Annotated in this window: 55 protein-coding genes and 2 pseudogenes (2 of these 57 running past the window's edge); 32 read left to right on the top strand and 25 right to left on the bottom strand. The window is 43.1% G+C overall.

Annotated features, from left to right (window positions below; genetic code table 11):
- The 8 genes and pseudogenes from FN831_RS17075 to FN831_RS17050 form a co-directional block, all read left to right on the top strand.
- Positions 1–550 carry the 3' end of a BNR repeat-containing protein gene (locus FN831_RS17075; RefSeq protein WP_142529393.1) on the top strand. 788 nt of this gene lie to the left of the window's left edge, so 550 of the gene's 1338 nt are visible here — the last part of the coding sequence; the start codon falls outside the window, past its left edge; the stop codon is at positions 548–550.
- Positions 534–1739 carry a glycoside hydrolase family 88 protein gene (locus tag FN831_RS17070; RefSeq protein WP_317132095.1) on the top strand — a complete coding sequence of 402 codons (1206 nt, stop codon included), beginning with the start codon at positions 534–536 and terminating at the stop codon, positions 1737–1739. The genes FN831_RS17075 and FN831_RS17070 overlap by 17 nt, the downstream gene beginning before the upstream one ends.
- A gap of 7 nt (positions 1740–1746) precedes the next feature.
- On the top strand, positions 1747–3594 hold the full coding sequence (locus FN831_RS17065) for a glycoside hydrolase family 2 protein (RefSeq protein WP_142529392.1): 1848 nt from the start codon (positions 1747–1749) through the stop codon (positions 3592–3594).
- 94 nt (positions 3595–3688) lie between these two features.
- A pseudogene (locus tag FN831_RS28160) lies at positions 3689–4585 on the top strand (beta-galactosidase); the annotation flags it as partial.
- Positions 4586–4647: 62 nt separating this feature from the next.
- Positions 4648–4704, top strand: a pseudogene (locus FN831_RS28445) (hypothetical protein); the annotation flags it as partial.
- A 33-nt stretch (positions 4705–4737) separates the two neighbouring features.
- The gene (locus FN831_RS28150; RefSeq protein ID WP_246101597.1) at positions 4738–5517 is read left to right on the top strand and encodes a beta-galactosidase; all 780 of its coding nucleotides are present in this window, start codon (positions 4738–4740) and stop codon (positions 5515–5517) included.
- Positions 5518–5552: 35 nt separating this feature from the next.
- On the top strand, positions 5553–6122 hold the full coding sequence (locus tag FN831_RS17055; RefSeq protein ID WP_246101591.1) for a thiamine pyrophosphokinase: 570 nt from the start codon (positions 5553–5555) through the stop codon (positions 6120–6122).
- A 13-nt stretch (positions 6123–6135) separates the two neighbouring features.
- Complete coding sequence (locus FN831_RS17050) at positions 6136–6633, top strand: GNAT family N-acetyltransferase (RefSeq protein ID WP_142529391.1); 498 nt, start codon at positions 6136–6138, stop codon at positions 6631–6633.
- 17 nt (positions 6634–6650) lie between these two features.
- On the opposite strand, the gene FN831_RS17045 is transcribed toward FN831_RS17050, so the two are convergent.
- Entirely contained in the window at positions 6651–7964 is a 1314-nt protein-coding gene (locus tag FN831_RS17045; protein ID WP_142529390.1) for a M20/M25/M40 family metallo-hydrolase, read from the bottom strand.
- Positions 7965–7998: 34 nt separating this feature from the next.
- Positions 7999–9153, bottom strand: coding sequence for a DUF4407 domain-containing protein (locus tag FN831_RS17040; protein ID WP_142529389.1), 1155 nt, complete (start codon positions 9151–9153; stop codon positions 7999–8001).
- 167 nt (positions 9154–9320) lie between these two features.
- Between FN831_RS17040 and FN831_RS17035 the strand changes: the two genes are divergently transcribed.
- Together FN831_RS17035 and FN831_RS17030 are read left to right on the top strand one after the other, a co-directional pair.
- Positions 9321–9635, top strand: a complete 315-nt coding sequence (locus tag FN831_RS17035) for a rhodanese-like domain-containing protein (protein ID WP_142529430.1) — start codon at positions 9321–9323, stop codon at positions 9633–9635.
- A gap of 2 nt (positions 9636–9637) precedes the next feature.
- The gene (locus tag FN831_RS17030) at positions 9638–9862 is read left to right on the top strand and encodes a DUF6358 family protein (protein WP_142529388.1); all 225 of its coding nucleotides are present in this window, start codon (positions 9638–9640) and stop codon (positions 9860–9862) included.
- Here FN831_RS17030 and FN831_RS17025 read toward each other — a convergent pair.
- Positions 9843–10877, bottom strand: coding sequence for a dipeptide epimerase (locus FN831_RS17025; RefSeq protein ID WP_142529387.1), 1035 nt, complete (start codon positions 10875–10877; stop codon positions 9843–9845). The genes FN831_RS17030 and FN831_RS17025 overlap by 20 nt on opposite strands.
- A gap of 536 nt (positions 10878–11413) precedes the next feature.
- Between FN831_RS17025 and FN831_RS17020 the strand changes: the two genes are divergently transcribed.
- Positions 11414–12382, top strand: coding sequence for a hypothetical protein (locus tag FN831_RS17020; protein WP_142529386.1), 969 nt, complete (start codon positions 11414–11416; stop codon positions 12380–12382).
- 79 nt (positions 12383–12461) lie between these two features.
- Here the strand turns inward: FN831_RS17020 and FN831_RS17015 are convergent, their stop codons facing one another.
- From FN831_RS17015 to FN831_RS17005, 3 genes are read right to left on the bottom strand one after another with little or no spacing between them, the layout of a single operon-like run.
- Positions 12462–13079 (bottom strand): rhomboid family intramembrane serine protease, encoded by a 618-nt coding sequence (locus tag FN831_RS17015; protein WP_142529385.1) that lies wholly within the window; start codon positions 13077–13079, stop codon positions 12462–12464.
- 1 nt (position 13080) lies between these two features.
- A complete protein-coding gene (locus FN831_RS17010) occupies positions 13081–14820 on the bottom strand; it encodes a M14 family metallopeptidase (protein ID WP_142529384.1) in 1740 nt (579 codons plus the stop codon).
- Between the two features lie 38 nt (positions 14821–14858).
- Entirely contained in the window at positions 14859–15569 is a 711-nt protein-coding gene (locus FN831_RS17005; RefSeq protein WP_142529383.1) for a hypothetical protein, read from the bottom strand.
- 58 nt (positions 15570–15627) lie between these two features.
- On the opposite strand from FN831_RS17005, the gene pepT reads away from it, so the two are divergent.
- Complete coding sequence (gene pepT, locus FN831_RS17000; RefSeq protein WP_142529382.1) at positions 15628–16884, top strand: peptidase T; 1257 nt, start codon at positions 15628–15630, stop codon at positions 16882–16884.
- Positions 16885–16895: 11 nt separating this feature from the next.
- Here pepT and FN831_RS16995 read toward each other — a convergent pair whose 3' ends face one another.
- The 4 genes from FN831_RS16995 to FN831_RS16980 all read right to left on the bottom strand — a co-directional run bounded on the left by FN831_RS16995 (position 16896) and on the right by FN831_RS16980 (position 20433).
- Entirely contained in the window at positions 16896–17594 is a 699-nt protein-coding gene (locus FN831_RS16995) for a class I SAM-dependent methyltransferase (RefSeq protein ID WP_142529381.1), read from the bottom strand.
- 21 nt (positions 17595–17615) lie between these two features.
- A complete protein-coding gene (locus FN831_RS16990; RefSeq protein ID WP_142529380.1) occupies positions 17616–18716 on the bottom strand; it encodes a mechanosensitive ion channel family protein in 1101 nt (366 codons plus the stop codon).
- A complete protein-coding gene (locus FN831_RS16985; protein WP_142529379.1) occupies positions 18707–20125 on the bottom strand; it encodes an MBL fold metallo-hydrolase RNA specificity domain-containing protein in 1419 nt (472 codons plus the stop codon). Before FN831_RS16985 ends, FN831_RS16990 begins: the two co-directional genes overlap by 10 nt.
- A gap of 101 nt (positions 20126–20226) precedes the next feature.
- On the bottom strand, positions 20227–20433 hold the full coding sequence (locus FN831_RS16980) for a YtxH domain-containing protein (RefSeq protein WP_142529378.1): 207 nt from the start codon (positions 20431–20433) through the stop codon (positions 20227–20229).
- Between the two features lie 243 nt (positions 20434–20676).
- On the opposite strand from FN831_RS16980, the gene FN831_RS16975 reads away from it, so the two are divergent.
- The 9 genes from FN831_RS16975 (at position 20677) to FN831_RS16935 (ending at position 28136) form a co-directional block, all read left to right on the top strand.
- Positions 20677–21048, top strand: a complete 372-nt coding sequence (locus tag FN831_RS16975) for a hypothetical protein (protein WP_142529377.1) — start codon at positions 20677–20679, stop codon at positions 21046–21048.
- A 90-nt stretch (positions 21049–21138) separates the two neighbouring features.
- Positions 21139–21582, top strand: a complete 444-nt coding sequence (gene rplM, locus FN831_RS16970; RefSeq protein ID WP_142529376.1) for a 50S ribosomal protein L13 — start codon at positions 21139–21141, stop codon at positions 21580–21582.
- A 16-nt stretch (positions 21583–21598) separates the two neighbouring features.
- Positions 21599–21985 (top strand): 30S ribosomal protein S9, encoded by a 387-nt coding sequence (gene rpsI, locus FN831_RS16965; protein WP_142529375.1) that lies wholly within the window; start codon positions 21599–21601, stop codon positions 21983–21985.
- A gap of 20 nt (positions 21986–22005) precedes the next feature.
- Positions 22006–22830 carry a 30S ribosomal protein S2 gene (rpsB, locus tag FN831_RS16960; protein ID WP_090555612.1) on the top strand — a complete coding sequence of 275 codons (825 nt, stop codon included), beginning with the start codon at positions 22006–22008 and terminating at the stop codon, positions 22828–22830.
- Positions 22831–22934: 104 nt separating this feature from the next.
- A complete protein-coding gene (gene tsf, locus FN831_RS16955) occupies positions 22935–23771 on the top strand; it encodes a translation elongation factor Ts (protein ID WP_142529374.1) in 837 nt (278 codons plus the stop codon).
- 79 nt (positions 23772–23850) lie between these two features.
- On the top strand, positions 23851–24972 hold the full coding sequence (gene nagA / locus FN831_RS16950; protein WP_142529373.1) for an N-acetylglucosamine-6-phosphate deacetylase: 1122 nt from the start codon (positions 23851–23853) through the stop codon (positions 24970–24972).
- 23 nt (positions 24973–24995) lie between these two features.
- Complete coding sequence (pyrH, locus tag FN831_RS16945; RefSeq protein ID WP_090555609.1) at positions 24996–25703, top strand: UMP kinase; 708 nt, start codon at positions 24996–24998, stop codon at positions 25701–25703.
- Between the two features lie 35 nt (positions 25704–25738).
- Complete coding sequence (gene frr, locus FN831_RS16940; RefSeq protein WP_142529372.1) at positions 25739–26302, top strand: ribosome recycling factor; 564 nt, start codon at positions 25739–25741, stop codon at positions 26300–26302.
- Positions 26303–26396: 94 nt separating this feature from the next.
- Complete coding sequence (locus FN831_RS16935; protein WP_142529371.1) at positions 26397–28136, top strand: ABC transporter ATP-binding protein; 1740 nt, start codon at positions 26397–26399, stop codon at positions 28134–28136.
- Positions 28137–28142: 6 nt separating this feature from the next.
- Here the strand turns inward: FN831_RS16935 and FN831_RS16930 are convergent, their stop codons facing one another.
- The gene (locus tag FN831_RS16930; protein ID WP_142529370.1) at positions 28143–28670 is read right to left on the bottom strand and encodes an isoprenylcysteine carboxylmethyltransferase family protein; all 528 of its coding nucleotides are present in this window, start codon (positions 28668–28670) and stop codon (positions 28143–28145) included.
- Positions 28671–29231: 561 nt separating this feature from the next.
- Here FN831_RS16930 and FN831_RS16925 point away from each other — a divergent pair.
- Positions 29232–30779 (top strand): alpha-N-arabinofuranosidase, encoded by a 1548-nt coding sequence (locus tag FN831_RS16925; RefSeq protein ID WP_142529369.1) that lies wholly within the window; start codon positions 29232–29234, stop codon positions 30777–30779.
- A gap of 13 nt (positions 30780–30792) precedes the next feature.
- Positions 30793–32772: an alpha-L-arabinofuranosidase C-terminal domain-containing protein gene (locus tag FN831_RS16920; RefSeq protein ID WP_142529368.1), complete on the top strand. Its 1980-nt coding sequence runs from the start codon at positions 30793–30795 to the stop codon at positions 32770–32772.
- Positions 32773–32811: 39 nt separating this feature from the next.
- Here the strand turns inward: FN831_RS16920 and FN831_RS16915 are convergent, their stop codons facing one another.
- The 6 genes from FN831_RS16915 to FN831_RS16890 form a co-directional block, all read right to left on the bottom strand.
- Positions 32812–34095, bottom strand: coding sequence for an MFS transporter (locus FN831_RS16915; RefSeq protein WP_142529367.1), 1284 nt, complete (start codon positions 34093–34095; stop codon positions 32812–32814).
- A 91-nt stretch (positions 34096–34186) separates the two neighbouring features.
- Positions 34187–34819 carry a thiamine phosphate synthase gene (locus FN831_RS16910; RefSeq protein WP_142529366.1) on the bottom strand — a complete coding sequence of 211 codons (633 nt, stop codon included), beginning with the start codon at positions 34817–34819 and terminating at the stop codon, positions 34187–34189.
- A gap of 77 nt (positions 34820–34896) precedes the next feature.
- The gene (locus FN831_RS16905) at positions 34897–37347 is read right to left on the bottom strand and encodes a TonB-dependent receptor (RefSeq protein WP_142529365.1); all 2451 of its coding nucleotides are present in this window, start codon (positions 37345–37347) and stop codon (positions 34897–34899) included.
- A 240-nt stretch (positions 37348–37587) separates the two neighbouring features.
- Positions 37588–38130 carry an AAA family ATPase gene (locus FN831_RS16900; protein WP_142529364.1) on the bottom strand — a complete coding sequence of 181 codons (543 nt, stop codon included), beginning with the start codon at positions 38128–38130 and terminating at the stop codon, positions 37588–37590.
- Positions 38127–38747, bottom strand: a complete 621-nt coding sequence (pnuC, locus tag FN831_RS16895; protein WP_142529363.1) for a nicotinamide riboside transporter PnuC — start codon at positions 38745–38747, stop codon at positions 38127–38129. Before pnuC ends, FN831_RS16900 begins: the two co-directional genes overlap by 4 nt.
- Before the next feature lie 171 nt (positions 38748–38918).
- Positions 38919–39440 carry a hypothetical protein gene (locus FN831_RS16890; protein ID WP_142529362.1) on the bottom strand — a complete coding sequence of 174 codons (522 nt, stop codon included), beginning with the start codon at positions 39438–39440 and terminating at the stop codon, positions 38919–38921.
- A 276-nt stretch (positions 39441–39716) separates the two neighbouring features.
- On the opposite strand from FN831_RS16890, the gene carB reads away from it, so the two are divergent.
- Positions 39717–42533, top strand: coding sequence for a carbamoyl-phosphate synthase large subunit (carB, locus tag FN831_RS16885; RefSeq protein ID WP_142529361.1), 2817 nt, complete (start codon positions 39717–39719; stop codon positions 42531–42533).
- Between the two features lie 62 nt (positions 42534–42595).
- Here carB and radA read toward each other — a convergent pair whose 3' ends face one another.
- The 4 genes from radA to FN831_RS16865 form a co-directional block, all read right to left on the bottom strand.
- Positions 42596–43972 (bottom strand): DNA repair protein RadA, encoded by a 1377-nt coding sequence (radA, locus tag FN831_RS16880; RefSeq protein WP_142529360.1) that lies wholly within the window; start codon positions 43970–43972, stop codon positions 42596–42598.
- Between the two features lie 112 nt (positions 43973–44084).
- Positions 44085–45635, bottom strand: a complete 1551-nt coding sequence (locus FN831_RS16875) for an Rne/Rng family ribonuclease (protein ID WP_142529359.1) — start codon at positions 45633–45635, stop codon at positions 44085–44087.
- A gap of 254 nt (positions 45636–45889) precedes the next feature.
- Positions 45890–46750, bottom strand: coding sequence for a tetratricopeptide repeat protein (locus FN831_RS16870; protein WP_185960515.1), 861 nt, complete (start codon positions 46748–46750; stop codon positions 45890–45892).
- A gap of 10 nt (positions 46751–46760) precedes the next feature.
- The gene (locus tag FN831_RS16865; protein WP_041883022.1) at positions 46761–47063 is read right to left on the bottom strand and encodes an HU family DNA-binding protein; all 303 of its coding nucleotides are present in this window, start codon (positions 47061–47063) and stop codon (positions 46761–46763) included.
- Between the two features lie 256 nt (positions 47064–47319).
- On the opposite strand from FN831_RS16865, the gene mutY reads away from it, so the two are divergent.
- Positions 47320–48369: an A/G-specific adenine glycosylase gene (gene mutY / locus FN831_RS16860; RefSeq protein ID WP_142529357.1), complete on the top strand. Its 1050-nt coding sequence runs from the start codon at positions 47320–47322 to the stop codon at positions 48367–48369.
- A gap of 14 nt (positions 48370–48383) precedes the next feature.
- On the top strand, positions 48384–48809 hold the full coding sequence (locus tag FN831_RS16855) for a single-stranded DNA-binding protein (RefSeq protein WP_142529356.1): 426 nt from the start codon (positions 48384–48386) through the stop codon (positions 48807–48809).
- A gap of 73 nt (positions 48810–48882) precedes the next feature.
- On the opposite strand, the gene FN831_RS16850 is transcribed toward FN831_RS16855, so the two are convergent.
- Positions 48883–50427, bottom strand: coding sequence for a DUF4270 domain-containing protein (locus FN831_RS16850; RefSeq protein ID WP_142529355.1), 1545 nt, complete (start codon positions 50425–50427; stop codon positions 48883–48885).
- A gap of 23 nt (positions 50428–50450) precedes the next feature.
- A complete protein-coding gene (locus FN831_RS16845) occupies positions 50451–51275 on the bottom strand; it encodes a glycogen/starch synthase (protein ID WP_246101590.1) in 825 nt (274 codons plus the stop codon).
- A 151-nt stretch (positions 51276–51426) separates the two neighbouring features.
- Between FN831_RS16845 and panC the strand changes: the two genes are divergently transcribed.
- The 3 genes from panC to FN831_RS16830 all read left to right on the top strand — a co-directional run bounded on the left by panC (position 51427) and on the right by FN831_RS16830 (position 53916).
- Entirely contained in the window at positions 51427–52266 is an 840-nt protein-coding gene (gene panC / locus FN831_RS16840) for a pantoate--beta-alanine ligase (RefSeq protein WP_142529353.1), read from the top strand.
- A 44-nt stretch (positions 52267–52310) separates the two neighbouring features.
- Complete coding sequence (gene panD, locus FN831_RS16835) at positions 52311–52661, top strand: aspartate 1-decarboxylase (RefSeq protein ID WP_142529352.1); 351 nt, start codon at positions 52311–52313, stop codon at positions 52659–52661.
- Between the two features lie 115 nt (positions 52662–52776).
- Positions 52777–53916, top strand: coding sequence for an acyl-CoA dehydrogenase (locus FN831_RS16830; protein ID WP_142529351.1), 1140 nt, complete (start codon positions 52777–52779; stop codon positions 53914–53916).
- A gap of 213 nt (positions 53917–54129) precedes the next feature.
- Here the strand turns inward: FN831_RS16830 and FN831_RS16825 are convergent, their stop codons facing one another.
- Positions 54130–54474 (bottom strand): phage holin family protein, encoded by a 345-nt coding sequence (locus FN831_RS16825; protein WP_142529350.1) that lies wholly within the window; start codon positions 54472–54474, stop codon positions 54130–54132.
- 105 nt (positions 54475–54579) lie between these two features.
- On the opposite strand from FN831_RS16825, the gene FN831_RS16820 reads away from it, so the two are divergent.
- Positions 54580–54927, top strand: coding sequence for a hypothetical protein (locus tag FN831_RS16820; RefSeq protein ID WP_142529349.1), 348 nt, complete (start codon positions 54580–54582; stop codon positions 54925–54927).
- Between the two features lie 54 nt (positions 54928–54981).
- On the opposite strand, the gene FN831_RS16815 is transcribed toward FN831_RS16820, so the two are convergent.
- Positions 54982–55968 (bottom strand): Rpn family recombination-promoting nuclease/putative transposase, encoded by a 987-nt coding sequence (locus FN831_RS16815; protein WP_142529429.1) that lies wholly within the window; start codon positions 55966–55968, stop codon positions 54982–54984.
- 276 nt (positions 55969–56244) lie between these two features.
- Here FN831_RS16815 and rimP point away from each other — a divergent pair, with 276 nt between their 5' ends.
- Together rimP and nusA are read left to right on the top strand one after the other, a co-directional pair.
- Entirely contained in the window at positions 56245–56709 is a 465-nt protein-coding gene (rimP, locus tag FN831_RS16810) for a ribosome assembly cofactor RimP (RefSeq protein WP_142529348.1), read from the top strand.
- Between the two features lie 2 nt (positions 56710–56711).
- Positions 56712–57671 carry the 5' portion of a transcription termination factor NusA gene (nusA, locus tag FN831_RS16805; protein ID WP_090555589.1) on the top strand. It continues 276 nt past the right edge of the window, so only the first 960 of its 1236 coding nucleotides appear in the window; it begins with the start codon at positions 56712–56714; the stop codon falls past the right edge of the window.

Here is a 57671-nt window from a genome sequence, read left to right as displayed (position 1 = left end):
CCATATCCCTCAGCAAAGCGAGCTGATCAACCAGACCTCGATGTTTGCAGATAAAGAAGGGCGTCCTTTTATTGCTACCTACTGGCGTGAAGCGGGGCAGGATGTTCCGCAATACCATGTGATCTATAAAGCTACCGCTGAAGGTTGGAAAACCGTTAACCTGGGTTTCCGCAAAACGGCGTTCAGCCTCAGTGGTACAGGTACCAAAAGTATTCCCATCAGCCGCCCGCAGATCCTGGCCTGGAAACAAGGGAACAGGCAGGCAACCGCACTTATTTTCAGGGACAGGGAACGCGGTGACAAGGCCTCTGTTGCGATCAGCACCAACCTCCTGCAGGGTCACTGGAAGCTCAAAGACCTCACCGGCACTTCACTGGGTGCATGGGAGCCCAGTTATGATACTGAACTCTGGAAAAATAATGGGATATTAAACTTATATATCCAAAAGGTGCTGCAGGTAGATTCCGAAGGCAAAGCAAATGTAGGCCCCAGCCCGGTAAGAGTGCTGGAATATCGTTTAACCAAATATAAAAATGATGCTAAAAATTAAGTTACTCCCTCTGATCGCACTGTTGCTGTTCAGCGTTGCCCTGAGCGGACAAAGTTTGAAGAGGAATGCACAGTTGTTAAAAACGATTGATGCAAATTTCATCAAAGGAACAGCACAATATCAGTTGATGATGAAATCCCTTGAGCCCGGTCGCTTTCCTAAAACGTTTGATGTGAAAAGCAATAAATTAGTCACTAGTGATTCCGGCTGGTGGTGCAGTGGCTTTTATCCGGGAACCCTGCTGGAACTCTATGCGCAAACAAAAGACCCTGCACTGCTCAGGGAAGCAAAAAGGATGCTTGGGCTTCTGGAAAAAGAGCAGTACAATACCGGCACGCACGACCTTGGCTTTATGATGTACTGCAGCTTCGGCACTGCATTAAAGATGGACCCGAAACCAGAGTACAAGGAAATCCTGCTCAAAAGTGCCAAATCTTTGTCGACACGCTTTGATCCAAAGGTAGGATGTATCAAATCCTGGAACGGTAAACCACAGGACTTCCTGGTAATTATCGATAATATGATGAACCTGGAACTGCTGTTCTGGGCAACGCGGATGACGGGCGATTCAAGTTTTTACAAAATCGCGGTTACGCATGCCAATACCACGATGAAAAACCACTTCAGACCCGATTACAGTTCCTGGCATGTGATCAACTACAATCCTGAAACGGGCGCTGTGCAGAAAAAACAGACAGCACAGGGCTTTGCGGATGAATCTGCCTGGGCACGCGGGCAAGCATGGGGACTGTATGGTTTTACGGTGATGTACCGTGAAACGCATGATCAAAAATACCTGGACCAGGCAAACCATATCGCTGCCTTTATTCTCAGTAATCCCAATATGCCAAAAGATAAAATCCCGTACTGGGATTTCAATGCGCCTGATATTCCTGACGCCCTGCGTGATGCTTCTGCCGGCGCAGTGATGTCATCTGCCCTTTTTGAGCTCTCGCATTATGCAGCGCCCAAAGAAGCAAAACTGTATTTTACTACTGCCGAAAAAATGCTGAAAAGCCTTTGCGGGGCACCTTACCAATCCCTGCCGGGTACAAATGCGGGTTTCCTTCTGCAGCACAGCGTTGGGCACCTGCCGCAAAAGTCTGAAGTTGATGTGCCGCTGACGTATGCCGATTATTATTACGTGGAGGCAATGAAGAGATATAAAAGCTATAATTCCTTTAAATAATATTTATATGAAAAAAATTCTGATCCTGACATTGATCTCCCTGTTGAGCACACTGGTATCTGCACAGGACAATTTAATCAGTAATACGGGCAGCAGAAAATCCCTGAGCCTGAACGGGAAGTGGCAGTATATCGTAGACCCCTATGAAACTGGTTTCTACGATTACAGGTATAAGGAGCTGAAGGAAACGAATAAGGATGCGTATTGGAATACGGATGTACAGGCCAATAAAACAGAAAAGAAAGAACATGGCTATGTTGATAAGTACAGCCTTGAGGTGCCGGGCGACTGGAACCATCAGCAGCCTGAGTTCCTTTATTATGAAGGAACAGTGTGGTACAAAAAATCCTTTGATATAGAAAGAGGGAATGCTGGCCAGCGTTACTTCCTCTACTTCGGTGCAGTAAACTACCGTGCCGATGTTTACCTGAACGGGAAAAAACTGGGGATGCACAAAGGTGGGTTTACACCTTTCAATTTCGAAGTACCGCAGGAACTTCTGAAAGAAAAAGATAATTTCCTGGTGGTAAAGGTGGATAATAAGCGCCATGCGGATGAAGTACCTACGCTCAATACCGATTGGTGGAACTATGGGGGGATTACCCGCGACGTGAAACTGATTACGGTACCTGCAACTTTTATCCAGGATTTTGTGCTGCAGCTAAAGAAAAACACTACAGGAAAAGCACCGGAGAAAGAAGTGGAGGGTTGGGTAAAGCTCAACCAGGCACCTGCTGCGGGCGAAACAGTAACTATCGAAATACCGGCGCTGAAATTTAAAAAAGAAATACAGGCAACGGGACAAATCACGGCGCTGAGCTTTAAACTGCCAAAAATACAATTATGGTCGCCCGATAATCCAAAGTTATACCAGGTAACCCTGCGCACCCGTCATGATCAGACTACCGATCGTATTGGCTTCAGGACAATTGAAGCACACGGAACTCAGGTGCTCCTGAATGGTAAACCCATATTTATGCGGGGTATCAGCGTGCACGGAGAAATCCCGCAGGAGATGCGCCGTGCGTATTCTGAAGAGGATGCAGCGCAGCTTTTACACCAGAGTATCGAACTGGGCTGTAACATGGTGCGACTGGCACATTATCCGCATGATGAAAAGATCACCCGCCTGGCAGATTCACTGGGCATACTGGTCTGGTCTGAAATACCGGTTTACTGGACGATAGATTTCGGCAATGCCGAAGTACTCGAAAAAGCAAGAGGACAGCTGACAGAGATGATCACGCGCGACCATAACCGGGCGAGCGTCATTATCTGGTCTGTAGGCAATGAAACACCTGTCAGTCCTGCCCGTACTACTTTTATGCACAACCTGCTGATCAAAGCCCGTGAGCTGGACAATACAAGAATGCTTTCTGCTGCGCTGGAAGTAAATTACAGCGCATTGAATGATAAAAACGTAATTGATGATCCGCTTGGGGAATTTGTTGATTTGGTGGCCTTTAATGAATATCTTGGCTGGTACGGGGGCTTGCCCGATAAATGCAGGACCACCAGCTGGGATACCCCATATGAGAAACCGCTGTTTATCAGTGAAACCGGGGGAGATGCCAAAGGTGGTTTCCATGCGGATTCGCTTACGCGATTTAGCGAAGAATACCAGGAATGGTATTACAGGGAACAGATCGCGATGATTAAACGCATGCCCGCCAAGTTTGTGGGGATCTCGCCCTGGGTGCTCAATGATTTCAGATCGCCCAAGCGGAATAACCCACTGTACCAGGATGGCTGGAACCGCAAAGGTTTTTATGACGAGAAGGGAAACAAAAAGAAATCCTTTTTCCTGATGAAAGCCTACTATGATGAAATGAAAACGAAATACGATAAAAAATAATTTAGATAAACCTCCGCGATTAAAATAATGATCTGGCATGCATTGAGTAGTTATTTAATCATGTGTAACATCCGGCAACTGAAAAATTAAAATAATGAAATTGAAGCCATCTCTGTTATCCGCCCTGCTGTACCTGCTTTTTAACACTGCTTTCGCGCAACAAGCTCAACATACTTTTGCGCTCAGCGATTCGTCTTTTGTTCTTGACGGGAAGCCATTTGTGATCATCTCCGGAGAGATGCACTATCCGCGTGTTCCACGTGAAGCATGGCGGCAGCGGATGAAGATGGCTAAAGCCATGGGGCTCAATACGATCGGTACGTATGTGTTCTGGAACCTGCATGAACCTCAGAAAGGAAAGTTCGACTTCAGCGGGAATAATGACGTTGCAGAATTTGTAAAGATTGCAAAAGAAGAAGGGCTCTGGGTGATCCTGAGGCCCAGCCCTTATGTATGTGCCGAATGGGAATTTGGCGGATATCCATACTGGCTGCAAAATGAAAAGGGGCTGGTGGTAAGGAGCAAGGAAAGCCAGTATCTGAAAGAATATCAGGACTACATCAGGGAGGTAGGCAAACAGCTGGCGCCGCTGCAGGTTAACCATGGCGGAAATGTGCTGATGGTACAGATAGAGAATGAATATGGCTCTTTCGGGAGTGATAAAGAATACCTGGGGATCAACCAGAAGTTTTTTAAGGAAGCAGGATTTGACGGGTTGCTGTATACCTGCGATCCCGCAGCGGACGTGGATCGGGGCCATTTACCCGGTTTATTACCAGCGGTGAACGGACTGGATGATCCTGCAAAAATAAAACCGCTCATCAGCGGGCTTCATGAAGGAAAGGGCCCGTTCTTTATCGCAGAATGGTACCCGGCGTGGTTCGACTGGTGGGGGACACCACACCATACGGTGCCTGCAGAGAAATATACCGGCAAGCTGGATACGGTTCTGAGCGCCGGAATTTCTATCAATATGTATATGTTCCACGGCGGTACTACGCGGGGATTTATGAACGGGGCAAACTACAAAGATGATACCCCGTACCAGCGCAGATCAGCAGTTATGACTATGATGCACCGCTGGACGAGGCGGGCAATGCAACCGATAAGTTTATGCAGTTCAGGGCTGTTATACAGAAACATTTGCCAAAGGGAACGGTATTGCCATCCGTCCCTGCGGCTAAACCTACAATTGCCATTCCTTCTATAGATTTTAAAATGGGAACACGGATGGCAGACATCCTGCCCGCTGCGGTAAAAAATGCAAATCCTTTAACTTTTGAAGATCTGCATCAGGACTACGGCTTTGTCTGGTACCGTACCTTCCTTGACGGCGGAAAAACGGGGGTGTTAAAGCTAAAAGACCTGAGAGATTATGCCATAATTATGATCAACGGACAGCCCGCGGGGGTGCTGGACCGGAGGCTGAACCAGGATAGCATCAGCATTGCCCTGCCTGCGGGAAAAGTAAAACTGGATATTCTGGTGGAAAACCTGGGCAGGATAAACTTTGGCAAGTACCTGCTGGAGAATAAAAAAGGCATCACGGAGAAAGTGCTGTTTGCAGGTTCTGAGGTGAAAAACTGGGAAATGTACGGATTGCCGATGAGCACTGTTGCTGCTCTTCCCTTCAAATCAAACTTTAAATCAGACCATACACCAGTGATTAAAAAGGCGGTGTTTACGCTGGATAAGGTCGGCGACACTTATCTGGACATGAGCAAATGGGGAAAAGGATCGGTTTGGCTCAATGGGCATAACCTGGGCCGCTACTGGGAGGTTGGGCCGCAGCAAACCTTGTATATCCCTGCGGAGTGGTTAAAAAAAGGGATTAATGAACTGGTAGTTGCGGAACTGCTGAAGACTGAAGAAAACACGCTGCAAAGTTTGCAAAAGCCTGTACTAAGCGTGGTTAAAAAATAATCATTGAGCTTTCCGCTAATCATTAATATATTAGCATGATGTCATCGCACCATATAGTAAAAGAAAAACAGGAACCCGCATTGTATATTCACAACCTGGGTAATTTTGATGAAGAATATCTGGGGCAGATCCTGGAATGGAGCCCTACGCTGATTGTGAACGGCAACATTTATGAGAAGGTGATCAGCCTGGGCTTAAAGGTAGATATCGTGGTAAACGGTGTTGATGGCCTTGCGCCACAGGAAAACACCAAATCCATTATTGGGCCCGGAGATGCCTACAATACCGTGCTGAATTACCTGATTTCAGAGAAATATGCAGCGGTGAACATTATTGATGATGAAAAGAAACTTTCAGAGCTCGACTACTATCTCCCGAAGATCAATATTGTGCTCTTTAGTTCCACCGAAAAATCTTATGCCATCAAAACAGGATTTAAGGTATGGAAGCCTGCAGGAAGTATTTTCCTGATCGATGTGGTCTCCTATTTTGAAGCCAGCAACCTGATGCAGAAGGATGAGCGGGAATTTGTGGTGGTGAAAGACGGTTTTGTGGAATTTACTTTTACCACTACAGAATATGTGTTTTTAAGCGAACAGTTATAATGGGCTAAAGATTATGATCAGTTTAAGAAAAGCTAAGGAGGCCGACCTCCCAATTATTCAGGCCATCGGCACTACAACTTATGGCCCAACCTATGTACCGCTGCTGGGGCAGGAACAGGTGGACTACATGCTGGAAAAATTTTATTCTATCGCCTCACTGAGGCAGCAGCTGATAGAAGGGCATACCTTTATCATCGCCCAGGAGGGCCAAAAGGATATTGCTTTTGTTTCTTATTCGCGGCTCGACGAAGGTGGTCATCTGGCGGTGAAACTCCACAAACTGTATGTATTGCCAGAAGCTCACGGAAAAGGACTGGGCAAGTTATTGATGAACGAAGTACGTGATAAGGCGATTGATCTTGGAGCGAAAGGACTGGTGCTGAATGTGAACCGCTATAATAAGGCTCTTGATTTTTATCAAAAAGCCGGGTTTAAAATCAAAGAAACCGTTGACATAGAAATTGGCAACGGCTTCTTTATGAATGATTATATTCTGGAATTGCCACTGTAGGCGCAAGTCCCTGATTCTTAATTTGCCAGCTTAGGGATCCTGACAGGAGTATCTGTTCCTTTGATGATGCTCCTTGCGCTCAAGGCAATTGCCCTGATCGTAGATAAAATGTTCTCTGTATCGAGTGAACTGTATTCATCTTTTACGCTATGGTATAACTTATCGATGTCGATCTCATCGGTACTGATGGTATGTGCCGGAACACCTAAAGCAGCCAGTGTTGCATTGTCGCTCCTGTAAAAAAGGTTCTGGTCAGGATAAGGATCGGGATGGAAAGTGAATGCCGTTCCTTCCAGGTTCTTTTGCAGGATTTTACCGAAATCAGATTTTTCATATCCGGTAATCCAGGCAGTATTTTTTCCGAATTTACTTGCCTTTCCGATCATCTCGATATTAAACATGGCTGTCACCTCATCAGGGTTCAGTTGCTGAGAAAAGTATTTTGCACCATATCCGCCTATTTCTTCTGCGGTAAAGGCAACAAAGATGAGTGTGCGCTCATTGTTGTTGAGTTTTTTATAGTATTTCGCAAGGGCGATCATGGCAGTCGTACCCGAAGCATCATCATCAGCACCATTGGCGATACTGTCCTGCCCTACAGGCTTGATGATTCCCAGATGGTCATAATGACCGGAGAAGATCACATATTCCTTGTTTTTAGATTTGCCGGGAATCATTCCTGCCACATTAAACAAAGGCAGTTTCTCTACATTGTATTTCAGTGCTACGTTAAATTCTTTAACAGATACTTCTGGTGCCAGAACCAAAACTGAGGCTGATGGATTGGCCTGCTTAAGGTCTTTTTCATCCAGTGCTGCCCCTTTTGCAAAATACGATTTCATCAGTATAAAATCTGCTGCAAATTTCTGATCTACCAGTACAAGCTGGCGCTTCTTACTGTTCAGGATGGCACGCAGTTGTGCCTTGAACAATTTCCCGGTGTCCAGTCTGATCCAGCCGTCGCTGCTGGCCTGGCTGAAAGCGATGCTTTCTGAGGTATTTCCCAGCACCATTACCCTTGCCGGATCAACTGTTTTTCCGTCGATGGAAACATCAGTGCTTTTAGGGCTCAGCTGGTACTTATAAAAAGTTTGTCTGTAGCCTGTAGCGCCTTGCAGTGGCTGGAGGCCAATTGTTTTAAACTCGCCGGCAATAAAGGTTGCTGCCTTATCTATGCCTGGTGTAAAAGTCCCTCTTCCCTGCATGTCGTTGCTGCTCAGGGTTTTAATCAGGTTATCTACATACTCTTTTGTGATGATTTTATCAATGGTTTGGGCTTGCGCCGTTCCTGCAATAAAAAGCAGGATTAATGGGTAGTAAAAGCGTTTCATTAGTTGCGTTTTGTTTTAGTCATTGGTTTATAGTTTATTCCTCATTGTTATGCCGGGCGGGGTATACCGGATTTGAGTATCCCTGATCTGGGTATAAAGGATCTTGCTGTCCTCTCAATTCTCTTTTCTGCCGGTCTACCTCGGTGGATACCCGGGTATCATGTACATCATCAGTAACGGTGATTTCATAGTCCCTGTCTTTCTCTGATGTATGGATCTGGCTGTCTTCCATATTCTCTACTGATCTGTCGTAAGGACCTCTGGAGCTCATCATCTTCACAAATACCGGCAGGCATTCAAAAAAGATAAACAATAAGCCGATAAAAGTAACGGCCAGGGCTGTGGTAGTATCGCGGCTGCCATCGGTATTAAAGCTGAGCTGTCCCAGTGCCCAGTTGCGGTCGGCAAAACCGGCAATATTGCTGAGGCTGTCCAGCTCTTTCCCTGTGTAGAGCCTTTCTGAAAGCAGTCCGTCAAACTGTTTCCTGCCCGCAACAAAGTTCTCCATCCGCCTTACATCGGCGTTCAGTGAGTCCAGGTTCTGCTCCCTTTGTTTCAGTTCTTCTTCTTTTCGCTTTGCATAGGGGCCATAACCCATTACGCCGGATGTTTCCTCGGTCTTTGTACCAAAAACTTCAAAGTTTAGCTTCTGGCGGTCTGATTTGATCCCGCTGGCCAGTGAATCGCGCTGCGCTTTAGAATCGTTCAGTTTGTTTAGCTCGATCGTATATTTATTGGTGAAAGCTTTATTAAGTGTATCAATCTTAGAACGCTGATTGTTGAGGTAACTTACTTTTAAGCGCTCTCTTATTTCCTTGTCAAATATTTTAAGCTCCAGCGGACGGGAGATCACCATGCCGATCATGATCGCCAGCAAGATACGCGGAGTAGCCTGTGCGATCTGTTTGGCCGATGAAGAGTTTTTGTTGATACTGGCCACGATATAGCGGTCCATATTAAAAATTGCCAGCCCCCATAACAGGCCGAAGAAGATCGAAAACAAAACTGCGGCAGTATCTCCCTTAAAAACGAAATACATCGCATATCCTCCGGATAATGCGGCGAAAAGACCGGTAAAGAATATTGTGGCGCCGATACCAACGTATTTATTGTGTTCGGTAGGGTGCTTTTCTAATGTAGGCTGATGTACGCCTGAACAGAACCAGAAAAAGCGGGTGAGTGCATCCATAATAAAACAAAGTTAAAGAAAGAATACTATTAAACGCCCGGTCTGCCAAGTTGTTACAACATGCAGGCAGCTGCAATAAATTTTGACCTGTGCTTGGCATTTAAGTTATTGATAAACTTTATATTTGAAAACTCATGGGAGAGATAAACCCATTAATAGCTACGAATATGAAAGAAGTTACCGTACAAGAACTGAAAGACAAAATAGACAACAAGGAAGATTTTCAACTGATTGATGTTAGAGAAACTTTCGAATATGAAACTTCTAACCTTGAAGGCGAGAATATTCCTTTAGGCGGACTGCTGATTGAGATTGATAAAATCTCAAAAGATAAGCCTGTAATTATGCAGTGCAGAAGCGGACAGCGCAGTGCGGCTGCGGTAATGCAGTTAGAGCAGCGCGGCTATGATAACGTTTATAATTTAAAAGGCGGAATCCTTGCCTGGAGACAGGAATTTGACCCAAGCATGCCTGTTTACTAGAAATGAAGAAGAAAATTGTATTAAATACATTCTATACACTGGGTATCGTAGTTTCTGTAGTTGGCCTCAAATGGGCCTACCAGGCACATAACTTTCCCGTTGTAGGATTACTTATCGCCACAGCTATATTTTTCCTGTACCTGAAGGTCAGCATCGTTAAAGAAGTGAGAACGGGCATCAAGGATAAAGAAAAGAGTATGGCCGCTGCTAAGGACGAAACAAACTAGCTGGAAGGCCTTTCAGACCCAGACCTGGAAGGTCTTCCAATATGTACCTGCCCTTTTCCATTTTTGGAGTTTCGAAAGGATTGTTTTTTGTGAGATATGGCCCGTCAAGATCTGCCCAGTCGCACAGGGGCGCAAGCGCAATTCCTGCCTGTGTAGCCACGGAGGTTTCGCTCATACAGCCAATTAAAACTTTCATTCCATACGATTTTGCTTTCAGGATCATCTGATGAGCTTCGTACATGCCGCCGCTTTTCATCAGTTTTACATTGATGCCATGATAGGCTCCCCTAAGGCCGTCGATATCTGACAGGCGTTGTGCCGCTTCATCTGCAAGGATGGGGATAGGGCTGCGTCCGGTAAGCCAGGCATTCCCCTCCAGGTCATGTTTATCCATAGGCTGCTCAATCAGCACTACGCCCTGGTCATGCAGCCAGTAGATGAGCTCGATTGCTTTTTTGCGGTCTGTCCATCCCTGGTTGGCATCTACATATAAAGGCAGGTCGCTCAGGCTTCTGATCGTTTGGATCAGTGCCCTGTCGTCATCCGAACCCAGTTTGATCTTAAGCACTTTAAAGCCTGCCGCATCCGCAACCTTCGCTTTGACGATCTCTGGTTTGTCGATTCCAATCGTATAAGAGGTAATGGGCATTTTTGCAGGATCTGCACCGTAGATCTCATAACAGGGTTTTCCGAGGATCTTTCCATTGATATCATTGAGGGCAATCTCAATTGCAGCTTTGATTGCCGGCTGTCCTTTTTCAATACCGTCAAGGTAATCAACGATCTCCTGGAAGTTGAATGGGTAGGAGAACCTGTTCCAGTCTACCTTAGACAGGAAAAGCTCAGCAGTTGCATAACTTTCGCCCAGGTAAGGAACCATTGAGGCCTCGCCGTATCCGTCAATATTTTCGTGTCTTAATCTTAGTAACAGCAGCGGGGTACTTGTTCTGGAAAAGCGTGAGATGGCGAAAGGGTGTTTAAGTTCGAGATTAAATGCGATGTGGGCTGACTGCATAAATTGAGGTCCTTTTATTCAACCCAAAGTTAAACCTTAGGCAGCAGATAAGAACAGGTGAAATGAAAAATTATGCTGAAATATTCGGGAAATTGTCGTATTTTGATTGTTATAGTGGTACTGACCGGGACAGCATCGTGATGTCTTGTGTATCACTAAAGCCCATGTTTAATACTCATATATTTCTCATTCAGTATTAACAGAAACTTTGTGCGCTTTTAATGCACTATTGACAGGCTAAAAATACCTGTTTGAGCGTGTCAACACCCTGTTAACAGCCTGTCAATAGCCTGTGAACAGTAGCGGAGAACTAAACGAGAATACTAGGGGGATTAAACCAGTACATACTGCATCAGCACCAAAACAAGTACAGTACCAGATCAAATTGGGATTGATACGAAGATACAAAATAAATGAGTTTTGGCATAGACGGATATATTGTTTTGCTTTTCCAATGATGTTCTTTGTCCCTTTTCTGTCACCTGTTCCGCCTGCTAAACCACATTAGAAATAATATTCATAATATTGCGCCTTATATGGTCAGCTCAATCTATCAACCGTTCAAGAACTTTGATTTTAAGTATGAAAACTGCTTTTTAAGCGGCAATACTTTCAATACTCCTGTCATCCAGACTAATGTATTGCCTGCATGGCTGTTGGAAATGGCTAATTTTAGTGGTGAGGAGCAGATCCAGTTGCTGGATGAAACGATCAGGTCTTACAATTCATTGAAGATACCAGTAAATGAAGAGGTACAAAGGCATTTTATTGATCCGCTGGAAGAAAAAATTGCCGCAGCTTTTGGCGGTGGGTATGATGCAGTGACAAAATTGGATGAGGCCGATCTGTTTAAGTGGATAGGCAAGTTTCTGTACAGTCTGATCTATATTGAAATGCACGCGGCCGTGGGGCAGCAGCAGCTGAGCAGCGACGGACTCAATATGTCGCAGGGGCTGATGCACAAATTCGGAAATCTGCAAACGATGATCCAGGGGATCTACATGAATGTGGAGTTTGAAGATTTTACCCCATGGTCTATTGTGGTTGTGCCTATGGAAAAAGAAGAAGTTTCCTTTAGCTTCAGGGACGAGATCAATACGCTTACTTTTTCGCTTAAACTGAAAAATTTCGGAATCATTGCCTGTCTGCAGGATAATGGTACCAACAAAAAATACCACCAGCAGATCCTGGAGCAGATTGCTTCGCAGCCGCTCAGCGAGCAGCAGTTTGAGGAGCTGAGTGCCAGGTTCTTTTATTCTGCCTATCTCTTTAACCGTTTGCCTGAATATACGATTATGCCGGTTGAAGGTTCGATATATATCGATGCCATGCCATTGAGGGGTACAATGAATAAATCCTTGTTCGACGTATGGCAGCACAAAACCTATGCACAGGTATTGGAGAACTTCTGGAAACCATGGGGAAATTTGCTGATGGAGATCAGAAAAGACCCGAATAATCCTACCAGTTATTTCAGCCCTCCTTCGCTGCCGGAAACAGATTAACATTTACGCCGGTTATCCTGATCATCCTGATGCCTTTTACGGTTTATGCCTGATCAGGTGTATCTCACGTGCAAACACATTAAAGCCGGCCGGTAATTGCTGAAATAAAATGCGGTATGATACCAGGAACAAGCAGGATAGTCACGATAATCCCTGTTAATGCGCCAAAAAGATGCGCATCATGGTTAATGTTGTCCCTTGAACTCTTAGACATGTAATACGTGTACACCAGGTATAATACGCCAAACAGCGCCGCCCAGATGGGAATCGGTAAGGGAAATATCATCAGTGTGCTTAGCGGATAAAATAAGATATAGCTGAAGAGCACAGCTGATATTGCGCCTGAAGCGCCCAGGCTATGATAATGAAAATTATTTTTATGCTTAAATACTGAAGGAATATCGCTCAGAATCAGTCCGATGAAGTAAACCAGTCCAAAGCGCAGGCTTCCCATTGTAGATTCCAGCGTAAATGCGAAGGCATAGAAAGTAAACATGTTGAAGATCAAATGCATCCAGCTGCCGTGGATCAGTCCGCTGGTCAATAGGGTATATACATTTTGTTTACGGTACACGCTATATGGATGGAGCATGAATTTCCCGTACAATCCTGCATCATTGAACGCATAAATACTGGTCACCAGTGTGAATATAAAGATAATGGAGGCAACGGGTGTATTCTGAAGGTATTCTATCATTTTATTTCAGGTTGATTTTAATATCGTGCTGCAATCTAGCGATTGGGTAGCGCATATGTGTGTTTTCGTGATAATTCGAATGTTTGTAAACAAACTCCAGTTGTGCGGCAGGGTTTTTGGAAAATGCGGGGTCCTTTGCTTTTTCCTGTTCCAGCAGTGTACGCAGTGCCGGGTCATGCTGCAAAAGACCGGTTGCCGTGTCTTCGAATACATAGGCTGAAAAATGCTCTTTCTGATCCAGGATTGAGTCGAAAAAGTTCCAGGTGAAAAAAGAATCGGTTGCCTGAGGTTCCAGCGTTTCTATAATATACCTGTTTTGCGGTTGATTGGCATATACGATGTAGTCGCCGGCATAGTATTGCAGGCTTTGTGGTTTGGTGCTCAACTGGACATTGCTGTGCAGGTAATGACCTTCAAAAGGCCTTGCAGCAGTTTTATAATCGGTGATATAATAAGAATCAACCTGCAGCTGTGTATCTTCTGCAAGCTGGGAGAGTTTTACCCCGTTAAGCTTTAAAAGTGCAATTACCCTGTCCCAGGCTTTAGGAACAATATAAGCCACCGGTTTGCTTACTACCGTTTGCGGTTCAAATTTATTCCAGTATTTGATCTCCTTTGTATAAGGTTCATTGCGGTCGTAATAAAGCCTGTTGGCACCGCTGACAGTACTTGGTTTGTATTTGGCTGCAAATCCTTTGAAAGTGATTGTATCCCATACCTTTTCATTCAGTTTCCAGCTCAGTGGAAAATCTTTTTGTTGTGCAACGGCTTCATCAGCCCTGCGTTTGTTTTCACCGATGAGCTGAGCGTCGCGCTCTACTATATCCACATAGGTTTTTAGCAATTGATAAGTAGATTCTACGCGCTTATCATATGCTTTGAGCATATGCGTTTCGGGCATAAAGCCGATGGTATTGTGCAAAGTCGTATAGCCTGTAGAATAACGCGGTGTTTCAAGAAATCCCGTGATGCCGGCTTCCGGAGTTTCCTCTATTGAATTGATATATGGTATCAGCTCATAACCCTTTTGCTGCATCTTTGAGTATAGCGCCGGAACGAGGGTTTTGGTAAGATATCCCGACAGTATGGAATTAAGTTTGTCTTTTTGAGTAGGGATCAGCGTCATTGTATACTGATAGTCTGCACCGTTGCTGGTATGGGTATCTACAAAAATCTCCGGCTGCCAGGTATTGAAAATCAGCTGGAATGCAGCAGAGTTCTTGGAGTCGGTTTTGATAAAATCCCTGTTCAGATCGTAATTCTTACTGTTTCCTCTGAAGCCATAAGCTTCCGGGCCATTCTGATTGGCACGTGAAGTAGAAGTACGGTTAAAGGAGCCATCAATATTATAAACGGGAATGATACAGATCACGACATCCTCTGGCAGGAGGTTATCCTTTAATAAATCCCTCGCCAGCATCATGGAGGCATCAATACCTTCGGGCTCGCCCGGATGAATACCATTGTTGATCAGCAGAATCCTGTGGTTGCTCTTTCTGATGGCTGCCGGATCAAATACTTTATTCTTTGATAAAACCAGGAGATGAAGCGGTTTTCCAAAATCGGTACTTCCGTAGGTAAGGAGCTTAGCCTGCGGAGAGGACTTTGCCAGCTTTTCATAAAAAGAGATGGCTTCATCATAAGTAGCGGTCTGATTTTTATTGCCAAGCTCGTATGGCGTTTGCTGTGCAAAAGTATCCATGGAAAGTAAAATAATTAAAAAGGAGAAAAAGGATTTCATCGGTCGTATCTTTTATGCAGGATTATATCGACACAAATTTAATATTTTCTGAAAGTCTTTCGGGATAATCCCATTTTTCCAAAGTTGTACTTTAATCCTACGGAAAAATAAGTAAAGATATCAATTGTGCCACTTTGGAAGGTGATTTTTGAATCGTCATAGCCATCAAGGTTCTCGCCCAGGGTAAAGTTAGCCTGGTAATTGAAATTAAGCACATACCTGTAAAAACCCTCCCGGTCTGGGAAGTGTACATTAATCCCAAGGTTCAGCGGAAAGAACAGGTCTTTTCTGTCGAGGTGGTCTGTCACTGCATAATTATTATCCTGTGGATCAAGGCCGGTACTGAAAAGAACGCTGTTTTTGATTACGCCTACGCCGGCGCCCAGATATATCCCTTTCAGCAGGTCTGAGGGGCCATTGTAGCGGTCATTCAGCACCTGTCCGAGTGATACTTTGGCGCTGACAGCGAAAGACTGATACGAATTCACAAATTCGCGGTTCAGCGGGTCATTTTTAAAGTCGCCGCCGTTTACTTCCCCTTTCTGGAGTTCCAGGCCCAGGCTGGCAAAGGGCGTAAACAGATAATCAAGTGTCCCGTAGCCGGACAATCCAAATCCGTGTTTCTGGACTTCGGTAAAAGACTGTGTGGCACCAAAACCGGCACCAATGGAGATTTTGTAGAAATTCGACTGTGCAAATGACGAAAGCGTAGAAGCGAGGAATAAGGCGGTGATAATTATCCTTTTCAAGTTATGCTGATTTTAAATTGTAAAGTATGATCTTTAGTACCTTTACTTTTTTAAAAATATGCTAAAATATCTGAACAGCAGTAATTCATTACAAAATAGATTTACAGAGTATGTAAAAATAGATACACAGTCTGATCCGGCATCGGCAAGTATCCCTTCTACCGAAAAGCAGAAAAACCTTGGAAAAGTACTGGTAGCACAGCTGCTGGAAATTGGAATTGGAGATGCACATCTGGATGAATACGGATATGTGTACGCGACAATCCCTTCAAATTCGGCGAAGAAGGTACCCGTAATCTGCTTCTGTTCGCATATGGATACTTCCCCGGATTGCAGTGGAGATGGTGTAAAACCGATGATCCACTACAATTATCAGGGCCAGGACCTGGTACTGCCGGATGATCCTTCCATTGTCTTGAAAATGACTGAACACCCTGATCTGAAGGATCAGATCGGGAATGATATTATTACTGCAAGCGGAACAACCCTGCTGGGGGCCGATAACAAAGCGGGGCTGGCAGAGATTATGGAAGCGGCGGCTTTCCTGGTTGCCCATCCGGAGCTGAAACATGGAACGATCAAAATTCTTTTTACTCCTGATGAAGAGATTGGCCGGGGCGTGGATAAGGCTGATCTTAAAAAACTGGGGGCCGACTTTGCCTATACGGTTGACGGGGAAACGCGTGGGTCTATCGAAGATGAAACGTTCTCTGCCGACGGAGCTGTACTGATCATTAAGGGGGTAAGCTCACACCCGGGCTTTGCAAAGGGAAAAATGGAAAGCGCCATTAAGATCCTTGGAGACATCCTCAGTGCACTGCCTAAAGACAGGCTTACTCCGGAGGCTACGGAACAGAAAGAAGGTTTCCTGCATCCTGTATCCGTACAGGGGAATGTTGAGCAGGCAGAGGCACATTTTATTATCCGCGATTTTGATGATGACCTGCTGGCTGAGCATGGACGTACACTGGAAACACTGGTTAAACAGGTGATGGAAAGCTATCCTAATTCTACCTACGAGCTTAAGATTAAGCAGCAGTACCGGAATATGAAAAAAGTGCTGGACCAGTATCCGCAGGTACTGGAATACGGAATGCTGGCTATTGAGCGTGCAGGTATCCCGGTAAAGAAACAAAGCATCAGGGGCGGAACAGATGGATCAAGATTATCTTTAATGGGACTGCCCTGTCCGAATATCTTTGCAGGCGAACATGCCTTCCATGGCAAGCAGGAATGGGCATCTGTGCAGGACATGGAAAAGGCGGTCGAAACAATTATTAATCTGGCGCTGATCTGGGAAGAAAAAACTAATTAAATCCAGAGATATTACTGACCAGGGGTAGTTAACCGCATTTCTGCGAGATACTGGTCCTGTCCATCATCAAATAACAGATGACATTCCCATCCGGATTCCCTGGCGATTTTTTTAAGTAGCTGGGGATCAATGTAAAGCCAGTTGAACCACTCGCCTTTTTCACCTTTATATTCGTACTGGTAGGATACTTCGCCATAATATTTATCGGATGGCATTTCTGTATCCTCGTACAGATACGTAATGTCTGAACTGTCAAACAATAGCTGGCCGCCTTCATTTAACAGTGTTTTTGCATGATCCAGGAAAGTTTTGAAATTTTCAATCGTGCCCGTCAGTCCGATGCCATTCATGAGGAATAGCAGAGTGTCAAATTTCTCACCGGTGTACTTGAAGATGTCTCCTTCTACGGTATTTTTGAGCCCACGTTTTTGCATTATCGCCACTGCTGCGGCTGAGATGTCAATTGCGACAACCTCAAAGCCTCTTTCCTGCAAGATCAGGGCATGGCTTCCTGCACCGCCGCCAACATCCAGTACCCGGCCTTCGCACATGTCCATTGCTTCCAGCTCAATATCAGGCATCTCTTCTTCCGTCCGGAAGAAAATATCTACAGGCATTTCTTCGGGCTCATCATAAGAATTGTGCAGCCAGAGAATGTCGGCCGTATTTGTGTTGAACTGATCCTGTAAAGCGTTTCCAAAAACATCCATAAGGTAAAGGTATTGAAAATATTATTCAGGGATAAAGGGAGGGCTGTCTTGTTTGTTGCTTTCGCCGTTAAATTCCAGTCTTGTTTTGGGCAGGCTTTCGGGGTAATTGGTCCTGATGAAACCGATCATTTGTTCGCGGACATCACAGCGCAGATCAAAAGCCTGCGAAGAATTGCGGGCACTCATTAAAAAGCGGATTTCGATGGTGCGTTCCTTGTTGTCTGTTACCTGCACCACATTTACACGTTTATCCCATAGGGGGTGAGCGGTAAGCAACCTGGTGAGTTCCTCTCTTAGTGGCGGCACCGGAATTGTATAATCCAGGTACAGGAAAACTGTGCCGAGCAACTGTGCCGATACCCTTGTCCAGTTCTGGAAGGGCTTTTCAATAAAATAAGTAATCGGGAGGATCAGCCGGCGCTGGTCCCATATATTGACCACCACATAGGTGAGCGTAATTTCTTCCACGCGGCCCCATTCCCCTTCTACAATCACCACATCATCGATACGGATGGGCTGTGTAAAGGCGATCTGGAAACCCGCGAGCAGGTTCCCCAAAGATTTCTGTGCGGCAAAACCGATAATAATTCCCCCTACACCCACACCGGTAAGTAAGCCTGTACCTATTTTGCGCATACTTTCAAAGCTCAATAATACCAGTGCTATCGTAATGAGCACAATCAGAGAGACCACAAACTTGCGGATAAACTGCAGCTGTGTCCTTATTTTTCTTTCTTTAAGGTTGTCTTCTTTGCTCAGGTCATACTTGTGGTAAAAATGATCTTCGAGCACTTTGATGATGCGGATCAGGATCAGGGAAAAGCAGATGGTGAGCGATATCTCCAGGATGCGGCTGAGCTGCGCCCGGAGTGTTTTATCGAGCACCATAAAGCCCAGCGATATATTGAGCAGCAACAGGGGGATAAAGATCCCTGCGGGATGATTAAGGTGGCGGATAATGGATCTGATCTGGAAGGATGCCCAGTATCTGGAAAAAAACTTAAATGCCTTGAGAATGATGAATTTCAGTATTCCTCCGATGGCGATGGCAGAGCCGGCCAGGATAAAGTTCTGAATCCATTGCGGTATGGGGTGTCCAAAAAAATCATCTATTAACTCCATGCGGGCTCTTTGTTATATTCGTATTCCTGATGATATTCAGGAATGGCTACGTGTTTAAATCCATGGTTTTTGAGTCGCTGTGCAAAATTTTGCTGCACATCATATTCTCCGTGTACAAGAAAAAGCTGCTTTATGCGTGCCGGGTCCTGGCAGGACAGGAATTGGAGCAAGTCTTCATAATCGCCGTGAGCGCTCATCGACCTGATCGATTTGATCTCTGCCTTTACATGGAGATTTTCCCTGAAGAGATAGATACTCTTGTCTCCGGCAAGCAGTCTGCCTGCAAGAGAGTCAGGAGCGCAATAGCCCACCATCAGGATCGTGTTTTTATGATTGCCGACCGTATTGCGGATGTGGTGCCTTACGCGGCCGCCTTCGGCCATGCCGGATGCAGAAATAATCACACAAGGCCTTGGGTCGTTATTTAATGCCTTTGACTCTTCTACTTTTTCAATAAATTTTAGTCCTTTAAAAGCGAAGGGGTCTTCATCAACTTTCAAAACTTCCCTGACACCATTATTATATACTTCGGGGTGATTTTTTAAAACCTGTGTAGCCTGGATAGATAGCGGGCTGTCTACATAAAAAGGGATATCCGGCAGCTTGTTCTTCAGTTCCAGTCCGTTCAGTGCATACAAAAGTTCCTGGGTGCGCCCAACACTGAAAGCAGGGATTACAAGCTTGCCTTTTTTGACCAGGCAAGTCTGGTTAATGATGTCCAGCAGCATGTTTTCGATTGGTTCCAGATCTTTATGCAGGGAATCGCCATAGGTAGACTCCATAATGATATAATCTGCCTGGGGAAATTGCTGCGGGCTTTTCAGAAGCAGATCACCATACCTGCCCACATCTCCGCTAAAGGTAAGGCGGAGGGTTTTCGTGTCTTCTTTTATGGCGAGGTGAACAGCTGCACTGCCAACGATATGTCCTGCATCGGTAAAGCGAAGGCTGAGTATCGGGCTGATTTCAAAATCCTCATTATAGTTGATAATCTTAAACTGGCTTAGTGTCTTAATCACGTCCTCATCAGTGTACAGAGGTTCTTCGGGCTCTTCTCCGGGGGAGAGGTGCCTGTTGGCATATTCGGCATCCTGCATCTGGATCTTTGCAGAATCCATTAACAGGATCCTGGCAAGGTCCATTGTAGCAGGTGTACTGTAGATTGTGCCCGTAAATCCTTCTGCAACGAGCCGAGGCAATAAACCACAATGATCTATGTGCGCGTGTGAAAGAATCATGTACGTGACAGCAGATGGTGTAAATCCGAAATAACTGTTTAGTTTTTCAGTAATGTCTCCCATTCCCTGGAACATGCCGCAGTCTAATAATATTTGGGTGTTGTCTTTGAGTGTAATAAGGTGTTTGCTGCCAGTTACGGCACGTGCGGCACCATGAAAAGCAATTTTCATACAGCTGTAATTTGAATGGGGAGCAGTCTTGCTGCCGGTACAGCAGGGGCATTCCGGTAAAAGAATTTTGGTAATGCCGTTGCGGCATTACCAATTATAGATTAGTGTCTTACCTGGGCAATTTTGTCTTTGACAGAATCAGCTACATCGGCTAATTTATCTTTTGAAGCATCCAGCAGATCTGCAAACCAGTCTGAGAGTTTTTCTTTTACATCATCAGTTTTATCAGTAGATAAGATTAACGCTACTGCGGCACCAAGAGCAGCTCCTGCAAGTATTCCTGCAACAATTTTCGTTTCTTTTTTCATAATTTATCTATTTGTTTTTTTATGGTCATGAAGCTTGCATGAGCTTATCGTTTCTTTTTTAGAGTTGTAAGCTAATGCAGGTTTCATGAGTATATATTTGAGTCCAGTATTTAAAGCTTGCGCAATAATAGTTTAATAACAATACCGCCATGAAATAGTTCAGTATTATTTGAATTTATTGAGAACCGGAGAGTTTTAATGATCTTTGAACCGGTAATCCGGCGAAGGGTTTACCGGATGTAAATGCTCAGAACCTTATCTTACCTTAATCTCACCGGCGCAGTCTGCTATTTTCTGGCTTATCTTCAGAATGGCAGCGGCTTTGTTATTACCGGGCTCCTTGCTGCAGTTGTGTTCCAGTGGCTGGTTCTCCGGTCGCAGGAAAGGGGACAGTCCGGATGGTCAATATTACACTGGTTATTTGCCGTTCTGACCCTGGTTTTTGCGCTTTATCTGGGGTACGGTGCCTTTTTTCTGTTGCTTGGCGCAATGGAATATCAGTACTACCCGCTGGGTACCCTGTTGCTGACAGGTTCAGGATTTATACTGATGCTAAGCCTGCTTTTCCATGTTTTTTTAAGCTGGAGAGAGAATTTAGCAAAAAAAGATGAGTAACCATTTGATAATTACACATTTTAATCTATCTTTGCAGTCCCTAAATCTTAGGGAGAATAAATAATTGTTTAACAAATTAAATACAAGCAAGTGAATACGTTAAGTTACAAAACTGTCTCTGCCAATGCTAAAACTGTTAACAAACAGTGGGTTGTTGTTGATGCACAAGGCGAGATTTTGGGGCGCTTGTCATCGAAGATCGCAATGATCATCCGTGGTAAAAACAAGCCTGAGTACACCCCACACGTAGACTGCGGCGATAATGTGATCGTTATCAATGCAGACAAGATTAAGTTGACCGGAAATAAGTTCAGCGATAAGGTGTATACATCTTATACTGGATACCCAGGAGGTCAGCGTTTCATTTCTCCAAAAGAGTTAATGGCGAAACATCCTACGCGTGTTATCGAGAAAGCTGTTCGTGGTATGTTACCTAAAACAAAATTAGGTGCAAAATTATACACGAACCTTTTTGTTTATGCAGGTACTGAGCATCCTCATGCAGCACAATCACCAAAAACCATTACACTTTAATTAAAGGAAGAAAGAAATGTCAGTTACTAATACTTCAGGAAGAAGAAAAACTGCTGTTGCGCGAATCTACATGAAAGAAGGCAACGGTACTATTACTGTAAACAGTAAAGATTACAAAGTATATTTCCCTACATTACCATTACAATATATTGTTAACCAAAGTTTTGAAGTTTCTGAACTTGCTGGTCAGTATGATGTAAAAGTAAACGTAGCCGGAGGTGGTGTTAAAGGCCAGGCTGAAGCAGTTCGTTTAGCGATCGCTAAAGCTATTGTCGAGTTAGATGCTGAGAAAAAACCGGCATTACGTGCTAAAGGGTTAATGACCCGTGATATGCGTATGGTTGAACGTAAGAAACCAGGACGTAAGAAAGCTCGTAAAAAGTTCCAATTCAGTAAACGTTAATCTCAAGGAGGACAAAGACAATGGCAAGAACAACATATCAAGACTTATTGGATGCAGGTGTACATTTTGGTCACCTTACCCGCAAATGGAATCCGAAAATGGCACCATATATTTTTATGGAACGCAACGGGATTCACATTATAGATTTAAATAAAACTTTAACTAAAACTGAAGAAGCTGCTTCAGCGATCAAACAGATCGTAAAATCAGGTCGTAAGATCTTATTTGTAGCGACTAAGAAACAAGCTAAAGAAATCGTTGCTGATCAGGCAAAAAAAGTAAACATGCCTTTCGTAACTGAACGTTGGTTAGGTGGTATGTTAACTAACTTCCAAACTGTACGCAAGTCAATCAAAAAGATGTCTAACATCGATAAGATGACTAAAGATGGTACTTACTCGATCCTTTCTAAGAAAGAGCGTTTAATGATCCAGCGTGAGCGTATCAAATTGGAAAGCTTATTAGGTGGTATCGCGGATTTAAACCGTTTACCAGCAGCAATCTTTTTAATTGACGTTAAAAAAGAGCATATCGCAGTTAGCGAAGCGTTGAAATTAAACATTCCAACTTTTGCAATGGTTGATACAAACTCTGATCCGTCAAACATCGATTTCCCTATCCCGGCGAATGATGATGCTACTAAATCTATCTCTTTAATCACTGATGTAATCATCAAAGCAATTGAAGAAGGTTTAGACGAGCGCAAACGTGAGAAAGATGATGAAGCTGAAAAAGAAGCTGTAGCTGCTAAAGCTGCTGCTGATGCTCCTGAAACTGCTGCACCTGGCGCAAGAAGAGCTAGAAAAGAAAATGCTGAAACCGAAGAAGGAACAAGCGAAGCATAAATAATATATTTTTGGGTTGTATGTTGTGCGTTGAAGGTTCTTACTAACAACTTACAATGTACAACCCATAATTTTTTAGATAAAAACTTAAAAAAGAACATAAAATGTCAGTACAAATTTCTGCAGCAGATGTAAACAAATTACGCCAACAGACCGGTGCCGGTATGATGGATTGTAAAAAAGCATTAATAGAGGCCAATGGCGATTTCGAAGCTGCGGTTGATTACTTACGTAAAAAAGGTGCTAAAGTTGCAGCAAGCCGTCAGGATCGTGATTCTAACGAAGGTGTTGTAATCGCAAAAGCTACAGCTGACGGAAAACGCGGTGTAGTAGTTGAATTAAACTGCGAGACTGATTTCGTGGCTAAAAATGCTGATTTCATCGCTTTAGCAAATAAATTCACTGATTTAGCAGTTGAAAAAAATCCTGCTACTTTAGAAGAACTTTTATCTCTTGAAGTTGATGGTCAGAAAGTTTCTGATATCATCGTTGAAAACACTGGTAAAATCGGTGAAAAAATCGGTATCTCTAAATTCGAAACTGTATCTGGAGAGAAAGTTATTCCTTACATCCACAGCAACTACCGTTTAGGTGTTTTAGTAGCCTTAAACCAGGCTGTTGCAGGTGCTGATGAAGCTGGTAAAGACGTTGCAATGCAAATCGCTGCAATGAACCCGGTAGCTTTAGATAAAGCTGACGTAGATACACACACGATCGAACGTGAAATGGAAATTGCTAAAGAGCAAATCCGTGCAGAAGGTAAACCTGAAGAAATGGTTGAGAAAATTGCTGCTGGTAAACTGAACAAGTTCTACAAAGACAGTACTTTATTAAACCAGGAATTTGTTAAGGATTCTTCTAAAGATGTTCGTAAATTCTTAAATGACACTGCTAACGGTTTAACTGTTACAGCATTTAAACGTGTTCAATTAGGATCATAGTTCCTTCAATGATAATCAAAAGGTCCCTTATTTTAAGGGGCTTTTTTTTTGCCTTATATTTAACGAAATTCAGTTAAAGATGATAGCAATTACGAATGGTAAGTTTTTTAAGAACGGGAGCCTGATTACCAACGCTGCGGTACTGATGGCAGATGGCCTGATCACGGCAATTACCGAAGGGGAGATCCCGGCAGGATATACTGTTGAAGATGCAAAAGGAGCTTTGATTGCTCCGGGATTTATCGACCTGCAGATCTATGGTTCGGGCGGCAACCTGTTTTCTGCCTATCCAACGGTAGAAACGCTGAGGCAGATGGACGAACACCTGATCAGTAAAGGCACCACGGGCTTTCTGGTATGCCTGGCTACAAATTCGCTGGATATCTTTGCAGAAGCGATCCAAGCCGCCAAAGCTTACCGGCATGAGGCAAAAGCTTTTTTGGGCCTTCATCTTGAAGGGCCCTTTCTGAATCCTAAAAGACTGGGCGCACATCCTATCCAATATGTGCACAAAGCTACGCTGGAAGAAGTTAAACGATTGCTTGACGAGGCTGATGGGGTAGTCAGGATGATGACGCTGGCTGCTGAATTGCAGGATGAGGAGGTGATCAATTATCTGCTTAGCCAGGGGATAGTCCTGTCCCTCGGACACAGTGATGCAAATTTCGAACAGGCCAATCAGGCATTTGCTGATGGTTTTACCACTTCGACACATTTGTTCAATGCTATGCCCCCAATTCATCACCGTAATCCCAACCTGCCGGCGGCGATCCTGAATCATCCCAGTGCAATGGCCAGCATCATTGCTGATGGCGCCCATGTAGATTTTGAAATGGTAAAGCTCAGTTATAAAATGATGCAGGAAAGGCTTTTCCTGATTACGGATGCAGTAACGGCCTGCGATATTGGCCCTTATCAGCATATACTGAACGGAGACAGGTTTGTGATGCCCGATGGCACCATCTCCGGCTCTAATATTACGCTGCGCGATGCGGTCAGCAATTGCGTAAACCACTGCGGTATACCTCCGCATGCCGCTTTGGCTATGGCATCAGCCCATCCTGCGGCGGCACTGCAGATACAGGATAAATATGGAGAGATCGCTCCCGGAAAAACGGCCAGCTTATTGCTGCTGTCGGACGAATTTGTTCTCCAAAAGGTATTTGTCGCGGGAGTTGAACATTTGATCAGTATTAATTAAAACAAATAGTTATTTTTGGAGTCATGAAGTACAAAAGGATCCTACTAAAGTTAAGCGGCGAATCGCTGATGGGCGAGAAGCAATACGGTATAGATAATGCACGCGTAAAACAATACGCCGAAGACATCAAAGCTGTTCATGCCCAGGGGCTGGAAATCGCAATTGTTATTGGTGGCGGTAATATTTTTAGAGGCCTGAGTGCAGAAAAATCCGGGATGGACAGAGCCCAGGCAGATTACATGGGGATGCTGGCAACAGTGATCAACAGTATGGCGCTGCAGGATGCACTGGAGAAAGTAGGCCTTAAAACCAGGCTGCTTACCGCAATTAAAATGGAGCAGATCTGTGAGCCCTTTATCCGCAGGAGAGCAGTACGCCACCTTGAAAAAGGCCGTGTAGTGATCTTTGGTGCCGGTACAGGAAATCCGTACTTCACTACAGATTCAGCTGCTGCACTGCGTGCTATTGAAATCAAAGCAGATGTGGTGCTCAAAGGTACACGCGTTGATGGAATTTACACAGCAGATCCGGAGAAAGATCCAACGGCTACCCGCTACTCTGAGATCTCTTTCAAGGAAGTATATTCCAAAGGATTAAATGTGATGGACATGACAGCTTTTACACTTTGCGAAGAAAACCAGCTTCCTATCATTGTATTTGATATGAACAAACACGGCAACTTCATGAAGATTGCACAGGGAGAAGAAATTGGCACCCTGGTTAAAGGCTAGACTTAAGACAAATATATTTTGATAAACAGTAAATTATGAACGACCTCATAAAAAAACAATTACAGGATGCTCAGGCAGCAATGGATAAAGCAATTGCGCATTGTGAGTCTGAACTGACCAAGATAAGGGCAGGAAAGGCTTCAGCGGGTATGCTGGATGGAATTACGGTTGATTATTATGGAAGTGCGACGCCTTTGGGCAGTGTGGCAAGTATCAATACACCGGATGCACGTACAATCCTTGTTCAGCCATGGGAAAAAAATATGCTTGTTCCAATTGAACGCGCAATCATGGAAGCAAACATCGGTATCAACCCGCAGAATGATGGTGTGGTGATCCGTTTGGGAGTACCGCCATTGACAGAAGAACGTAGAAGGGACCTAGTAAAAAAGGTAAAAGAAGAAGCAGAACGCGGACGTATCACCGTACGTAATATCCGTAAGGATGCGAATGAGAAAATCAAGAAACTGAAAGGCGAAAGCGTTTCTGATGATGAGATCAAAACCGGTGAAGCCGAAGTACAGAAAATTACTGACCTCTATATTGTAAAGGTAGATAAACATGCCGAAGCAAAAGAGAAAGATGTAATGACCGTTTAGGGCCGAAAAAAATTATAATACAATAGTCAATAAAAGGGGGATATGGTAAAAACTATATTCCCTTTGTTTATTTTTGCCGCCTACTTATCGATACATGAACTTATTAGTACAATACTTAAAGAATTATAAATGGGTTGTTTGTCTGGCTCTTTTGCTGGCGGCCATTAATATCGCTTTCTCTTTGCTGGATCCATATATTACCGGTCGCATTGTAGACCGTTTTATTGAGAAAAAAGATGTCCTGAACCGCAGCCAGTTTGTTTATGGTGTGCTGGGACTGGTTGGTATGGGCGTAGGCGCAGCCATGGTTTCCAGGATTGCTAAAAACTTTCAGGATTACTTTACGAGTATTATCGTTCAGAAAGTTGGTGCGCAGATGTATGCCGACGGACTCAAACATTCGCTGGAGCTGCCTTACCAGGTTTTTGAAGATCAGCGCAGCGGAGAAACACTGGGGATCCTGCAAAAAGTGCGGCTGGACAGTGAGAAGTTTATCACATCCTTTATCAGTATTTTGTTTGTAAGCCTCATCGGGATGGTTTTTGTGATTGTTTACTCGGTAGCGGTAAGCTATAAAGTAACACTGATCTATTTTACCGCTATTCCCATTATCAGTTTTGTGAGCTGGTTCCTGAGCAGAAAAATCAAAACTATACAGCAGAAGATCGTAAGGGAAACTACTGCACTTGCGGGATCTACTACTGAATCACTGAGAAATATTGAGCTGGTAAAGAGCCTGGGACTGGCCAGTCAGGAAATTGAGCGTTTAAATAAAACTACCTATAAAATTCTTGGGCTGGAACTGAGGAAGGTAAAATATGTAAGAAGCATGAGCTTTGTGCAGGGAACTACTGTAAACCTTGTACGCAGTATCATGGTGGTAGTGTTACTGATCCTGATTTTTGAAAATACGATTTCTGCGGGCCAGTACTTCTCCTTTTTATTTTATTCCTTCTTCCTGTTCGGACCTTTGCAGGAGCTTGGCAACGTGATCCTGTCATGGCGTGAAGCGGAAGTTTCTTTAGGGAACTTCAAAAACATCCTGAATACTCCGATAGACCAGAAGCCCTTAAATCCGAAGGTGCTGGATAAGATTACCTCACTGGAGTTTTCTGACTTAAGTTTCAGGCACCTTACAGGTAAGAGCAATGCACTGAACGAGATTAGCTTCAATGTAAAAGATGGCGAAACCATTGCTTTTGTTGGCCCGTCCGGTTCCGGTAAAACTACACTGGTAAAATTGCTGGTAGGGTTATATCAGCCCGTGATTGGTGAGGTACTATATAATGATATTACAAGCAAGGAGATTGATCTGGATCAGCTGCGGGAAAAAATTGGCTTTGTTACACAGGATACGCAACTGTTCTCTGGTACGATCAGGGAGAACCTTCAGTTTGTAAGACCGGGTGCAACAGACGAAGAATGTTTGCTGGTGATGGAGCAGGCCGCCTGCCAGACGCTGCTTGCCCGTGCAGATAAAGGCCTGGATACCGTTATCGGTGAAGGCGGAGTAAAAGTATCTGGCGGGGAGAAGCAGCGCTTATCTATAGCGCGTGCCCTGCTGCGGAGACCAGACATCCTGGTGTTTGACGAAGCTACGTCATCGCTGGATTCACTGACAGAAGAAGAAATCACAGCAACGATCAGGGATGTATCTGAGCTGACCAACCATATTACGATACTCATTGCACACAGGCTTTCTACGATCCGTCATGCAGACCGCATCTATGTACTGGAGAAAGGCCATATCATTGAACAGGGTAAGCACGCAGCGCTGCTTGCAGAAAAAGGGCTGTATTATGCAATGTGGCGCCAGCAGGTAGGCGAGAGATAGGTTTCGCTATTTGTAGTCGTCAAACATAAACTTCATGATCCGCTCTTCCTGGATGATGCGGATTAAAAGTGGAATTAAATAGATGGAAAAACCTATAAAAAGGCTGTACCATGCATGAAATAGCAGGGCGATACCAATCAGTTCAGGGATTATAGTGAGGTAATAATTTGGATGCCTGAAATATCTGAACAGAAAGCTTTTGTTAATAATATGAATTTTTTTTGGTGCAATGATCAGCTTTAAGGTCCATATATTCCTGATCTGATAAATGACATAGTACAGCGTACTGATCGCTAATCCATAAAGGGTTAATCCCGTCCATGACACAGCATCATCTTTGACTAAAGCCCCCTTATTTAGTCCTTCGGTAATACAGGCGCCATAATAGAGGAAGTGACAAATGGTCAATATCAGGGTATTGAGCCTTCCAAATTCGATTGCTCCCTTTTCTTTTATCTTTTTTTCGGTCCTTGCAGAAATAAATACGCTGTAGAACCTTGCGGCCAGCATTATGTAAAAAGGAATACTTATCATTTGGACAGCTCTTTAGTTGAATCAAAAGTCTGAGATCATACCATTCCGGCCTATCCCCAAAGCCGGTGGTTTTTAATCGCCTGTTTTATTTATTTTTCCTCCTGTAACAGGTTGTGGTTTCTTAAAGAAATAAATTATAACCTGTTTATTGAACTTTTTCATCTGAAAATTCCTTTTCTGCCGATGTATTATGCTTTTAAATGTTAATATGACATTTAATTATTTATTCTTACATTAGATTTATAATCGGTTTGTCGATTTAGCAAAATGACCAAATATAAAGTTCGAAATAAATTAGACAATCATGCCTTTCGCTATTATGGGATAGTGAAAGGTTTACCATGATATTTATCTGTTATGAAAATTGTACGCTGCTATTTCTCCGCCTTGCGGAAAATTTTACTTGGAAATCCTTTCCTTGGGGAAACGGCAAATTCTGTAACCAAATATATTATACTATGAACATTTTTATACTTAGAAATAGCCTGGCCAACTCAATCATTGGCTTGCCAAATCAATTCGCAGGCTGTTTAACTATATTACTTTCTAAATCTTTACCCTATGTTTAAAAGATCTATCCTTCAGATTACCGCTCTTTCTTTGTTTATATCCGGAGGCATTACCTGTGCGGTTAATGCTCAGCAGACTACCGTTACCCTGCATGCTGATCATCCTTTAAATACAATCAGCAAACATATTTACGGGCATTTTGCAGAACATCTAGGAAGATGTATCTACGATGGCTTTTATGTTGGCGACAGTTCTTCAATCCCGAATACGGCAGGAGTAAGGAATGACATCATTGCGGCCTTAAAAAATCTGAATATACCAAATCTGAGATGGCCGGGCGGCTGCTTTGCCGACAGGTACCATTGGAAGGACGGGGTAGGTCCAAAATCGGAGCGCCCATCGATAGTCAATACGATGTGGGGCGGTGTTACCGAGGATAACAGTTTTGGTACGCACGATTTCTTAAATATGTGCAAGCTGCTGGGAACAGAACCATACCTGGCGGGAAATACGGGCAGCGGGACGGTACAGGAGCTGGCCGACTGGGTGCAGTATGTAAACTTTGAGGGCAAAAGCCCGATGTCTGACCTGCGTGTGAAAAACGGGCAGGCAAAGCCATGGAACGTAAAATTCTGGGGCGTGGGAAACGAAGCCTGGGGCTGTGGCGGGAATATGACGCCGGAATATTATGTTGGCGAGTTCCGCAGGTATGCTACGTTTATGGAGGGAAAGGATCTTTTTAAAATCGCCTCTGGTGCCAATGTAGACGATTACCACTGGACAGAAACTTTAATGAAGGGGATTCCGCTCAGGATGATGGACGGGATCGCCCTGCATCATTACTCTTTCCCCAGCTGGGAGAAAAAAGGCCCTTCAACGGGATTTTCCGAGCAGCAGTATTTTGAAACAATGAAGACTGCGCTGAGAATGGATGAGCTGATCACTAAACATACAGCGATCATGGACCGGTATGATCCTAAGAAAAAAATAGCTTTGGTAGTAGATGAGTGGGGAGGCTGGTGGAATGTAGAGCCGGGAACCAATCCGGGATTTTTGTACCAGCAGAATACCATGCGCGATGCTATGATCGCGGGAGCAACGCTGAATATTTTTAACAACCATAGTGACCGTGTACGGGTGGCCAACCTGGCGCAATGTGTTAATGTGCTGCAGGCAGTGATCCTTACCAGCAAAGAGAAAATGCTGCTGTCGCCCACCTATCATGTGATGGAAATGTACAAAGTGCATCAGGATGCTACACTGCTTCCGGTAGAGGTGAGAAGTGACGACTATGTTTTTGGTCAGGATAAGTTGCCCTCGGTGTCTGTTTCTGCATCTAAAGACGCAAAAGGCCTCACACATGTTTCTGTTGTGAATATCAACAGCAGCAAAACGGAGGAGATAGAGATCGTACTTACCGGCGGACAGTACAAATCGGTGAAGGGAAGGATTCTTACCTCGGCGAAGGTTGATGACCATAATACCTTTGAAAAGCCCGACCTGATCAAACCTGCAGTTTTCAAAGGTGCTGCTTTGAAAGATGGAAAGTTAAAGGTTAAACTTCCGCCCTTTTCACTGGCTGTACTTGAGTTAAATTAAAATGATGGATAACATGTTAAATAAATACCTGATTACAGCTGTGCTTACATTAGGCATGCTGAATGCAAGCGCACAGAACAGCAAAGATATCATAGTGAACCCTGGTAAAGTTGTTTCGGCCCTGAAGCCGGAGATGTGGGGGGTGTTTTTTGAGGATATCAACATGGGGGCAGATGGGGGCATCTACGCAGAGCTGATCAAAAACCGTTCGTTTGAATTTTATAAACCTTTGATGGGCTGGTCTCCAAAGGGGGCTCAGCTTAAAGAAGGCGATTTACTGGTGTTGAACAGGAAAGAGAAGGATTCCAATAACCCGCGCTTTTTACATGTTAAATCGCGGGGAAGCAGTAAGGGCGACCTGAACATTAGCAATGAGGGCTTTAAAGGGATCGGTGTGAAAAAAGGATTGACTTACGACTTCTCTGTGTATTACAGACAGGCTGCGGCAGGAGTAAAACTTCATGCAGAACTGGTTGACAGTACGGGCAAGGTTTTGGGAAGCGCAGTGCTCATCCCGGAGCGGGCAGATAACCAATGGGCATTGCAGTCGGTAACTTTTACCGCATGTGAGACCGTACAAAAGGCAAAATTTACACTGTGGTTTGAAGGTACAGGCGAAATAGACCTGGATATCATTTCCCTGTTCCCGGGGGATACCTGGAAAAAGAGAAAGGGAGGCCTGCGCGGCGACATGGTGCAGATGCTGGCAGATATGAAACCAGGCTTTATCCGTTTCCCGGGTGGCTGCATTGTGGAAGGATATGATCTCTCTACGCGTTATCAGTGGAAAAAAACGATAGGCCCGGTAGAGAACAGGAAGCTGATCGTGAACCGATGGAATACAGAATTTGCGCATCGCCCTGCGCCGGATTACTATCAGACATTCGGGCTGGGATTTTTTGAATACTTTCAGCTGGCAGAAGATATCGGTGCTGAGGCTTTACCGATCCTGAACTGCGGTATGGCCTGCCAGTTTAACAGTGCTGAACTGGTGCCGCTGGATGAGCTGGAGCCTTATATCCAGGACGCACTGGACCTGGTTGAGTTTGCCAATGGCGATGTGAAAACCCCATGGGGCAAAGTACGCGCGGAAATGGGGCATCCGGCACCTTTTAACCTGAAAATGATGGGCGTGGGGAATGAAAACTGGGGCCCGCAATATCTGGAGCGGCTGGCGCTGTTTACAAAGGCAATGAAAAGCCGCTACCCTGAGATAAAACTGATCAACAGTTCCGGTACAGATCCGGAAGGAGAACGCTTTGACCTTTTGAATACCTCGCTGAGAAAGATGAAAGCGGATATCATTGATGAACATTACTACCGCGCGCCGGACTGGTTTCTGAACAATGCTACACGTTACGACAGCTATGACAGAAAAGGATCCAAAGTTTTTGCCGGAGAATATGCCGCGCAAAGCGTGGGGACCACTAAACCTACCAATAAAAACAACTGGCAGTGCGCTATTGCTGAGGCAGCTTTTATGACCGGACTGGAACGTAATGCAGAAGTGGTAAACATGGCTTCTTATGCTCCTCTTTTTGCACAGGCCGAAGGCTGGCAGTGGACGCCGGATATGATCTGGGTAGATAACCTGCATGTATATGGAACACCAAACTACTATGTACAGAAACTTTATTCTTTAAATAAGGGAACTGATGTGGTAAGTATTGAAGCGGATCATAGAGTGATTGCAGGCGAGGACGGGATTTATGCTTCTGCGGTGACAGACAGCAAAACCGGGGAGCTGATTGTAAAGCTGATCAATACTTCGGCTGCTGCGGTAACCAGAAATGTGGTGATTGAAGGAGGAAAGAAACCGGGCGCAAAAGGAAAGTTGACAGTGTTGCAGAATGCTAACCTGGATGCGGTAAACTCATTCAGCAATGCCATTAATTTAAGCCCGAAAGAACAGGTATTAAAAGTTAAGGGCAACAGTATTTCCCTGGCGATGCAGCCCTATTCATTTAATATTATCCGTGTACCGGTTAAATAGCTTATACATTGCAGTTGTAAGCAAAGCACAGCTGCAATGTTATTTTGTTTTTGTATCCTGATCGTTAATCTCCTGAAGGCTTAGGCCCAGCAGGCTCTTTGTTTTTGTGTAGGTGATACCTGCAACCAGAATGGTCATGCAACCCCCAAAAACTACGGCAGGAACGGTTCGCATCAGTTTTGCGGTAAGCCCTGATTCAAATGCCCCAATCTCATTGGAAGAACCGATAAACATGCTGTTTACGGCAGATACCCTTCCGCGCATTTCGTCGGGAGTGAGCAGCTGCATAATTGTAGACCTGATAATTACGCTGATACTGTCAAATGATCCTTCGAGGAATAAGAATATCAGGGTAACATAGAAATTTTTGGACAGGCCATAGCAGATAATACTGGTTCCAAAGCCCACCACAGCAATGAGGAGGTTTCTCCATGGCCTGTTCATAGGCGAAATCCTGGTCATAGCCAGCATGGTCAAGACCGCTCCTGCCGAGGCCGATGCACGCATCAAACCTAATCCTTCGGAACCAACCTTAAGAATATCATTTGCGAAAACGGGAAGAAGTGCCACGGCGCCGCCGAAAAATACAGAGAACAGGTCGAGGCTCATTGCTCCCAGCATCATCTTGTTCCTGAATACAAACTGTACGCCCTCAGTAAGGCTTTTCATGATGCTTTCCTTAGGGATATATCTTGGGGGATGCGATTTCAGAAAGAAGATGCACACCAGTGCAATGAATATAAAGGCGAGAATGATCAGGTAAGTAACGGTGATCCCGAAGAAACCATAAATAAGCCCCCCTGCTGCGGGGCCCAGTATGGAAGCCGACATATACGAGGAGCTGTTCCAGGTAGTAGAATTAGGATACAGTTCTTTTGGGATAATCTCTGCCATCAGAGAAAAGGTAGCCGGGCCAAAGAATCCACGCGCCATTCCGATACCGAAAACCATAGTATACATAATCGGGATGATATAGCTTACGGGGACATAGGCATGCATCTGACTGGAAGTAGCGATGAGCATGATCAGTGAACACATAAAAACACAAACGAATATTTTGAGGAGGAGGCCGCGTTTCTCTGATTTGTCAGCAATATAACCACCATAAAGTGCAATACTGATTGCGGGAATGGCCTCACATAATCCGATCAGGCCCAATGCCAGCGGATCTTTTGTCAAGTGATAAATATGAAAGCCAATGATAACGGCCTGCATCTGATAAGCGAAGGTAAAAAAGAAACGCATACCAAGGTAAGATCTGAATTCTCTGTACCTGAGGGCCGCATAAGGGTCCTGTTTGTCAATAATTTTGGGACTATCCAAGAGTAAATAATTTTTGGCAAATGTAGGTTATACATAAATAACACGCACTACTAATATGCAGAAGGGTTGTTATTTATGTATAATATTACTGCTACATGATCTTGTTATAAAAACTTTGATAAGCGGAGGCCATGTCCTCAGCCTGATTGATTGCTGCTGATGCCGCAATTCCGAAGATCCCCGTAGCCATCAGCGCGTCTACATCGCCAATGTTTATACCCCCTACAGCCAGTACCGGCATGTCAATTTCTTTTTCCTTTAGCAAGGATGCGACCGCGGCATAACCAGCGATCCCCAGTAAAGGCGAGTTGTTGGGCTTGGTGGTGGTGATACTAAAGGGACCACATCCTGCGTAATCTACACCTTCGGCAGCAAGCCTGAGTAAACCTTCGGCTGTGTTTGAAGAGCCTCCGATGGTGATGTCTTCGCCCAGTTCTTTGCGCAGGGCAACAAAGTCTGCATCCATATCTTCAATATGAAAGCCCTGGATATCTGCTTTCCTGTTTAGATGCGTATGATTGGTTACAATAAGGGTAGCACCCCAGTCGTCACAAATCTCAGCGATAACATTGATATCTTTTAAAAGCGCTTCATCATCCTTGCTAAGGCATCGGTATTGAATCCATTTAGCTCCGGCTTCGCAGGCAATCTGCGTCTGTTCAATATGAGTTAACTGATCGATATCGTGTGTGATGAACTGAAGTTTTTCTATGAATTTTTTCATAAGTCAATTTGTCTTGATACATCAGTAAATCTTTCACTTTATTTACTGATGTATTTTTCTGCGAAGCTACGCCTTTATTAAAATTTAACGTTGAGAGAAAGTAAAAAGTTGGCTCCAGCCTGCGGAAAGTAGAAGTTTTCATCAGTTCTGCTGCCAGCACTAAGGTAACCGTAGGTATAACCATTGCTCTCGTATTTTTTATTGAGAATGTTATTGGCCAGTAATCCGATATTCATATTCTTTACTCCTTTAAAGCTAAAGTCGTAACCCAACCGTGCGTTGTTTATCCAGTAACCATTCAGTTTTCTGTTTTCGTTTTGGGTATTGTCCATGTACTGTTTGCTTACATATTTGCTTTGCAAGGCTATGGCAAATCCGGCAACTGGTTTATAGACCAGTTCGCCAAACACGACAGTATTGGGAGAGAAAGAAATATCCGGGTTGCTGTAGTTGTTTACGATTTCCGTATTCGTATCATAATTGAAAATATATTCGGAAAAGTTCTTGATCTTGTTCCTGCTGAAAGCAGCATTAGCATTGATCAGGAAAAAGCGGCTTAATGTGTATGAGCCGTCAAATTCCACACCCAGTCTTGAACTTTTGGGAACGTTCTGGCGGATACTGGCCCCCACATCGCTTAATTTGCCGGTTACTACAAGCTGATCTTCGTAGAACATGCCGTAGACATTTACACCTGCGCTGAAATCCGAATGTTTGATCCTGTAACCTGCTTCTACATCATACAGGCGCTCGGGATGCGGGAGCGTGCCCACATTCGCATTTACATAATCATCGCGGTTGCCCTCTTTATTGGCAAGGCTCAGGGAAGCGTAGATATTGCTTTTTGGGTCTACGAAATAGGTTGCCCCTACTTTGGGATTGAAGAAATTGAGCTGATCATGGATATTGAGCGGCAGGAGGTCGTTATCATTACCTGTGATATCATATTTGATCCTTCTGTACTGCAGATCTGCAAACAAACTGAGTTTTTCAACGGGGTTATATGCTACTTTTCCAAAGATATTGAAGTCGTTTTTGTTGCCGTCACCATCATAATAATGATCGGAATTATTCAGTGTAGAAGATACCTGTGACCATGTCACCTGCCCGTAGTGCTGTCCGCGGTATTCGTTGTAGGCACCACCAAGTGTAAAGTTCAGATTAGAGGAGGCTTTATAATTAAACGCATAGGTAGCGCCGTAGAAATCATTATTCAGCCATCTTCTGCGCACGAGGTCTGTTGTTTCTACTGGTGCACCATTGATAACGGGATTGGGCAGCCCATAGGAAGAGAACTCCTGATCGTTTTTAAATTCCTCGTAGAAACCCCTTCCGTAGGTATAATGCAGGGCACCATTGAATGAAAATTTGTCGCCCAGTTGCTTGGCATATAATAACTGGTAATGATCCTGCTGATAATTATCATTCTGATCTTTATATAGGAATGAATTGTATTTTCTGCTGTCAGAGTTCAGCAGGTTAGCAGCGTCAGCTTCGTTAAGCCCGTTCCTGACGATATAATCGTTCATCCCCTGTACATCTCCGCGCAGACGTGATTCAGGCACTCCGTTCCATGACTGGTAGGTTTTTTCAGTACCAGAAAATACATTGATGCGCAACAGATCGGTTTTGCCATGGTAGGCGCCCGACAGGAAATAGGACTTCAGTAAGGAAGCGCCACGGTCTACGAACCCGTCAGAAGAGATTCGCGAAAGGCGGCCATCAAAGCTGAATTTATTATCAATCAGTCCTGTTCCCAATTTAACAGTATTCTTTAAGGTATTGAAAGAGCCATAGGTAGAATTGACCTCCGCATAGGGCGTTAATTCCGGTGCTGAAGTCTGGATATTTAAACTTCCGCCGAAAGCGCCTGCGCCATTGGTAGAAGTTCCCACCCCTCTCTGGATCTGTATGTTTTCGACAGAGGAAGCAAAGTCGGGCATATTTACCCAAAATGTTCCCTGGCTTTCGGAGTCATTCATTGGAATACCATTTACGGTAACATTTACCCTTGTGGCGTCACTTCCGCGGATCCGGATTCCCGTGTACCCCACGCCGGCTCCGGCATCTGATGTAACTACCACCCCGGGGGTATTGTTGATGATAAAGGGGAGATCCTGGCCAAAGTTATTGGCTGTGATCTCGGATTTACTGATATTCCGGTAGGTAGTCCCTGATTTTTCTGTGGCCCTTGTAGCCATTACGATTACCTCATCCGCAAGGAAAGAAGAGGGCACAAGGTTCAGGTTAACCGTTTGGTCGCTGTTCAGCTCAATTTCTTTCTGCAGGGTTTCATATCCGAGATAGCTGGTGATCAGTATATATTTTCCGGCTTTGATATTGCTGATCTGGTATTTGCCGGTGGCATCACTTTTTGTGGCCTTGCCAATGCCTTTGAGGAGGATGGTTGCTCCCGGTAAAAGCGTTTGATTTGATTTTTCGGATACGGATCCTGAGATGGTAAACTGCGCTTTAGTAAATAAAGGCGTGAGCAATACGGCTATTGCAAGTGTCAGTAATTTTTTCAATTTATTTATTGCATTTTAGTAAAACCTGCTGTAAAGAGGGGCAATACAGCATAATTAAACATAACTCCAATCCCTACGCCGGCATTACCCGGATCAGGTGCATATTTGATCAGAAGAATTACTCAACTGTTCAAATAATGGGTTTGATCTCAGCCTGTCTTTGTGTTTTTTACAAAACAAGGCACCCCTTTTGATATTGGCAAATGTATTAATTTTTTATTAAAATGCGCAATGTGGCTTTTAGTACCGCATTGCAGGACTGCCTGATGCGGTAAGGAATTGATCAATAGCGGCTACTGCGTTCTGAAACCTGTCTTCAATACCGCCCACCAGTACATAGTTTGCACCCAGGTTTTGCAGCTCTTTGTACCAGATGCTCATAAAATGCTCACGCATATGCGGGAAGTCGCGCAAAGGATCTTCTTCCCAGGGCAAATCGATATCCAGCAGCAAGTACAAGTCGTACGTTCTTTCGGTTAGTGCATCCAGCACAATTTGCGGGCTTTCGCCCAACATTTCATCACTCCAGATCTTGACGGTCAGAAATGTGGTATCACAAAAGATAAAGTCTTTTTCAGCCATAGCCAGTACAGATTCTTCAAGAGCTACCTGTCCATGGAACATATTGATCTCATCCTGCATGGTACAGGGTTCAGTAAGGGCAGCACAATAGTACCGTGCAAATTCTGCTACCCAGAGGGTATCGTAATGTTTTGCGAGTAACTTGGTGAGTGTGGATTTACCCGTGCTTTCCGGGCCTACAATTGCTATCTTCCTGATCATGCTGTTTCGGTGAGAGTGTTTTTCCATTCTTTATAGCCCATCCATGCGATATATATGTAAAGCGCATACATAATGGCTGTTGCATACAAATCTTTAGATACATATACGCCTACGTAAATGATATCCACAAATATCCAGATCAGCCAGTTTTGCAGGACTTTCCTGGCCAGGAATACCTGGGCAATCAGGCTGCAGGCTGTGCAAAAACTGTCAATAAAAGGAAATGCAGCATCAGTATTCTGCCGTAGAATAAAGCCCAGGATGAAGGTAAATACAACTATCCCGGCTATTGACAGGATTATTTCTTTTCCTGTAATCTGGCTTACAGGTGTTGGAGTGGTGTTATTTTTTCTGTTTTTAGTCCAGAAGTACCAGCCATAGGCATTCATTAGCAGGAAATAGACCTGCAGCCCCATATCTGCATATAACTTGCTGTCATAAAAAATGAAAATATAGATGATTACACTGATGACGGCTATGGGCCAGTTGAAGATGTTATTTTTCGCCGCCAGCCAAACACAAAGTATTCCGGTAAACACCCCGCACCATTCCAGCCAGCCTGTCTGAGTCAAAAATTGTACAATGCTGTCCTTTACCGCTTCTGCGAGTGATACCATATGCCAAATGTAATTATCCTTTGATTAATTTTGGGAGGAATATCAATATCAGTTTGGGGAAGAAGATTTTTTGTGAAAAAATCCGGCAGAGGTGAACGCCTCTACCGGACAATAAACCAAACAAACTATTTATGAAGAATACCCTCATGCAATAAATTGCAGAGGATGCTTTTATTTGTGTCCCGGCGAAGCGCTAAAGCTCAGCGAGGTCCTCACGCTGACATCAGTTTTCAGACTATCCCTCAGTACATATTCCATACGGACTTTGAGGGTGTTGCCTTTGATGTACTTATCAAAAAAACGTGAATTGTCGATGTCTAGTACGAGGTCTGAGTTAATATGTTCAGAAACATCGTTTCGTGACGCTACCATGACCTCATCACTTGTACCGTTTGATATGAACACCTTCACCGATTTAAACATGCCCATGCTTTGATTGTTTGGGTTGCTGGCGATCAGTCTTGCCGAGGCGATTTTTACATCTTTTATATACTGGTTTCCGTTTACGTTTCCGAGGGACTCATCAAAACTGCCTGCTGTACTGCTGGCTGATAATGTGGTATTGCTTTTTGAAGAAGCAGGGATAACAAGGGTAGTGGTGTAAGGGAAACTTGATTTGATAATTGATTGTACGGTACCGCATCCGCTGAATAAGAGCATAACAGCGAGCGCTGAGAATAACATTTTGTTCATGAAAATTAAATTTTTATTTTTCAATAATAACGAATAAAAGTAAATGCAGGTACTGTGGTGGAAAATAATGACCATGATCTGAACATGCATTTTAAGGCTAAACGCTTATTTATCCATTTTTTAAAAAATCTGAATTTTTGTCGCCTAAAACTGTATCTTTGCATCCCGACAGAACAGTCGGGATTCTTTAGCATAGCAACAACAATCTCGCCGGCTATCATGGTCTAAAATAGACCACATTTTTTACTTACAATACTTTAGACTTTTTAAAGCCTTATGCCTAAAGACACCTCCATACGTTCAGTATTGATCATCGGATCTGGACCTATTATCATTGGCCAAGCCTGTGAGTTTGATTACTCAGGATCTCAAGCCGCTCTCTCCTTAAAAGAAGAAGGAATTGAAGTTTCAATTATCAACTCCAATCCTGCAACTATCATGACTGATAAGGTTATTGCAGATCATGTTTATCTCAGACCATTAACAGTAGCTTCTATAGAGCAGATTCTGCAGGAACGCAAAATTGATGCTGTACTGCCTACTATGGGTGGTCAGACAGCCCTCAACCTTTGTGTAGAGGCAGATGAAAACGGTTTATGGGAAAAATATGGTGTCAGGATCATTGGTGTTGACGTAGCGGCCATTGAGAAAACTGAAAACAGGGAAGCTTTCCGCCAGTTAATGGTAGACATAGGTGTAGGTGTTGCACCTTCAAAAATTGCCAACTCATTTTTAGAAGGTAAAGAAGCTGCACAGCAAATAGGTTATCCACTGGTAATCCGTCCTTCATATACATTAGGAGGTTCTGGTGGAGGATTTGTCCATAAAAAAGAAGAATTTGATGCTGCCCTGAAACGTGGTTTAGAAGCCTCTCCAACACACGAAGTGCTGGTAGAAAAAGCAGTTTTAGGCTGGAAAGAATATGAACTTGAATTACTGAGGGACAGCAATGACAATGTGATCATCATCTGTTCTATCGAGAATTTTGATCCGATGGGTATCCATACGGGCGACTCGATCACTGTTGCTCCTGCCATGACGCTGTCTGACAGCTGCTACCAGGATATGCGTAACCAGGCAATCAAAATGATGCGTGCCATCGGTAATTTTGCCGGAGGATGTAACGTTCAGTTCTCCGTAAATCCTGATAATGATGATATCATCGCTATCGAGATTAACCCAAGGGTTTCGCGCTCATCGGCACTGGCAAGTAAAGCAACAGGGTACCCGATTGCTAAAATCGCTTCCAAGCTGGCCATAGGTTATAACCTGGACGAGATTGAAAACCAGATCACAAAAACTACATCGGCTTACTTTGAGCCTACACTGGACTATGTGATCGTAAAAGTACCAAGATGGAACTTTGATAAGTTTAAAGGTGCAAATATGGAGCTTGGCCTGCAGATGAAATCTGTTGGTGAGGTGATGGCAATTGGCCGTACTTTTATCGAAGCCTTGCAGAAAGCCTGTCAGAGTCTTGAAGTAGGACGTGCCGGACTGGGTGCTGACGGCAGACATAACAGAAATATCGAAGAGATCATGTATGGCCTTGAGCATGCAAGCTGGAACCGTTTGTTCCTGATCAAGGATGCAATGAGCATGGGCGTACCACTGGAGTCTATCCGTAAAGTAACCAGGATCGATAAATGGTTCCTTTCACAGATCCAGGAACTGGTATTCCTTGAAACTGAATTAAAACGTTATTCGTTAAATAATATACCAAAAGACTTCTTCTTTAACCTGAAACAAAAAGGCTTCTCTGATATCCAGATCGCTTATTTGCTGGGTAATGTAACAGAGGATGAAGTGTATGACCGCAGAAAATCTTTAGGGATCAGACGCGTGTATAAAATGGTTGATACCTGTGCTGCAGAATTTGCTGCACAAACGCCATATTACTACTCAACTTTTGAAGAGGAAAACGAATCTGTCCCTTCAGACAAGAAAAAGGTCATCGTACTTGGATCAGGCCCGAACCGTATCGGTCAGGGTATCGAATTTGATTACTCATGTGTACATGGTTTGCTTGCTGCCAAAGAAAGCGGATTTGAGTCGATCATGATCAATTGTAACCCTGAGACGGTTTCTACCGACTTTAACATGGCCGACAAGCTATACTTTGAGCCTGTGTTCTGGGAGCATGTACGTGAGATCATCGAACTGGAAAATCCTGTAGGGGTTATTGTACAGCTAGGTGGACAAACAGCACTGAAAATGGCTGAGAAGCTTCAGGAGAACGGTATTAAGATCATCGGTACTTCGTACAATGATATGGACATCGCTGAAGACCGCGGCCGTTTCTCTGACTTGTTAAAAGAACTTGAGATTCCTTATCCGAAATATGGTGTTGCAGAAAATGCTGAAGAAGCGATCGTTGTAGCAAATGAAGTAGGATACCCGGTACTTGTACGTCCGAGTTATGTATTGGGCGGACAGGGAATGAGCATTGTGATCAATGATGAGGACCTTGAAAAAGCAGTAGTGAAATTGCTGGGTGATTTGCCGGGCAACAGGGTACTGATTGACCACTTCCTTGACAGGGCAGAAGAAACTGAGTCTGACTCTATCAGTGATGGCGAGGATGTGCACATTGTAGGTCTGATGGAACACATCGAGCCTGCCGGGATCCACTCAGGAGATTCATTTGCTGTATTACCGCCATTTGGACTTTCTGAGAAAGTGATGAATGACATGGAGACTTACTCTAAGAAAATTGCAAGAGCATTGAATGTAATTGGTTTGTTAAACATCCAGTTTGCCGTTAAAGATGAGAAGGTATATGTAATTGAAGCTAATCCAAGAGCTTCCAGAACAGTTCCTTTCATCGCTAAGGCTTACGATGTTCCATATATCAATATCGCTGCCAAGATCATGTTAGGTGTAAACAAACTGAAGGATTTTACTATCGAGCGCAAGCTGGTAGGGTATGCGATTAAAGAACCGGTGTTCTCTTACGACAAATTCCCTGAGGTAACCAAGGAGCTTGGCCCTGAAATGAAATCGACAGGAGAATCTATCCGTTTCATCAAAGATCTGGAAGATCCTTATTTCAAAAAGTTATACAAAGACAAATCAATGTACTTGTCTAAATAATATCTTTAAATGTATTAGAGCCTGTAAGTTCCGACTTACAGGCTTTTTTATTTTACGGAAGCTTAGCCGAACAATAAAGAAAACACATCTTCAATTTTGCTGACGCCGGTTACCTCTATGTTGTACTTCTCCAGAACCACGCCTTTCAGGTTATAGCTGGATACAAAAATGCGTTCAAATCCCAATTTGTCTGCTTCAGAGATTCTTTGTTCAATACGGTTTACTGCCCTGATTTCTCCGGATAAACCCACTTCTGCCGCAAAGCAGATCTTGGAGGAGATGGAAATATCTTCATGTGAAGATATAATTGCGGCAAGTATAGCCAGGTCTATAGCTGGATCTTCCACTTTGATCCCACCTGCAAGATTCAAAAATACATCCCGGGTACTGAGCCTGAACCCGCATCGTTTTTCCAGCACGGCAAGCAGCATATTCATCCTACGGGTGTCAAAGCCTGTAGCAGACCGCTGAGGCGTTCCATAAGCGGCAATGCTGACGAGTGCCTGTGTTTCTATTAACATCGGCCTGGCGCCTTCTAAAGTAGCAGCAATCGCAATACCACTGAGCTCTTCATCGCGCTGCGACAATAGGATTTCTGAGGGGTTTGACACTTGTCTTAAGCCACCGCTGTGCATTGCATAAATACCCAGTTCTGCCGCTGCCCCAAACCTGTTCTTTACAGAACGGAGAATACGGTAAACGTGATGCCTGTCGCCTTCAAACTGTAACACGGTATCAACCATGTGTTCCAGTATTTTCGGGCCGGCAATAGCTCCGTCCTTGGTGATATGGCCAATCAGGAATACTGGCGTATCTGTTTCCTTTGCAAAGCGCATTAGTTCTGCCGTACATTCTCTCACCTGGGAGACACTGCCCGGGGTAGATTCGATATGTGCAGAATGCAGGGTTTGAATGGAATCTACGATAATAATATCTGGTTCCAGTGCTTCAATCTGTTTGAATATGTTCTGTGTTGAGGTTTCGGTAAGGATATAACAATCTGCAGTGGGTGCGCTAGTGATCCTCTCTGCGCGCATTTTGATTTGCTGTTCACTTTCCTCGCCCGAAACGTACAATACTTTTTTTCCTGCGATGTTTAAGGCCAGCTGCAGCATCAGGGTTGATTTTCCTATGCCTGGTTCTCCACCAATAAGGATGACAGATCCCGCTACAAGTCCGCCCCCAAGTACACGGTCGAGCTCCAGGTCGCTGGTAGAGATCTTCTGCTCGGTTGATGAAGCGATATCTGCCAGCTTGTTTGGTTTGTTTGATCTTTTGGACGATCCTGAGGTTTCCCAGGCGGGTACTTTAGCTCCGGGTTTTTCAACTACTTCTTCTACAAAAGTATTCCAGGAATTGCAGGAAGGGCATTTGCCCAGCCATTTTGCTGATTCATAGCCGCAACTCTGACAAAAATATGCTGATTTGATTTTAGCCAACTGATTTGATTTAGAAAACGAATTTACTGATTTAATAAATGAAATGGTGTAAAATAACTAAGCCCGGCGCTTATTCAGGCCAGGCTTGGTTATGATGTTTTGAACACGAGCTCTACAGCTTTATTTCTTCGTCTTTGGAAGAGATAAAATGGAACTCTGTTAATGTGTAAGACGGAACCGCCTTCACTTTAATTTTCTGGCCGAATTTAAAGAACCATTTCCATTGTAATGAATAAATACCTTTTTTGATGAAGGCTTCAATATAAGGATGTACACAAAGTGTGATGTTCTTTTCGTTCTGCTCTCTTAAAATGTAATTCATGTTACTCTCAATATCATCCATCAGAACGATACTTGCTTTGATCTCTCCTGTACCATGGCACATCGGACAAACTTCGCTGGTCACGATATTCATTTCCGGACGAACACGCTGACGTGTGATCTGTACCAGGCCAAATTTACTTGGCGGCAGAATAGTGTGTTTTGCACGGTCCAGCAACATCAGTTCCCGGAGATAATCAAATAACATTTTGCGGTTAACAGGTTTGTGCATATCGATAAAATCGATGACCACAATTCCGCCCATATCACGCAGCCTCAGCTGGCGTGCAATTTCTTTTGCTGCTTCCTTGTTTACCTGAAGCGCATTGTCTTCCTGATTTTCTTTGTTAGCAGTTCTGTTACCACTGTTTACATCTACTACGTGTAGTGCTTCCGTGTGTTCAACAACGAGGTAAGCACCACCCGCAAGGTTTACCGTCTTACCGAAACCATTTTTAATTTGCTTCTCGATGCCAAAATGATCGAATATTGGTTCCTTATGTTTGTAAGGTTTTACAATTTTCTCCATTTCCGGAGAAATCTCATGAACATAAGAACGGATATCCTCATAGAGGCCGGCATCGTTCACATAAACATTGGTGAAGTCTGAACTTAAAATATCGCGGATCAGTGTTGATGTACGGTCCATTTCTCCCCAAACACGTTTGGATGGTTCTGCTTCGGGCAATTTTTTAATAAATGTGCTCCACTTGGAAACAGAATCCAAAAGGTCTTTCTGTAATTCTTCTACTCCCTTACCTTCAGAAACAGTCCTGATGATGACACCAAAATTTTTAGGCTTGATACTTTCAATAATCTTTTTTAAACGATTACGTTCGGTATTGCTTTTAATCTTTTTTGAAATAGAAATTACATTAGAAAATGGGACCAGCACAATGTACCGTCCTGCAATAGATAGATCAGAGCTTAAACGCGGTCCTTTAGTTGAAATAGGCTCTTTGGCTATTTGAACAGGTATAAGCATGTTTTTGGAGACAACTTCAGATATTTTGCCAGCCTTATTGATATCGGCTTCAAGCTTTAAATTGTCTAATAATGTTCCACTAACAGTGCCATTCCGCTTAATTTTTGTAAGCTTCAATAAAGATTGAACTTGCGGACCAAGATCGAAATAATGCAAAAAAGCATCTTTCTCATAACCAACATCTACAAACGCAGCATTTAGTCCCGGCATAATCTTTTTTATGCGGCCTAAATAAATGTCGCCTACGGCGTAGTTTGTGTTAATCTGTTCCTTATGAAGTTCTACAAGTTGTTTATCTTCAATCAAAGCTATGGTTACTCCCGTGGGAGATGAATCGATAATTAATTCCTTTACCAAAAGCTATACATTTTAAGGGAATACTCCCTTATTAAACACATGGACTGAATAAATAAAAAAACAAATCAACGAACAATAGATACAAAGAGTAAATCCTGTATCTATCATCCGTTGATCGTAAAGAAAAACTATTTTTTCTTATGTCTGTTTTTTCTTAAACGTTTTTTACGTTTGTGGGTAGCCATTTTATGTCTTTTTCTTTTTTTACCGCTTGGCATAATTTGTAAGTTTTAAATATTTTGATAATCTGTTTATTAGTTTTTGGTGTTCAGCTCTTTAACCTTCTTGTCGATAAAATTAGACAAGGTAGCATTGGCTGCCAGTTTTTTACTGTTCAGGTAAGCATCAACTGCTTCCTTGTTTTTGCCAAGGTTCTCATAAGCTGTAGCCAGATAAAAATAAGCATCTGGTGATGGCTTTATGGCGATGATATCATTGAACCTTGTAATTGCTTTGTCGAACTGTCCTGATTTGATCGCAAAGGTACCAAGGCTCATATTTGCCTTGAGGTTCTTAGGATCTTTTTTCACTACGTCCAGTAACATTGCTATCCCTGACATTGGGGCGCCCATTCCATTAACAATGGTAACACCGAGGCCGGTTTTAGCTTCAAGATTTGTTGAATCCAGTGCAACAGCATTCGTATACGCTGTATTTGCTTTCTGTAACAATACAGGAGAGATTAAACTATCCTGGGTATTGTCAAAAGCTTTCATCAACCTGCCGCCAGCGGCCAACCAGCTATTCAGGTTTTTCTCTCTTGCGGCAATGATTTCCAGATATAACGCGCTCGGTACAGTCTGCTCAACGTCGTCCCATTTCTCTGCCAGAACCTTTGCTGCATTATTCTTTTCATCATCCGATGCAGTATTGTATGCATTTTCCAATGTAGTAATTTCTGCAGCTAAGTTGGCATTGATTGAATTTTTTGCAGCGGTAGAAACCTCTGTCAAATTAATAGTACTCCCTGCTGAAGTCAGTTGCCCACCCGCGGGAACGCCGGTAGTAGCCTGCTTCGGCTTCACTAAACCCTTAATATCTCTGGTAAACAAAAAAACCGAAAGCAGTGCAACTGCTCCAATTATAATGATTTGTTTAGACCGGGTTTTGTTCATGATGAGCAGATTAAGCTTCTACGCTTAGTTTTTTTGAATTGTTTTTCACTTTATCAACAAATACTTTTGCTGGTTTAAAGCTTGGTACAAAATGCTCAGGGATAATGATTGCAGTGTTTTTAGAAATATTTCTGGCTGTTTTCTGTGCTCTCTTTTTAACAACAAAACTTCCAAAACCTCTCACGTATACGTTCTCTCCACCGATCATGCTACTTTTGATCACTTTGAAAAACGCCTCAACGGTTTCTTGTACATCTACTTTCTCAATTCCTGTTTTTGTTGATATTTCTGAAATAATATCTGCCTTAGTCATATTTTCTATTATTAATTGTTGTGTGTTTAATATTTATAAGTGATTTGGGGTTGCAAAAGTATTGCTTTTTAATGAGATAGGAAAATAAAAGATCAATTATTTATGTGAATTTATATCAGCGAATTGCAAGTTTTAAAAAAAATGACTCCAGACCTGCTTCACGTAACTTTGCATTTCGGTAATTCCAATGTGAAATTTATGCGGTGTAAATATTAAATTTTGAATAATTTCTGGATTAGAATGTACTTTTGGAGTTATGGCGTTTCAGCAAGAGATTATAAATTGGTATTTAAGCAACAAAAGAAGCCTTCCATGGAGAGATACGCAGGACGCCTATATCATATGGCTATCCGAAATTATCCTGCAGCAGACGCGCGTAGAGCAGGGAATGCCCTACTTTAACAGGTTTCTCGAAGCATACCCTACGGTACTGGATTTTGCTGCCGCCACTGAGACAGAGATCCTTAAGTTATGGCAGGGACTGGGCTATTACTCCAGGGGACGGAATATGTTGTTTACTGCAAGACAGATCATGGAACTTCATGACGGTGTTTTTCCTGTACGGTACAGTGACCTGATCCGGCTCAAAGGTATAGGGGAATACACCGCTGCTGCTATTTCTTCTTTTTCTTCGGGGGAGGCTAAAGCTGTTCTGGATGGAAATGTGTTCAGGGTGCTATCAAGGTATTTTGGAATTGATACGCCGATTAACAGTACCGGCGGTAAAAAACAATTCTCCGAACTGGCACAATCTTTAATTCATTTGGAAGACCCGGCATTATACAATCAGGCAATTATGGAATTCGGCGCCCTGCAGTGCAAACCAAAATCTCCCGATTGCCCGTCCTGTCCGCTGCAGGTTTCCTGTTATGCAAAAAATAATAATTTAATTTCTGTGCTTCCCGTTAAGCTCAGGAAGCTGACTGTAAAGACCCGTCACATCAACTATTTTATCTGTCGCGATGGCGATAATATTTTAGTTAATAAAAGGATTTACCAAGACATCTGGCAGCACTTATTTGATTTTCCGAACATTGAAACTACTGAGGCTGCCAGTGTTAATGATGAACAATTTATTAATAAGGTTAAACAAAACTTTGGTAAAAATGTTACTATTCTTCCGTTGATGGAAGTCAAACATTTGTTGACACACCAAATTATATACGTTCAGTTTTTTGCTTTAAATAATTATATCATTAACTTTAATATTAACGCAGAAGCAAAGTGGGTCTCATGGGCCGACTTTGACCAACTTCCGCAACCAACAATTCTAACCAAATTTATTAACAACTATTTTAACGAATAGTAAACTCCAAATTCATGTCAGGTATTAACAAAGTAATTTTAGTAGGACATTTAGGCAAGGATCCTGAAGTTCGTCACTTAGATGGTGGTGTAACCGTTGCCAGCTTTCCGTTAGCTACGTCAGAAACTTATAATAAAGACGGCAAGCGGGTGGAGCAAACGGAATGGCATAATATAGTGCTGTGGAGAGGACTGGCTGAGGTAGCATCCAAATATTTACAAAAAGGTAAACTCGTTTATATAGAAGGGAAACTGAGAACGCGATCGTTTGAAGACAGGGAGAAAGTAAAAAAATATGTTACAGAAGTTGTTGCAGAAAATTTTACAATTCTTGGCCGCAAGAGTGATTTTGAGAATACTCCTGTGCACAGCAATGCAACTCCAAAGAGCGAGAATGAATATCTTGATGCTGAAGAGGTGTCCGGAGACCTGCCGTTTTAACAGTGGATATCAAACAGAAAAGGCCGCTCAATTAAATTGAAGCGGCCTTTTCTGTTTTGTAATGTTTGATTTGTTATTTCGTGCCTGTTTTTACGTAATAAATGTTTAGCCTGATCTTCCTGTTATTGGTATTATTGAAAGATCCGATGACAACCCTTCCTGCTGAGGTTTGAGTTGGATAAGCATAGTTTGCTAATGCAGGTGCTGAAGCTGCTGCAGTAAGCTGTCCTGTGCTGTTCAGAAAAGATACAGGGGTAGCAATAGTTGAAATAGGAGCAATATAAGTTCCATAGTCAATTGTTTTTCCGTCTACTAAATCCTGAACATAGTTAGTAATGTTGAAGGAATAGCTGTTCTGAAGATATCCGCTTTTGATAAACCTGTAGAAACCATCAAATGAAACTCCTGAAGTTGAGACACGCTGATCACCGGATGTATTGGATGACGAATAAGGATTATTATCTGCAATATTCTGTCTCTGGCCAGCGATATCAAGTCTGTACATCGCCAGGCGTGGTGGTATTTTAAATGGAATAGAATCTGCAGGATCACTGCTGTCAATCACCAGTTCTGCTTTGTTGATCACTATTTTAGATCCCAGGTTTGTAACCAGATTTTTTAAACCAGGAAAGGCAATTTTAGTCCTGATACCATTCATGGCCTGCAGGTAAGTTACCTGATATTCACCTGGGGTATTGATCTGTGTTGCAACCGGAGTATTGGCATAATCATGTACAACTGTCGCTGCCACAGGATTAACCGATGTGCTGATTGCAAATGCTTTGTAAATGGTGTCGATCTGGGTTGTGGTCGTTGCGTTCTGTTGTTTATAATAAACTTCGAGGTTAGATGTACCGCTCGCAAAATCCAGGAACATCATACTGCCGTTACCAGTTGTTGTTGCTGTCACTTTTAATCCCCTGAATGCGGCATTGAATTTTGCATCTGTGGTAAGGCTCAGCGAATCCAGCATTGCTATTTTGGTTTTAATAAGATCCGCGCTCAGCTTAATCCTGATCTGCGGAACTGTTTTAATCAGCGTATCAGCGCCACCAGTAACAATTGTAGTTACTTTACCTTTGGTGTTTGGTTTTAGTATACCAGAATATGTACCGAGTACATCTCCTGCCGCATAAGTTTTAGTGCTTAACCATGAACCTTGTGTAGACAGGTTTTCTGCAAGCTGGCTCACGGTGATATTATAATTAGCTGTGCTGTCCCCATAAAATTCTCGTCTTCTGGCGTAGACAGAGTCTGTTGAAAATGCCAGTACCAGCACTGCCGAATCAATAGTTACAGGAGTAGTACTAAAACTGGTGGCAGTAGAAGAAGGAAGGTTTACCGACATAGCAAGGCTTGCCGTGGTTTTTCCGAAGATGGCATCCGTCATCATTCCAAGAGGGTATCTCGTTGGATTGGCAGTTGAGCCTGCTCCGTAAAAAGTTTGTGTAGGATCGTCTTTAACAGTTCTGGATGTTACAGTAACCGTATCAAGAAGTGTTCCTGTAATGGCAGTAGTACCATCTACATCTAATCCGATGCTGCTTGAGTCTTTACAAGACGAAAAAAGAAAAAGACTTATCAACAGGGTCAATAAGTCTAGTTTTGAAAATTTCATATTTAATTTAATAATACCTGAGTTTATGCGATTGAAACCAATTCTTCACTCGAGATCTCTTCGTACAACGAATAGAAGTTCTCGAAATTTTCGGTTAAATTAAAAGCTAAAGTTGGTTTATTAGAATCTTTAACAAATTTTAACACATTGTCTTCAATGTTTTCATCCGCTAAAACTACTGCGTCAGAGTAAGTTATCGCACCAATGTGTAAGGTACTGGAAGTTGGGTTTTCGAATACTTTAGTGTCTTCTGCGGTCATGTTGTTCATCACGGCCTTTTTGTGCAGGTCTTCATTTAAAGTTTCGGTAAAGCAACTCTCATAAACTGAGTAAACTACCTTAGAGTTTTTGAAAGTCGGATCGTTTTTATAAGAGGTCTTGATGTATACAGGAACCAGAGAGGTCATCCATCCATGACAATGCACAATATCCGGTGCCCAGCCTAGTTTTTTAACAGTTTCCAGTGCACCTTTGCAAAAGAAGATTGTTCTTTCGTCGTTGTCTGCATAAAACTTACTTTCCTTATCTCTGAATACGTGCTTACGCTGGAAATAATCTTCATTGTCCAGAAAGTAAACCTGCATACGTGCTGCTGGGATTGACGCGACCTTGATAATCAGAGGGTTGTCATTATCATCAATCATGATGTTCATCCCCGATAAACGAATTACTTCGTGTAATCTGTTCCTTCTTTCATTAATATTGCCGAACCTTGGCATCAGAATGCGGATCTCAAATCCTTTTTCCTGCATTGCCTGTGGTAACTGACGGGTAATCTCTGAAATTTTGGTAAGTTCGAGGAAAGGCGACATCTCGTGTGTAACAATCAGTAGCTTCGTTTTTGCCATCTCCATATTTGTGAATAAATATTTATGTTAAAGAAAAGATAATCAAGGGGCAAAGGTAAGCAATTTATTCAAATTTATCAATATCTTGGCCCGATGTTTTGTTGGTATTATATAAATACCCAAATTGCACACGGAAATATTAAAGCTCGGTTTGGAAGTTATAAATACGATAGCAGCATTAAAAATGCTGCTGCAGCCAAGTAAATTGGCTAAACAAAAGATTGCCTTGGTGCCCACAATGGGCGCTTTGCACAAAGGACACGTCTCTCTGATTAAGATCGCTCAGCAAAATGCAGATATAGTAGTATGTAGTATTTTTGTGAACCCCACTCAATTTACCGACCCTAAAGACCTTGAGAAATACCCCCGTCCCTTAGAACATGATATTGAAATGTTACAGGAAGCGGGATGTGACTATGTATTTATGCCTTCGGTAAAGGAAATGTATCCCGTGCCGGAGCAATGGCATATTGATCTGGGCAGCGCAGAATTTGTGCTGGAAGGTGAATTTAGAAAAGGACATTATCAGGGAGTAACGCAGATTGTTAAAAAACTTTTTGATGCCGTTGATCCGGATCTTGCCTTTTTTGGCCAGAAGGACTTTCAGCAGGTGCTGATGATCCGTAATATGGTTGCGTATTTTGGCCTTGGCTTACAAATCATATCCTGCCCCATCATCAGGGAAGAAGACGGTCTGGCGATGAGCTCCAGGAATATCCACTTATCGGCTGCCGACAGAAAGAATGCACTCGTTCTTAGTCGCGCGCTACAGTATGTAACAGATCATTTTGCTACTGACAGCATCGATGATCTTCTTGATCAGGCTAAGCAGATGATCAATGCGACCGAAGGAGTTACACTTGATTACTTTACAATAGCCGATACAGAAACCCTTCTTCCTGAATGCGAAAAGGATTCGAAACAGCTGGTTGCCCTGGTTGCTGCCAAGGTAGGTGAAACCCGCCTGATTGATAACATGATCCTTAACTGACATCATTTAGAATAAATCAAACAAACTTTATCTAACTTTGCCTCATGATTATCGAGATATTAAAATCGAAAATACACCGTGTTAGGGTAACACAGGCTGAATTGAATTATGTAGGCAGTATTACTATCGATGAAGACCTGATGGATGCGGCCCAGATCATTGCCAATGAAAAGGTGCAGATTGTTAATAATAATAATGGTGCCCGGTTTGAGACGTATGTGATCAAAGGTGAACGTGGTACCGGAACTGTATGTCTTAACGGTGCAACAGCCAGGCTTGTGCAGGTTGGTGATATATTAATTATTATGTCTTATGGCTCATTGCCTGTAGAGGAAGCTAAAAAGTACAACCCAATCCTGGTATTCCCGGATGACAACAATCGTCTTCTGAAGTAAATCTTAATTTATTCTTGGGGTATAATAAGCTTGCAGTAAAAATACTATGCAACCATAGTAATTCCGAATGGAAATACTAAATTTGGTCAAATGTATTTTGCTAGATATAATTATTATGCTATTTCAATTAAGTGAAGAACAATTGATGATCCGGCAGGCTGCCCGGGACTTTGCAGAGCATGAGCTAAAGCCCGGTGTGATCGAAAGGGATGAGAAACAAAAGTTTCCTGCCGAGCAGGTGGCGAAACTGGGAGAACTCGGCTTCTTAGGGATGATGGTCTCGGAGCAATATGGCGGAAGCGGGCTTGATGCTTTGTCTTATGTGCTGGTAATGGAAGAGCTTTCCAAAATCGATGCATCAGCTTCAGTGGTGGTCTCTGTAAATAACTCACTTGTTTGTTACGGACTGGAAGCTTACGGCTCCGAATTTCAAAAGGAGAAGTATCTTGTGCCCCTGGCATCAGGACAGCAAATTGGTGCGTTTTGTCTTTCAGAGCCAGAAGCTGGCTCCGATGCTACTTCACAGCATACTACAGCTGAGGATAAGGGCGATTATTATCTGTTAAACGGAACAAAGAACTGGATCACCAATGGTGGCACAGCCTCTACATACCTTGTGATTGCTCAAACTCATCCCGAACTCAAACATAAAGGAATCAATGCTTTCATCGTAGAAAAAGGGATGGAAGGTTTTAGTGTAGGTCCCAAAGAAAATAAAATGGGCATACGCGGATCAGATACGCACTCCCTGATGTTTGACGATGTGAAAGTCCCAAAAGAAAACAGGATCGGCGAAGATGGCTTCGGCTTTAAGTTTGCGATGAAAACGCTGGAAGGCGGACGGATTGGTATAGCCGCACAAGCCCTGGGTATTGCAGCCGGAGCATATGAACTTGCACTGGCTTATGCTAAGCAGAGGAAATCTTTTGGTAAACCGATTTCTGATCATCAGGTCATTGCTTTTAAACTTGCAGATATGGCTACGCAGATTGAAGCTGCAAGAATGCTGGTTTACAAGGCTGCCTGGTTAAAGGATCAGGGGCTTTCTTACACGCTTGCGGGTTCTATGGCAAAACTATATGCTTCCAAGGTTGCGATGGATGTGACAGTTGAGGCTGTCCAGGTTCATGGCGGATATGGTTTCGTGAAAGAGTATCATGTGGAGCGCTTAATGCGGGATGCCAAGATTACCCAGATCTATGAAGGTACTTCCGAGATTCAGCAACTGGTGATTTCGAGGGAAATACTCAGATAGATCAGTCATGCGCGTAGTTCATTTTGCTTTTGTCCGGAGCTTGCTTTGAGTGATAGCACCCCGGGAGGATTACAGCCGCACTACAAGAGCACTGATTACTGGGGAAATGGTGCTCTTGTAGTGCAGTGGTAGTGCAGTAGTGGTGCTCTTGTCCAGGGCAAACTCCGGGCATAGTCCCTTGAAGTTATATTGGAGAGCTGGTTTGTGAATTGTTTAATCATCGCTTCCTGCAATAGCTCCGAAGACGGCTTTGATCAAGGCCACTACTATTGCTAAAAATGCTGCTGCAAAGAATCCGCTGGTATTGAACCCTGTCATTATACTGTCTACTAAAAGGATCATTAATACGGTAATAATAAAAGACATCAGCCCTAGGGTTAGGAAATTAATCGGAAATGTCAGCAGCCGAAGTATCATTCCTATGGTAGCATTAGCCAGTGCAATCAGGACTGCTGCAATAATAGCTGTTCCAAATCCCGCTATATGCACGCCAGGGACAAGATATGAGCCCAGCAGCATTGCCAATCCCATCAATAAAATTTCAATAATAAACCTCATAATGTTTAGTTTTATAGCATGTATAAATACCTGATAATATTACCGCTGGTATTCACAATAATGGTGTGTTTGATTTCCTGTTCGCCTGCAAATAATAAGCCAGTAATGATCAGATTTTCGCCAGACAGTGATGCACTGGTTTTTACAGGGGTTGACCCTGCCGGATTATACCAGCTTAAAAATACCCCAAATATTGATACCGCATATTCAGATATTATCTCTGTTTTAGAATTGCCTTCTGAAGATGATTCGACTGGTGTAGAACAGTCTTTTGCAGGTAAGGTGGTTGTTGGAGACAGCGTCATCGTCTTTCATCCGCATGTTTCATTTGCCAAAGGAAAAAGTTATCTGGTGATATCTTTCCTGAACGCAAAATTTGGTAATGCGGGCATGATGCTGACCGGAAAACTAGATCATAAGGTGAAACCGCAGGAAGTTATACTCAAACGCTAAGTCCTGGTACATATGTCTGGTTATCTGTCTCGTTAGCAATCACATATACAACGGTTAAAGTTTCTCTATTTCTGAAAATGAGAGGTTCGTGAGTCTTGCGATCATATCGAGGGGCATCTTTTCCTTTCTCATCCGGATAGCAATTTCCATGGATTTTTTGTGCTGGCCTTCCTCTAATCCTTTCTCTAATCCTTGCTCTAATCCTCGCTCCAATCCTTGCTCCAATCCTTTCTCAATGCCCTGCTCAATGCCTTTCGCAATGCCTTCCTCGATACCTTTTTGAAGGCCTTCTTTTCGCCCTTCTTCTGCAGCTCTCTCCTTTGCATATGCAATGGAGTTTTCATAATCCCACTGAGCTTTTAAATTTGAATCATACATTTCTTTTTCCTCCCTTGTTAAATTGCTAATTTCAGCGATCTTAAATACTTTTTTAAAAATGCCATCATCCAACCCAACAGGTTCTTTTTTAAGATCTGCCATGTGTTTCAAAAGAAACAGCCAACGGTCAAGATCTGTTTCCAGTTCGGTTTCTGTCTTTACAAGTTTAGGTAATTCCAGAAATTTGTAGTTCAACTTGTGGTAAAAAATTTCTCCGGTGTGAGTGTTGGTTAATGCTATATCATGCAGGTATTGGTCTGGATTGCTGTCTTTAAAATTGAAACCAAGAATAGCAACCAGAAAGACTTCCTTCAAATCAATATTCCAATGGTTGCTCCCTCTCGGCAACTGTTCATTGATTAATCTGGAGGTGTAAAATACTGCCCGGTCACGAAAGTTTTTTTGTTCTCCCCTTTGCATTTCAATGATGAATTGTTCACCCTGGTGTCCAGTACAGAGAAAGTCAAAGAATACTCTCTTCGAATCTTTGAGGTCTCCCCCATGTTCAGTAGGACTATAGGTCAGATCTTTAATTTCCTTTTGACCGTTGAATAATTGGTTTAGAAAGTTAATCAGTATTTCCTTATTTGAGTCAGAACCAAATATATGTTTAAATCCAAAGTCGCTTAACGGATCAATAAAACGTGTTGCTGATTGTATCATATGTTGCTCATCTATTACGAAACAAACATATAAAGTTAATTTAATATATTTAAAATTAACTTTTGGCTTTATTTTACGTTTTTTGATCCTGTGAAAAAATTTTATTGCCATTTATCAAAATTTAGAAATGAATGTGTAAATTAGTGAATACACTAGTGATGACTTACGGATATAAAATGCGTTTTTATTTTTGAAATAAAATTCTTACATTTGCACTGAAATAGAAGGTAAGAGGGGGCAGATGTCCCCTCTTTTCTTTTATCCGCAAATTGGTTTATGCAAGTAGAGAAGAGAGTAATAGAATTAATAGAGGAAAAGATTTCGGACAGACCGGAGTTATTTTTGGTTGAGGTAAAGATGTTGCCGAACAACAAACTAATAATTCATGTGGATGGTGATGAAGGGATCAGTATACAGGATTGTGCCGCAATCAGCAGACATGTTGGGTTTCATCTGGAAGAAGAGAATACAATAGAAAAAGCTTATAACCTTGAGGTATCTTCTCCTGGTGTTGGCGAACCCTTAAAGCTAAAGCGACAATATCAAAAGAATATTGGACGTGATTTGAGCGTAAAACTGACAGGTGGAGAAATCATGGAAGGTAAATTGCTGGAAATGAACGATAGCGCTATAATTATAGAAGCTAAAGTGAAAGAAAAGGGTAAAAAGGCACAACTGGTTGAAACCAGTATTGACTTTGATAAGATAATAGAAACAAAGGTTTTAATTTCATTTAAATAAAAATGAGCAATATTAATTTAATCGATTCATTTCAAGAATTCAAAGAATTCAAGAACATCGACCGTCCTACGGTAATCAGTGTGCTGGAAGAGGTATTTCGCAGTATGCTGCGTAAGAAATATGGCACTGATGAGAATTGTGATGTGATTGTAAACCCTGACAATGGTGATTTGGAGATCTGGCGTACAAGAAAAGTAATGGAAGACGGCTTTTCTGAAGATGATGATCTGGAAATTGAACTTGCAGAGGTGAAACAACTGGATGCAGATATGGAAGTTGGAGACGACTACATTGAGCAGATCACTTTAGAGAGTTTTGGAAGAAGGGCTATTTTAGCCGCCCGCCAGACGCTTGTTTCAAAAGTGCTTGAATTAGAGAAAGACGAAATCTTTAAGAAATATAAGGACAGGGTTGGTGAGATCGTAACAGGTGAAGTTTACCAGGTCTGGAAAAAAGAAACACTGGTACTCGATGACGAAGGCAATGAGTTGATGATGCCTAAGACAGAACAGATACCTGCTGATTATTTCAAAAAAGGCGATACCGTACGTGCGGTGATTTTAAAGGTGGATATGATGAACAGTACACCTAAGATCATTATTTCAAGGATCGCTCCTGAATTCCTGCAGCGTTTGTTCGAAATTGAAGTTCCTGAGATTTTTGACGGTTTAATCACCATTAAAAAGATTGTTCGTGAACCTGGCGAGCGTGCAAAGGTTGCCGTAGAGTCTTACGATGACAGGATTGATCCTGTAGGCGCCTGTGTAGGTATGAAAGGATCACGTATCCATGGAATCGTGAGAGAACTGAAAAATGAGAACATTGATGTAATCAATTTCACCAATAACATATCATTGTATATTACCAGGGCTTTAAGTCCTGCCAAGATCACTTCGATTAAGCTTGATGATGTTACTAAACATGCTTCAGTTTATCTGAAACCTGATCAGGTTTCACTTGCA

This window comes from Pedobacter westerhofensis (assembly GCF_900182595.1).
Taxonomy (GTDB): Bacteria; Bacteroidota; Bacteroidia; order Sphingobacteriales; family Sphingobacteriaceae; genus Pedobacter; species Pedobacter westerhofensis.
This window is presented reverse-complemented; position numbering and strand designations above follow the sequence as displayed.

Coding starts and splice junctions, on each gene's coding strand:
- FN831_RS17070 (WP_317132095.1), top strand. CDS start 534: ATGATGCTAAAAATTAAGTTACTCCCTCTGATCGCACTGTTGCTGTTC.
- FN831_RS17065 (WP_142529392.1), top strand. CDS start 1,747: ATGAAAAAAATTCTGATCCTGACATTGATCTCCCTGTTGAGCACACTG.
- FN831_RS17055 (WP_246101591.1), top strand. CDS start 5,553: ATGATGTCATCGCACCATATAGTAAAAGAAAAACAGGAACCCGCATTG.
- FN831_RS17050 (WP_142529391.1), top strand. CDS start 6,136: ATGATCAGTTTAAGAAAAGCTAAGGAGGCCGACCTCCCAATTATTCAG.
- FN831_RS17045 (WP_142529390.1), bottom strand. CDS start 7,964: ATGAAACGCTTTTACTACCCATTAATCCTGCTTTTTATTGCAGGAACG.
- FN831_RS17040 (WP_142529389.1), bottom strand. CDS start 9,153: ATGGATGCACTCACCCGCTTTTTCTGGTTCTGTTCAGGCGTACATCAG.
- FN831_RS17035 (WP_142529430.1), top strand. CDS start 9,321: ATGAAAGAAGTTACCGTACAAGAACTGAAAGACAAAATAGACAACAAG.
- FN831_RS17030 (WP_142529388.1), top strand. CDS start 9,638: ATGAAGAAGAAAATTGTATTAAATACATTCTATACACTGGGTATCGTA.
- FN831_RS17025 (WP_142529387.1), bottom strand. CDS start 10,877: ATGCAGTCAGCCCACATCGCATTTAATCTCGAACTTAAACACCCTTTC.
- FN831_RS17020 (WP_142529386.1), top strand. CDS start 11,414: ATGGTCAGCTCAATCTATCAACCGTTCAAGAACTTTGATTTTAAGTAT.
- FN831_RS17015 (WP_142529385.1), bottom strand. CDS start 13,079: ATGATAGAATACCTTCAGAATACACCCGTTGCCTCCATTATCTTTATA.
- FN831_RS17010 (WP_142529384.1), bottom strand. CDS start 14,820: ATGAAATCCTTTTTCTCCTTTTTAATTATTTTACTTTCCATGGATACT.
- pepT (WP_142529382.1), top strand. CDS start 15,628: ATGCTAAAATATCTGAACAGCAGTAATTCATTACAAAATAGATTTACA.
- FN831_RS16995 (WP_142529381.1), bottom strand. CDS start 17,594: ATGGATGTTTTTGGAAACGCTTTACAGGATCAGTTCAACACAAATACG.
- FN831_RS16990 (WP_142529380.1), bottom strand. CDS start 18,716: ATGGAGTTAATAGATGATTTTTTTGGACACCCCATACCGCAATGGATT.
- FN831_RS16985 (WP_142529379.1), bottom strand. CDS start 20,125: ATGAAAATTGCTTTTCATGGTGCCGCACGTGCCGTAACTGGCAGCAAA.
- FN831_RS16980 (WP_142529378.1), bottom strand. CDS start 20,433: ATGAAAAAAGAAACGAAAATTGTTGCAGGAATACTTGCAGGAGCTGCT.
- FN831_RS16975 (WP_142529377.1), top strand. CDS start 20,677: ATGCTCAGAACCTTATCTTACCTTAATCTCACCGGCGCAGTCTGCTAT.
- rpsI (WP_142529375.1), top strand. CDS start 21,599: ATGTCAGTTACTAATACTTCAGGAAGAAGAAAAACTGCTGTTGCGCGA.
- rpsB (WP_090555612.1), top strand. CDS start 22,006: ATGGCAAGAACAACATATCAAGACTTATTGGATGCAGGTGTACATTTT.
- tsf (WP_142529374.1), top strand. CDS start 22,935: ATGTCAGTACAAATTTCTGCAGCAGATGTAAACAAATTACGCCAACAG.
- nagA (WP_142529373.1), top strand. CDS start 23,851: ATGATAGCAATTACGAATGGTAAGTTTTTTAAGAACGGGAGCCTGATT.
- pyrH (WP_090555609.1), top strand. CDS start 24,996: ATGAAGTACAAAAGGATCCTACTAAAGTTAAGCGGCGAATCGCTGATG.
- frr (WP_142529372.1), top strand. CDS start 25,739: ATGAACGACCTCATAAAAAAACAATTACAGGATGCTCAGGCAGCAATG.
- FN831_RS16935 (WP_142529371.1), top strand. CDS start 26,397: ATGAACTTATTAGTACAATACTTAAAGAATTATAAATGGGTTGTTTGT.
- FN831_RS16930 (WP_142529370.1), bottom strand. CDS start 28,670: ATGATAAGTATTCCTTTTTACATAATGCTGGCCGCAAGGTTCTACAGC.
- FN831_RS16925 (WP_142529369.1), top strand. CDS start 29,232: ATGTTTAAAAGATCTATCCTTCAGATTACCGCTCTTTCTTTGTTTATA.
- FN831_RS16920 (WP_142529368.1), top strand. CDS start 30,793: ATGTTAAATAAATACCTGATTACAGCTGTGCTTACATTAGGCATGCTG.
- FN831_RS16910 (WP_142529366.1), bottom strand. CDS start 34,819: ATGAAAAAATTCATAGAAAAACTTCAGTTCATCACACACGATATCGAT.
- FN831_RS16900 (WP_142529364.1), bottom strand. CDS start 38,130: ATGATCAGGAAGATAGCAATTGTAGGCCCGGAAAGCACGGGTAAATCC.
- pnuC (WP_142529363.1), bottom strand. CDS start 38,747: ATGGTATCACTCGCAGAAGCGGTAAAGGACAGCATTGTACAATTTTTG.
- FN831_RS16890 (WP_142529362.1), bottom strand. CDS start 39,440: ATGAACAAAATGTTATTCTCAGCGCTCGCTGTTATGCTCTTATTCAGC.
- carB (WP_142529361.1), top strand. CDS start 39,717: ATGCCTAAAGACACCTCCATACGTTCAGTATTGATCATCGGATCTGGA.
- FN831_RS16870 (WP_185960515.1), bottom strand. CDS start 46,750: ATGAACAAAACCCGGTCTAAACAAATCATTATAATTGGAGCAGTTGCA.
- FN831_RS16865 (WP_041883022.1), bottom strand. CDS start 47,063: ATGACTAAGGCAGATATTATTTCAGAAATATCAACAAAAACAGGAATT.
- mutY (WP_142529357.1), top strand. CDS start 47,320: ATGGCGTTTCAGCAAGAGATTATAAATTGGTATTTAAGCAACAAAAGA.
- FN831_RS16855 (WP_142529356.1), top strand. CDS start 48,384: ATGTCAGGTATTAACAAAGTAATTTTAGTAGGACATTTAGGCAAGGAT.
- FN831_RS16850 (WP_142529355.1), bottom strand. CDS start 50,427: ATGAAATTTTCAAAACTAGACTTATTGACCCTGTTGATAAGTCTTTTT.
- FN831_RS16845 (WP_246101590.1), bottom strand. CDS start 51,275: ATGGCAAAAACGAAGCTACTGATTGTTACACACGAGATGTCGCCTTTC.
- panD (WP_142529352.1), top strand. CDS start 52,311: ATGATTATCGAGATATTAAAATCGAAAATACACCGTGTTAGGGTAACA.
- FN831_RS16830 (WP_142529351.1), top strand. CDS start 52,777: ATGCTATTTCAATTAAGTGAAGAACAATTGATGATCCGGCAGGCTGCC.
- FN831_RS16825 (WP_142529350.1), bottom strand. CDS start 54,474: ATGAGGTTTATTATTGAAATTTTATTGATGGGATTGGCAATGCTGCTG.
- FN831_RS16820 (WP_142529349.1), top strand. CDS start 54,580: ATGATCAGATTTTCGCCAGACAGTGATGCACTGGTTTTTACAGGGGTT.
- FN831_RS16815 (WP_142529429.1), bottom strand. CDS start 55,968: ATGATACAATCAGCAACACGTTTTATTGATCCGTTAAGCGACTTTGGA.
- rimP (WP_142529348.1), top strand. CDS start 56,245: ATGCAAGTAGAGAAGAGAGTAATAGAATTAATAGAGGAAAAGATTTCG.